Origin of the sequence: Hydrogenovibrio halophilus DSM 15072, from assembly GCF_000384235.1 — a bacterium.
Classification (GTDB): domain Bacteria; phylum Pseudomonadota; class Gammaproteobacteria; order Thiomicrospirales; family Thiomicrospiraceae; genus Hydrogenovibrio; species Hydrogenovibrio halophilus.
In genome coordinates, this window is record NZ_KB913033.1 from 1,779,179 (window position 1) to 1,836,279 (window position 57,101).

Genomic DNA, 57,101 nt, shown 5'->3' on the forward strand with positions numbered 1-57,101 from the left:
GTTGAAAACGAAACGCAGGGCTGTGACGTGATCAATCACGTGGCGCCGGAGCATTTGGAGTTGTCGGTGGCGGACCCTCAGGCCATGCTGCCCAGCATTCGTCATGCGGGGGCCATCTTTATGGGCCGTTACACCGCCGAAGCGCTGGGCGATTACTGTGCCGGGCCCAATCACGTGTTGCCGACGTCCCGCACCGCGCGTTTTTCATCCCCGCTGGGCGTGTACGATTTTCAGAAACGTTCCAGTCTGATCATGTGTTCGCCCGAAGGCAGTCGGATGCTGGGCGAATACGCGGCCGAACTGGCGGACGGCGAAGGTTTGCAGGCGCATGCCCAGTCCGCACGGTATCGCTTGAAATAATCGCATCGTCCGGTCTGTTTTTTACCAGGCCTGGTGATTTCCGAACCCAACCGAAAGGAGGGAACATGGACATTCAAGCGCTGGAAACCTATCTGAACAACTACCTGTCAGTGGCCGAGTTCACCGACTATGCGCCCAACGGGCTGCAGGTGGAAGGGCGACGCACCGTCCAGACGGTGATCACCGGGGTCACGGCCTGTCAGGCGCTGGTGGATGAAGCCATTGCCCGCAAGGCGGATGCGATTCTGGTGCATCACGGTTACTTCTGGAAAAACGAACCGCAAACCATTGTGGGGATGAAACGGCGTCGGATAGCCAGTCTGTTGCAGCATGACATCAATCTTCTGGGCTATCACCTGCCGCTGGATGCGCATCCGGAAGTGGGCAACAACGCCTGCCTGGGAACCCTGTGGGGCCTGAAGGATGTGACGCCACAGCCGGGGTTGCTGCGTCTGGGCAAGTTGCCGCAGCCCGTGTCCATGGATGACTGGGTGTTGGAAGTTGAGCGCAGTCTGCAGCGCCCGCCGCTGCATCTGCCTGGCGGGCCGGAACAGGTGGAAACCATCGCCTGGTGCAGCGGCGGGGCACAGGGAATGATTCAGCAGGCCATTGACTGGGGCGCCGATGTGTTCATCAGTGGTGAAGTGTCAGAGCAGACCACCCATCAGGCAAAAGAAAGCGGGATTCATTATCTGGCGGCCGGACACCATGCCACTGAAACCCTTGGGGTCAAGGCACTGGGCAAGCACCTGGCGGACAAGTTCGGTCTGGATGTGACGTTTGTCGACATCCCCAATCCGGTTTGAGAAGTTTTATTTATGCTTGACATTAATTTTGTTTATAAATAAATTTTTTTAGGGCATAAATAGATATTTATGTAGGGCCGAATGGCCTTTGATAGAATCAGAAGTCTTGTATCAGGCTTCCTGGCTCCGCTTTTTGTTGCCAGGCAGTGAACGTAATCTATGCATCAAGCGACTGCGGATGCGATTCGGTTAAAGAGGAAAGCTCGATGTCGTCAAACCATGACCAACCACAGACTTCGATGACACGCCGGAAGGTGCTGACCGCAGCCACCGGTGTGCTTGGGGCCACAGGGGCGACTTTTGCCGCGGTGCCATTTGTTAGCTCGTGGCAACCCAGTGAAAAAGCGCGTGCCGCGGGTGCCCCGGTCGAATTGAATATCAGCAAAATGCAGCCCGGTCAGATGCTGACGGTTTCCTGGCGGGGCAAGCCCGTCTGGGTCGTCAGACGGACGCCGGAAATGATCGATCGACTGGATGATTTGGCCGATCGTTTGCGTGACCCGGATTCGCTGGTGTCCGAGCAGCCGGAATACTGCCAGAATCCCACCCGCTCACTGAAGCAGGAATACCTGGTTGTGGTCGGTGTCTGTACGCATTTGGGCTGTGCCCCGCTTTATCGTCCCGCAGTGGACTCGCCGGACATGGCAAAAAACTGGCAGGGCGGATTTTTCTGTCCCTGCCATGGTTCCAGTTTTGATCTGGCCGGGCGCGTCTACCAGGGCGTGCCGGCACCGACCAATCTGGTAGTTCCCCCTTACCATTTCAAAAGTGACCAGGTCGTTCGCATCGGTGAAGACCCTGAACAAGGAGGTGTGGCCTGATGGCGTCGACACAGGACAAAAAGACCAACTCATTGCTGGCCTGGCTGGACGCTCGTTATCCGCTGGTCAGCACCTGGAATGAGCATGTGGCGGAGTATTACGCGCCCAAAAACTTCAATTTCTGGTATTTCTTTGGTTCACTGGCCCTGCTGGTGCTGGTCAATCAGTTTGTCACCGGCATCTGGCTGACCATGAGCTACAAGCCCAGCGCTGCGGAAGCGTTCAGTTCCGTGGAATACATCATGCGTGATGTGGAATGGGGCTGGCTGATTCGCTACATGCATTCGACTGGCGCTTCGGCCTTTTTTATTGTCGTGTATCTACACATGACCCGCGCCTTGTTGTATGGGTCATACAAGGAGCCGCGTGAACTGGTGTGGCTGCTGGGCATGCTGATCTTTGTGGTGCTGATGGCCGAAGCCTTTATGGGCTATATGCTGCCTTGGGGCCAGATGTCTTACTGGGGAGCACAGGTCATTATTTCCCTGTTCGGTGCCATCCCTGTGGTCGGTCCGGACCTGGCGACCTGGATTCGGGGTGACTTTATTATCTCGGACGCCACGCTGAACCGGTTTTTTGCCCTGCATGTGATTGCATTGCCACTGGTGTTGCTGATTCTGGTGTTCATGCACATTGTGGCACTGCACAAGGTCGGGTCCAATAACCCGGACGGTGTCGAGATCAAAAAGCTCAAAAACGCCCAGGGCCTGCCCAAAGACGGCATTCCGTTCCATCCGTACTACACGGTAAAAGACTCTTTCGGGGCGGCGGTGTTCATGCTCTTTTTCGCATTCGTCGTCTTTTATATGCCCACGGGTGGCGGTTTCTTTATCGAACCGCCGAACTTCGAACCGGCCAATCCGCTGAAAACGCCTGACCACATTGCACCGGTCTGGTATTTCACACCTTTCTATGCGGTGCTGCGGGCCATTCCGGACAAGTTCCTCGGGGTGATGGCGATGGGTGCGGCGATTGCCGTGCTGTTTGCGATGCCATGGCTGGACCGTTGTAAAGTGCGTTCGATCCGCTATCGCGGGCTGTCCTACAAGGTCCTGCTGACGGTGTTCATCATCAGTTTTGTGGTGCTGGGCTGGTTGGGCACGCAGCCTTCCACGCCGGAACTGACCAAATTGGCGCGCATCTTTACCGCGACCTATTTCCTGTTCTTTATCATATTGCCGTTTACGTCGGCCAATGAGAAAACCAAGCCGGTTCCAGAGAGGGTGAGATAGATGAAAGTATTGCAATGGTTGACGATTTGCGTCCTGCTGGTGCCTTTGTCGCTGCGAGCGGCGGGGCCGTCTCTGCCACTGGAATCGGCCAATAACGATCTCCAGGATCTGGATTCGCTCAAACGCGGGGCAGAGTTATTCGCCGACAAATGTCTGGCGTGTCATTCAATCAAATATATGCGCTATAACCGCATTGCGGCCGACCTTGGTTGGAGCAACGAAGAAGTGGTCGAGGTCATGAGTTATGGTCAGGATCGGGCCGTGGACGATGTGATGACCCGGATGCCGGAAGGCGTGGCCATGAACGTGTTTGGCACCAAGATGCCGGACCTGTCATTGATGGCGCGTCTCAAAGGCACCGATTACATTTACAGCTTTCTGCGCGGTTACGAGTACGATCCGGAAACCGAAAGCTGGGACAATCGTCTGTTGAAAGGCACGGTGATGCCGCATGTGCTGGAAAGCATGGAACGCCACAGCACCGAAGAGTCCTACGCCCAGGCCGCCCGCGACATCAGTAACTTCCTGGAATACGCAGGCGAACCCGCCAAGCTGCAACGTTGGGATCTGGGTTGGAAAGTGATGCTGTTTCTGCTGTTGCTGATCATTGTGACCTATCTGCTCAAAAAAGAGTACTGGCGCGACATCAAGCACTGAACCGCTGCTTTCTGAAACCCGCTTCGGCGGGTTTTTTCGTTGGGGCCAAATCTCTCGGGAGAACCAACGCATGGCCAAAAAAATCAAAACCGCTTATGTTTGCACCGATTGTGGGGCCGATTTTGCCCAGTGGCAGGGGCAATGCACCGCCTGTGGTCAATGGAATACCCTGAAAGAGGTGAAGTTGGGGGCCGGTCGTTCCGGGGCTTCGTCAAGCGGCGGCGGTGGTTACACCGGCCTGACTTCGCAGACAGTGCAGATCATGGATCAGGTGGATTTGTCCGAAGTGCCACGCATGGACGCGGGCATTCAGGAACTCAATCGGGTGCTGGGCGGCGGCATGGTTCCGGGGTCGGTGGTGTTGGTCGGCGGCGATCCGGGGGTCGGCAAATCGTCGCTTTTGCTGCAGGTTTCCTGTGGCTTCAGTGCCAGGCAAAAGGTGCTGTATGTCACGGGCGAGGAATCGCTGCAACAGGTGGCCATGCGTGCCAGACGCATGCAGCTACCGGATGACGCCTTGCGGCTGCTCACCGAAACCGATGTGGAGGCCATCACCCAGGCAGCGGCGGCAGAAAAACCGGCGATGATGGTGATCGATTCGATACAGACCATGCAGCTGGCCGAGGTCAATTCCGCTGCGGGCGGCGTGTCTCAGGTCCGTGAGTCCGCCGCTTTTCTGACCCGCTTTGCCAAACAGAACAATATCATGATTTTTCTGGTCGGGCATGTGACCAAGTCGGGAGAGGTGGCGGGGCCGCGTGTGCTCGAGCACATTGTCGATGCGGTGCTGTTTCTGGAAGGGCAGTCCGACAGCCGTTTCCGGACGCTGCGTGCCATGAAAAACCGCTTTGGCGCGGTCAATGAGTTGGGCGTGTTTGCCATGACCGACAAGGGCATGAAGCAGATCAAAAACCCGTCGGCCATTTTTCTGTCGCGCGGTGACGAAGCCGCCCCCGGCTCGGTGGTGATGGTGATCTGGGAGGGCTCGCGTCCGCTACTGGTCGAATTGCAGGCGCTGGTGGACGACTCGCCCTTTGGCGCGCCTCGTCGGGTCACAGTGGGGCTGGACGGCAATCGGCTGGCGATGCTGTTGGCGGTGTTGCATCGGCATGCCGGGGTGCAGGCCGGTGATCAGGATGTTTATGCCAATGTGGTCGGCGGGGTCAAGGTCACCGAAACCAGTGCCGATCTGGCGTTGCTGTTGGCCATTGTGTCCAGTCTGAAAAATCAGGTGCTGCCGCAATCTTTGATCGTGTTTGGCGAGGTGGGGCTGTCGGGCGAGATCCGTCCGGTCAACAGCGGGCAGGAGCGTCTGCAGGAAGCGGCCAAGCACGGGTTTACCCAGGCGATTGTGCCGCAGGCGAATGTGCCCAAAGGCGGCATTGCCGGTATGACCATTCACGGTGTGACCACCTTGCAGGAAGCTTTGAGCCGGATTTGACCAGGCCTGGTTAAAACGCCTGTTTCTTTTGCTTGTGTGTTTGCCTTGGCAAAGGCGGGTTTATTTGATCCGGTTGAGCCATGTCTGCCATTGCGAGAACAGTTCGGGAGAGGTGGCGGCCACGGCGGAACGTTTGATCACGCGGGGTTGCATCACGCTGTCATTGTCCAGGGTGGCGCTTTGGCCTCCGGCCTCGTTGAGAATCAGCCAGCCGGCGGCATAATCCCAGATGTTTTGTGCGCCATGCACATACACTTGGGCGCGACCGGCCGCAATCCAGCACCAGTCGAGTGCCACCGAGCCAATGCTGCGCTGGGAGGCGTAAGGGGCATTGAGCACCAGTGTCTTTGCCATTTCCGGCGGCAGTCGCTTGAAGTCCACCAGGCTGATGCAGCGATTCAGTTGCGCATGCGGACTGACGGCATTGAGCGCCCGGCCATTGAGTTCGGCCCCAAGGTCTTTGCGGGCGGCAAACATCTCATCGCGATCCGGGTCATAGACCAGCCCCAGCACAATGTCCCCCTGAATCACCAATGCCAGCGAAATGCTGTAGACCGGCAGATGACTGGCAAAGTTGCTGGTGCCGTCTACCGGGTCCAGAATCCAGCAGCCTTTGGGCGCACTGAGGGCTTCGACCTGTTCGGATTCGGTAGACTCTTCGCCCAGAAACTGGAATTGCGGCCAGTGCTGTTGCAGAAAATCCTGACAGGCGTTCTGCATGGCGGTGTCGGCTTCGGTCAGCAGGGAACCGTCTTCCTTGCGGGTAAAATCCACCTGCTTGAACCGGGTCAGAACTTCGTCCCGGGCGATCTGACGCACACCGTCTTTGAGCGTTTGCCATGGCTGGGTCTGAGCAAAAGGGTGCGTCATTTCTTCAATCCTCTACCGGAAGTTGCGTCAGTCGGATTTTTTCAATCGCGTGTTTGGAAATTTGAGTGACCTCAAGCACATATTGCTCCAGCCGGATGCAGGTGCCGACAGGCGGAATGGTTTCCAGTTCTTCCTGAATGAGGCCGTTCAGGGTTTTGGGCCCATCGGTCGGCAGGGTGAAATGGTAGGTTTTGTTGATGTCGCGGATGAATTCCGAGGCGTCCAGCGTCATCGAACCGTCGTGGTTGAGGTGTACCTGTGTAAAGGTTTTGTTCTGCACGTCCGTGCTGAATTTGCCCACGATTTCTTCGAGCAGGTCGCTTAAAGTCAGCAAGCCCTGCAGGTTGCCGTATTCGTCCACAATCATCGCCATGTGACGTTTCTGCTGGTTGAAGTTGGACAGTTGCACATTCAGGGTCGTGGTCTCTGGAATGAAGTAGGCAGGGCGCGTGGCTTTGATGATGTCTTTCAGTGTCAGCTCTTTTTTGGGCAGCAGCGGCGTGAGCTTGCGCAGATTGACCACACCCAGCAGTTCCTGATCGATGTTGTCGCGATAGACCGGCAGGCGTGAAAACGGCGATTTGATGATGCGTTTGATCACGGCATCAATCGGTTCGTTGACATCGACTCCGTAAATGTCCTGTTTGGGAATCATCACGTCTTCCACCGTGATGTTTTCCAGCTGCATGATGCCAGTGAGCATGGTGCGGTATTGTTTGGGCAGACGACCGGTGGCTTCATTGATCAGGGTTTGAAGTTCTTCATGGCTGAGGGCGTGGTGATCGCTGTTTTCTTTTTTGACGTTGACCCCGAATACCCGCAGGAAATTGTTGGCAAAAAAGTTGACCAGCCACACTAGTGGCGAGAAAAGCTTGAGCAGCGGGGTGAGTACATAGGCGGCCGGGTAGGCGATCTTTTCCGGATAAAGTGCGGCCAGGGTTTTGGGGGCGACTTCGGAAAAGATCAGTACCAGCATGGTCAGAATCCCCGCCGCCAGAGCGATACCGGCTTCGCCGATCAGGCGCATGGCAATGATGGTGGCAATGGACGAGGCAAAAATATTGACGAAGTTGTTGCCGAGCAGAATCACGCCCAGCAGCTTGTCGGGTGTTTCCAGGAGTTTTTGCGCCTTGAGGGCCCCTTTGTGGCCTTGTTTGGCTTTGTGCTTGAGGCGGTATTTGTTGAGCGCCATCATCCCGGTCTCGGAACTCGAGAACATCGCGGAGAGCACCAGCATAAGAGCCAGTATGGCAAACAGGGCAGACAGAGGAAGACTATTCAAAATGGAACAACGAGGTTGTGAATGTAGGAGACATTATAGTGCTTCCGGCTCAGTGTGTCAGCCACAAATCCAGCGGAATGTACTGAAAGGCACAGGAACCCATGGGAACTCCGCGCATCGGATGTTTTGTCATCAGGCATGAGGCGTTCAGGTGCTGGGCAGGGCGCCCAGCGACTGCAGCACCAGCTGGGTGCCGATGTAGCTGATTACCAGCAGCACATAGGCCCAGATGGTGTAGGTGGCTGCTTTCTGTCCGCGCCAGCCCATGCGGTAATGCCCGATCAGCAAGATCAGGTACGCCGTCCAGGCCAGGATCGCAAAAAAGGTTTTGTGGGCCAGGTGCTGGGCGAAAAAGTCCTGCAGAAAGAAGGCGCCGCTGAGCAGCGCAAAACTCAGGAACACAAATCCGAGCAACACCAGCTGCATCAGAACCTTTTCCATGACCTGCAGCGGCGGCAGGCTTTTGAACAGGGTGTTGAGCTGGCGTTTCTGAAAACGTTTTTCCTGCAGGGCATAAAGCACGGCCTGTGCGGTGGCCAGCCCCATGACGCTGTAGGCGATGATGGAAATCAACACGTGGCTGCCCAGTTCGATCGGAAGAGGCATGGTGTCGGTCTGAAACAGGGGCAGCAGCACCGTGACCGCGCCAATGGGCAGAATGAAAATGCCCAGATTTTCGGTGGGTTTGTTAATGTTGGTCACCAGCAACAGCGCCAGGGCGACCCAGCTGATCAGGGACAGGCCGATGCTCAGATTGAAGTGGAGCCATTGGCCGTCTGTCAGCAAGGGCGCAAACGACAGAAAATGCATCACCAACCCCAGGCAGACCAGCCAGAAAAACCGGTTGCGGCACTCGCATTCGTCTTCGCATTTCAGATCGACGCGAAAGCGTTGCCAGATGGTTTGGGTGGCATACAGGTAGAGCAGGCAGGCCATTACGGCCAGCAAACTGGTCAGCGTCATGCAAAATCTCCGTTGGATTCCGGGTTGTCAGCGAGTCTCGCATCGCACTTTGACAGTGAAACCCGTATAATAGCGAAAAAATTCCGCAATTGAAATGACCGCGGGCGCAGGTAGGTTTTTAATTTGACCAGGCCTGGTCAAAAAGCGGGCTTTCAATGCACAAAAGCACGGGGCAAACCATGTTCGACCATTTATCCGACCGACTCAATCAAACGCTTAAAACCCTGACCGGTCAGGGCAAGTTGACCGAATCCAATATCAAGGATGCGCTGCGTGATGTGCGCCGCGCCCTGCTTGAAGCCGATGTGGCTCTGCCGGTGGTCAAAACCTTCATCGATCAGGTGCGTGAACGCGCGATCGGGCAGGAAGTGTCGGCCAGCCTGAATCCGGGGCAGGCATTCATCAAGATTGTGCGCGACCAGTTGACCGAGGTAATGGGCGAGGCCGCGACCCCGCTGAATTTCAATGTCGAACCGCCGGCGATTTTTATGGTCGCGGGTCTGCAGGGGGCCGGTAAAACCACCTCGGTGGGCAAGCTGGCCAAATGGCTGCAGGAAAAAGAAAAGAAAAAAGTGATGGTGGTGTCGGCCGATGTGTATCGGCCCGCGGCGATCAAACAGCTGGAAACCCTGGCCGAGCAGATTGAGGTCTCGTTTTTTCCGTCCGATGCGGATCAGGACCCGGTGGAAATTGCCAAAGCCGCGCACGCACAGGCCCGCCGCGAATTTGTTGATGTGCTGATTCTCGATACCGCCGGGCGTCTGCACGTCGATGAGACCATGATGGACGAAGTCACACGTCTGAACGCGGCGGTCAAACCGGCCGAAACTTTGTTTGTGGTCGATGCCATGACCGGTCAGGATGCCGCCAATACGGCCAAGGCGTTTGACGAAGCTCTGCCGCTCACCGGGGTGATCCTGACCAAGACCGACGGCGATGCCCGTGGTGGGGCGGCCCTGTCGATCCGCCAGATTACCGGCAAGCCGATCAAGTTCATCGGTTCGGGCGAAAAAACCGATGCGCTGGAAACCTTCCACCCGGATCGTATGGCCGGACGGATACTGGGCATGGGCGACATGCTCAGCATGATCGAAGAAGCGGAAAGCAAAATCGATCAGAAAAAAGCCCAGAAATTTGCCAAGAAAATCAAAAAATCCGGTCAGTTTGATCTGGTCGATTTTCTGGAACAACTGCAGCAGATCAACCAGATGGGCGGCGTTGGCGGCCTGATGGGCAAGCTGCCGGGCATGGGTCAGCTCAAGGACAAGGTGGATGAAAACGTGGTGGAAAAAGACTTCAAGCGTCTGGAAGCCATCATTTATTCCATGACCCCGCAGGAACGTTCCCACCCGGCGATCATTAAGGGATCGCGCAAAAAACGCATTGCCAATGGGTCCGGTACCTCGGTGCAGGAGGTCAACAAACTGATGAAGCAGTTTGCCCAGATGCAGAAAATGATGAAGAAAATGAAAGGCGGCGGCATGAAAAACATGATGCGCGCCATGGGCGGCATGGGAGGCGGCAAACTGCCACCCGGCATGGGCGGTGGCGGCGGAGGCATGATGCCGCCGGGCATGCGCTGACCAGGCCTGGTCAATTTGGCTGTTTGCGCGTCAGTCCGACGTTTGGTCCTGATGAAAACTCAGGCAGGGCCAATCGCGTTTTTTGGCTTCGGTGCGCAATGTCTCATCGCCATCGACCACAAAAGGGTGGCTGACCTGTTCCAGTAACGGCAGGTCATTGTGTGAGTCGGAATAAAAATGGCTTCCAGCGAGTGTTTCCGCCCGGTCTTGCAGCCATTCATGCAGGCGGGTGATTTTGCCGGCCTGAAACGACGGCGTGCCGGTGATTTCGCCGGTAAAGCGGTCGTCGACGATTTCGGGATCGGTGCCGATCAGGTTGTCGATGCCGTACAAGGCCCCGATGGGGCGGGTAATGAAGCTGTTGGTGGCGGTAATGATCAACAGGGTATCGCCTTTTTGGCGATGCGCATCGACCACTTCTTGGGCCCTGGTCTGATAAATGGGCTCAATCCAGTCGCGGACAAACTCCGCCCGCCAGTCGTTCAAGGTTGTCATGTCATAATGGATCAGCGGGGACAGGGAAAATCGCTGGTACTGAAGAATGTCCAGCGTGCCGTTGAGATAGTCCTGGTGGAACCGATGGTTGGCCTGTTCGTAAAACGCCGGGTCCACCGCGTTTTTGTGAATCAGAAACTGGCCCCAGAGAAAATCGCTGTCTCCGTGGATGAGGGTGTTGTCCAGATCAAAAATGGCCAGTGCCATAGGTCCCCTTTGTCGGTTGGTCAAGGTGGGTTGGTTAAAGCGGCCGGTCATGACAGCTTGAAGCCTTGGAATCAGCTATTTTAGAGAATAAAAAATTGAAATAAAACCGGTTTTGTTGTCATAATTAAACGCAAAATCGTGAGCAGGCAAGTGACGTTTTCATGAAAGTATACCGCGCGCCTGTGCAGACCAAAGGACATTCTGTGATTGATGAATCGGGATACCGGCCCAATGTCGGGATCATTATTGTGAACAAGGAAGGCCGGCTTTTCTGGGGAAAGCGTGTCAACCAGGAGGCCTGGCAGTTCCCGCAGGGAGGCATGCGAGAGCATGAAACTCCCCAGCAGGCCGTGTTTCGTGAGCTCAAGGAAGAAGTCGGCCTGGAGCCCAGCGATGTGCGCGTGCTCGGTCGCACTCAGGACTGGCTGCATTACGACCTGCCCCGGCATTTGATCCGTCAGCACAGCCAGCCGATTTGCATCGGGCAGAAACAGATCTGGTTTCTGCTGGGCATGGTCGGCGATGAAGACAGTATTGACGTGGCCGCCCACGAAGAGCCCGAATTTGAAGGCTGGGAGTGGGTGGATTACTGGGTGCCGGTACAAAAAGTGGTTTCCTTCAAGCAGGCCGTTTACCATCAGGCGTTGACCGAGCTCGAAAGTTCTCTGCATCAATTCTGGTTCAAAAACCTGTCATCCAAATAAGGATGCATGCCTTATATACTGCTTTTGTCGCTGACAGAGGCCAGCCTTGCCGGGCCGTTTCTCCAAGCGCGGTTGGGCAATGCCAATTAAAAAGTGTTATCATCCCCGTTTAATTATTTCCCTGGGGCAGGCTTGGTCAAAAACAAACCGGGTTGTGTCGGCAGGGCTCTGATTTGACTCCTTCTTTCGAAAGGGGTACGTGCCGGCATACAAAGTAGCTGGACTCCGGCACGGTTCAAGTTGGCGGTGACGATAAGACCTATCCGTCGCTGAATGGTTTTCGGAAAACCCAGCCTCCGAAACACAGGGTCTCCCCTGAAACACCAACCAAAGAGGTTAACCCCTATGAACGATAAGTTCGTTGATCAGGATCCACAGGAAACACAGGAATGGATCGATGCATTGGAAGCCGTTGTCTCGTTTGAAGGCTCCGATAAAGCCCAACATATCATTTCAAGCTTGATTGAAAAAGCCCGTTTGCACGGAATCGACATTCCTTATTCTGCAAACACCCCTTACATCAACACCATTGCCCCGGAAGAGCAGGAACGTTATCCCGGCGACATGAGCATCGAGCGTAAATTGCGCGCTCTGCTGCGCTGGAACGCGATGGCAATGGTGGCGCGCGCCAACAAACACTCCGGTGTTGGCGGGCACATTGCTTCCTATGCCTCCAGCTGTACCCTTTATGAAGTCGGTATGAACCATTTCTTTAAAGGGCCTGATCACGAACAGGGCGCGGACATGGTGTTCTTTCAGGGACACACTGCGCCGGGCATGTATTCGCGCGCTTTCCTGGAAGGCCGTCTGGAAGCCGACCAACTCAAAAACTACCGTCAGGAAGTCGATGGCAACGGCCTGGCCTCCTATCCGCACCCCTGGTTGATGCCCGATTTCTGGCAGTTCCCAACCGTTTCCATGGGGCTGGGACCTCTGATGGCTCTGTATCAGGCGCGCTTTATGAAATACATGCAGTCGCGCGGTCTGGCCGAAACCGAAGGGCGCAAGGTCTGGGCCTTTTTGGGCGATGGCGAAATGGACGAGCCGGAATCGCGTGGGGCGATTCAATTGGCGCGCCGCGAAAAGCTGGACAATCTGATTTACGTGATCAACTGCAACCTGCAGCGTCTGGACGGGCCGGTACGCGGCAACGACAAGATCATTCAGGAACTCGAAGGCGTTTTCCGCGGGGCTGGCTGGAATGTGATCAAGGTGCTTTGGGGCTCCGGCTGGGATGAGCTGCTGGCCAAGGACACTTCCGGCAAGCTGATTGAGCGCATGGGCGAAGTCGTGGACGGCGAATACCAGGGCTACAAAGCCAAGGACGGCGCGTTTGTGCGCAAGCATTTCTTTGGCAAATACCCGGAAACCGCCGAACTGGTCAAGGACATGACCGATGACGAAATTTTCCGTCTGACCCGTGGCGGTCATTCCCCACGCAAACTCTACAATGCTTACAAGCGTGCCACCGAGACCAAAGGCCAGCCCACCGTGATTCTGGCGAAAACGGTCAAAGGCTACGGCATGGGGCAATACGGCGAAGCCGCCAACACCGCCCACCAGCAGAAGAAACTGGACATGGACGGTCTCAAATATTTCCGCGACCGCTTCTCGGTGCCGATTTCGGACGAAGAACTGAAAAAAGACATTCCGTTTTATCGCCCCGACAAAGACTCCGACATCATCAAGTATATGACCGAGCGTCGTGAAGCCATGGGCGGTTCTCTGCCGGTCCGTCAGGACAAGGCCGATCCTTTGCCTGTGCCCGATCTGTCCGCATTCAAGATGCTGACCGACGGCACCGGCGATCGCGAAATGTCGACCACCATGGCGTTTGTCCGCATCATCTCCATTCTGTTGCGCGACAAAAAACTGGGGCCACGTTGTGTGCCGATCATCCCGGATGAGGCGCGTACCTTCGGTATGGAAGGCCTGTTCCGCCAGGTCGGCATTTACGATCCGGCCGGTCAGTTGTATGAGCCAATGGATAGCGACCAGTTGATGTGGTACAAAGAGTCCGCCAACGGTCAGGTGTTCCAGGAAGGCATCAACGAAGCCGGCGCCATGGCCAACTGGATTGCCGCAGCCACTGCGTATGCCAACTACGGCACCAGCATGATTCCGTTCTACATTTACTATTCCATGTTCGGTTATCAGCGCATTGGCGATCTGGCCTGGGCCGCCGGGGATTCGCGTGCGCGCGGTTTCCTGATGGGCGGTACCGCCGGTCGCACCACGCTGGAAGGCGAAGGCCTGCAGCACAGTGACGGCCACAACCTGATTCAGTTCAGCCATGTGCCCAACTGTTTGAGCTATGATCCGACCTTTGCCTATGAAATGGCGGTGATCATTCGTGACGGCATCAAGCGCATGATGCACGAAAAGGAAGACGTGTATTACTACATCACCTGCATGAATGAAAACTACAGCCATCCGGCGATGCCTGATGGGTGCGAAGAGGGCATTCTGAAAGGGCTGTACAACTTCCGTCAATCTGAAAGCAAGCACAAAAAACGGGTACAGCTGATGGGCTCCGGCACCATCTTCCGTGAGGTGATCGCGGCGGCTGAGATGTTGGAAAGCGACTGGGACGTGGCCGCAGACCTGTGGTCGGCCCCAAGCTTTAACCTGCTGGCACGTGACGGCGATGAAACCGAGCGTCACAACCGCTTGCATCCGACCGACAAGCCGAAAACATCCTATTGTGAAGCCACCTTGTCCGGTGCCAAAGGGCCGTTTATCGCGGCCACGGATTACATTCGGGAATACCCGAACAAAATCCGTGCCTTTGTGCCGGGTGAATTCTATGCGTTGGGCACCGATGGTTTCGGGCGTTCCGACACGCGTGAACAATTGCGTAAGTTCTTTGAAGTGGATCGCTACCATGTTGTGGTCGCTGCGCTCAAAGCGTTGGCCGATCAGGGCGAGATCAAAGCCGATGTGGTCCAGAAGGCGATTGACACCTACAAGATTGATGCGGACAAAGTCTATCCGACTCACGCATAAAAACCTACGCTGTCGGCGCGGGTTGGAAAAAGCCCGCGACGGCCACAGAATGCATCTTTCAATGACCACGTTCATTGACTGACAAAAGGATAAGGATTATGGCAACGCAAGACATTACCATTCCCGATATCGGCGACTTTGACTCGGTCGAAGTCATTGAAGTACTGATCGCCGAGGGCGATGAGGTGGCGGTTGACGACTCGTTGATCACACTGGAGTCGGACAAGGCCACCATGGAAATCCCCGCCCCGGCCTCGGGCAAAATCGAGTCACTGACGGTCAAAGTCGGCGACAAGGTGGCGGAAGGCGACGTGATCGGACAGATGTCGGCAGAAGCGGACGAGGCCTCAGGCAAAGGCGCCGCGGACACCTCTGATGCGTCGGATTCTGCCGCCGAACCCCCTCAGAAAGAAGCCGCGCCAAGCAAGGCCGAGACACCCGCAGAAGCCCCCGCGCCTGCTGCCAGCACGCCGGCAACGACCTCTGTGGATCAGGCCGCGCAGGTGGCGCGCAAACCGGTCAACGCCCAGTCCATGGGCGCGAAATCGCATGCCTCGCCTTCGGTGCGGGCTTTTGCCCGCAAGCTGGGTGTGGATCTGGGTCAGGTGACTGGCACCGGCCCCAAAGGCCGAGTTGTGCAGCCGGATGTGGAAGGCTTTATCAAGTCGGCCATGCAGGGGCAGGGCGCCGGGATGACCGGCGCGGGGATTCCGCCCGTACCGGAGGTGGATTTCTCCCAGTTCGGCGAGACCACCACCGAGGAACTGGGCCGGATCAAGAAGCTGTCGGGCAAATTCCTGCAGACCAGCTGGTTGAACGTGCCCCATGTGACCCAGTTTGATGAAACCGACATCACCGACATGGATGCCTTCCGCAAGGACATGAAACCTCAGGCGGAAAAAGCCGGGGTCAAGCTCACACCATTGGTGTTTGTGATGAAGGCCGTGGTCAAAGCCCTGCAGGATTTCCCCAGCTTTAATGCCTCCCTGTCTGCGGATGGGCAGTCGGTGATCAAAAAGCACTATTACAACATCGGTGTCGCGGTGGATACTCCGAACGGCCTGGTGGTCCCGGTGGTGCGCGACGTCGATCAAAAAGGCATTTTTGAGCTTTCGGAAGAATTGATGACCTTGTCGACCAAAGCACGGGATGGCAAGCTTTCGCCTAAAGACATGTCGGGCGGTTGTTTCAGCATTTCCAGCCTGGGCGGCATTGGCGGCACCCAGTTCACCCCGATTGTGAACGCCCCGGAAGTGGCGATCATGGGCTTGTCCAAAGCCAAGATGCAGCCGGTCTGGAATGGTTCGGAGTTTGAACCGCGTCTGATCATGCCGTTTAGTGTGTCCTACGACCATCGGGCGATTGACGGGGCCGAAGGGGTGCGTTTTACCACCACCGTTGGCCAGTATCTGTCCGATCTGAGACAACTGATTCTGTAAGGAGGCGCCATGAGCAAAGAAGTAGAGATCCGCATCCCGGACATTGGCGACTTCGCAGAAGTCGATGTGATCGAAGTATTGGTCGGTCCGGGCGATGAGGTGATTCAGGACGATTCGTTGCTGACACTGGAGTCCGACAAGGCCACCATGGAAATTCCGGCGCCTTACGCCGGTCGCATTACCGAGATCAATGTGTCGGTGGGCGACAAGGTACAGGAAGGCTCTTATGTCGGCAAAATCGAGATCGCCGATGAACAGAGTGTGTCCTCCAATGTGGAAACCTCGGTTGCCGCTGACGACTCTGCCAGGTCGGGTCAAGCGGCCAGCCCTGCGCCGACGGCTTCGGCCGATCCGGATGCCGATCAGCACTGCGATGTGCTGGTGTTGGGCTCAGGCCCTGGCGGTTACACCGCGGCCTTTCGCGCGGCCGATCTGGGCAAGAAAGTGGTCATGGTCGAGCGCTATGACCGCATTGGCGGGGTCTGCCTCAATGTGGGCTGCATTCCCTCCAAAGCCTTGCTGCATATGTCGGAAATCCTGAATGAAACCAAAGAGATGGCCGATCACGGCATCGCCTTTGGCAAACCGGAGATCGACATCGACAAAATCCGCGGATTCAAGGACGGTGTCATCAACAAGTTGACCGGCGGTCTGTCGGGCTTGGCCAAGGCCCGTGGGGTCGAAGTCGTTCAGGGTTATGGCAAGTTCAGCGGCGCGCATTCGGTGACGGTGGACCTGGCCGAGGGCGGCACGAAAACCGTGTCGTTTGATCAGGCGATCATCGCCGCCGGTTCGCGAGTGGTCCGATTGCCGTTTATTCCGCATGATGACCCGCGGGTGATGGATTCGACCGATGCGCTGGAACTGGAAGAGATCCCCGGACGCATGCTGATCATCGGCGGGGGCATCATCGGGCTGGAAATGGCACAGGTCTATGATTCACTGGGAGCGAACATCACCGTGGTGGAACTGGGCGATACCATCATTCCCGGTGCCGACAAAGACATCAGCAAGCCACTGCTCAAGCGCATCAAAAAGCGCTATGAAAACATTTACCTGTCGAGCAAAGTCACGAACGTCGAAGCCAGAGACGATGGCTTGGAAGTGAGCTTTGAAGGCAAAAACTGTCCGGAAAAAGACACCTTTGATCGCATTCTGGTCGCGGTTGGGCGTCAGCCCAATGGCCTTCTGGTCGGGGCGGAAAAGGCCGGTGTGTCCGTGAACGATCACGGCTTTATTGAAGTCGATGAGCGTCAGAAAACCAATGTCGACCACATTTATGCCATCGGTGACATAGTGGGTCAGCCAATGCTGGCACACAAAGCGGTGCACGAAGGCAAGGTGGCCGCCGAAGTCATTGCCGGGATGCCGTCTGCCTTCACGCCCATGGGCATCCCATCTGTGGCCTATACCGATCCCGAAGTCGCCTGGGCGGGCAAAACCGAAGACGAACTCAAGGCCGAAGGCATTGACTATGAAAAAGGCGCTTTCCCCTGGGCCGCGTCCGGTCGCAGCTTGAGTCTGGGCCGGGATGATGGTCTGACCAAAGCCTTGTTCTGTGCCAAAACGCACCGTCTGCTCGGTTGCGGCATCGTTGGCCCCAATGCGGGCGAGTTGATTGCCGAAGCCATGCTGGCGATAGAAATGGGGGCCGACATGCAGGACATCGGTCTGACCATTCACCCGCATCCAACCCTGAGTGAGACGCTGGGCTTTGCTGCGGAAATGGCCGAAGGCACCATTACCGATCTGATGCCGCCGAAAAAGAAGAAATGACCAGGCCTGGTTGATTTCGTTCTTCTGTAAAACCCGCGATTGATTGCGGGTTTTTTGGTTGCGCCAAGCATAGGCTGGCGACAAGACATTGAGATCGACCTGTGCAATCAAAAGGAATATCGACATGGTAAACAGTTACGAAGCGTTGCATGTCATCGTGCAACAGGCGCTTTCGGATTTCGCCGATGACCATTCCGAGGCGGCCATTGCGTTTGAGATCCCCAAAGACATGCCGGAAGGCGCTTGCGCTCTGGCCAATGCGGTCAACCGAAAAAAGGCAGTGTTCATTCTGGCCCGATTCGGGGATGAGTACAAAGTGGGTTATGCGCTTTATGAGCCGGATGAACTCAGTAAACTTCAGCCCGTGCATCTGGCCGATGTCAATCACGATGAGTTCGATGCGGCGTTCGTGATTCGTTTGATCAGGGATTTCTTGCTGGATGAGCCTGGTTGAAGAGGCGACTGCCTGACTTTGAATGTGTCAAAGGACGGTTTATTGCCCATAGTGGGTTTTCGCTCTCACCACGATGATCACGCACCGATGATTTTCTACCCGGTAAACGATGCGATCCTGAAAGCTCAAACGAACGGAGTAATACCCCTTGAGCGCACTGATCAGTGCTTTTCCGCTTTGTGGTGACAGAGCGATTTTGTGACGTAAAATGTCCTTTAACTTGTTTCTGAGTTTGGGCGTCAGCTTGGCAATGTCTTTTTGTGCCTGTTTGGTCAGTTCTATTTGATAGTGCTGGCAGCTCACAAAGCCTCTCCAAAGACCTCTTCGAAACGGTTTGTCTGGCCAGAATCCGCTTCTTTGACAGACTCGCTGAAAGCGCGATTGAAATCCGGGTCTGAGAGCAATAACAATGTTTCCTGAAGGCTCTCATATTCTTGAGCTGACATCATGACCGCATTGCCGGATTTATGTTGGATCTCGTAGATTTCGTGCGTTTGATTACTTTGCTTGATCAGTTCAAAAAACGTTTTTCTTGCTTCGGTTGCATTAAGTGTGAGCATGGCTTCAACCTTTGAAATTGATGTGTACTACAAAGTGTACCACTTTGATGTAAGGATGTTGAATCATGTCAATAAGAAAGGTTTTGACGCTTTCTCTCATTTCTAAACGATAGGGAATATAAAATGTTTTACCCTTTATCTATCGGTTATTGCCGGGATTTTTCTCTCGAACGCATTTAAGAATCTGCAATACTGTCTCATGAGAATGGGGCGTTTTGACCAAGCCTGGTCAAAACGCCGTTTTGGCTTATGTAAAGCTGAGTTTGAGACATTGGGAGCATTATGTCGGCACAGGTTTTTGCTATCAGTAATCAAAAAGGGGGAACCGGAAAAACCACCCTGAGTATGAATTTGGCGGCGGGTCTGGCACAAAAAGGGCGAACACTGCTGATCGATGCCGACCCGCAAGGCTCAGCCACGCAATGGAGTCGTCAGGCACCTGTAGATAAGCCCTTTCCCGTCTCGGTCATCAGTGTGGGTGGTCATCTTGCCCGCGAGGTTGAAACTTTTGGCCGTGATTTCGATTATGTGGTGATCGATTGCCCGCCCACGCTGGAAACCGGTGTGATGCAAGCGGCCATGCAGGTCACCGACAGCGTCCTGATTCCGGTTTTGCCGTCGCCGGTGGATTTGTGGGCGAGCATTCGCATTGCCGAAGCCATCGATCATGCCAGACTGCGTAACCGGAAACTGAACGCCCGCATTGTGGTCAACCAACTGGAGCCACGAAGCGCTCTGTCGACGGCCATGCAGGAGGCTCTGGAAGAATTTGATATCCCGGCGTTGCAGACGGGTCTTAGACGCCGGGCGATTTATCGGAACGCGGCCATGGAAGGACACAGTGTGTTTGAAATGGGCAAGCGCGGCCAACCAGCCATGGAAGAAATTCAAGCCATCATTGAGGAGGTCCTATGACCACGACCCGCAAAACCAACAATACTCGCAACAAACTGGCCAGCAGTGTGCGTCGTGCCAAAACCACTGCGATCGGTTCGTCTGAAAACCCGGTCAAAGCCAATGCGGAAAAGCTTCCTAGCACCCGAGAGACTCCGTCCCGGGAGGAAGGAGTAGAAAGCACGCTTTCAACCTCGACCGGTCAGCGAGTGTGGCCGGATTAGGCTGTCTGGCTCTTACGTGATTGAGCGTCTGGTGCAAAACGTGTATGCTCTGTGTCTGATTGAAATGGTTCGACAGGAGACCAAGCATGGATATTGTTCAAGCCGCTCAATGGCGTTACGCCACCAAGAAATTTGACCCAAACCGTTCCATCTCCGAGGCCGATTTCAAACCGATTAAGGATTTGTTGCGCTGGAGCCCGTCCAGCGTCAACTCGCAACCCTGGCATTTTGTGATGGCAAACACCCCGGAAGGACGTCAGCGCATGAGCGTGGGCACTCAGGGGCCGTTCAGTGCCAATGAACCCAAAGTGCTGGAGGCTTCTCATGTGGTTCTGTTCTGTGCCAAGCTGGACATGGATGAGGCTTATCTTCAGCGCATTACAGATGTGGAGGCCGAAGATGGTCGTTTTCCCGACCCGGCGGGCAAAGACGTGGCCAATCAGGTCCGTGCGTTTTATCTGAACATTCATCGGACCGAGCTCAAGGACACGCCCCACTGGATGGAAAAGCAGCTGTATCTGAACATGGGCAATGTGTTGCTCGGAGCCGGCGCACTGGGCATCGATGCGGTGCCGATTGAAGGCATAGATCCGACTGTGCTCAACCAGGAATTTGGCTTGAACGAAAAGGGGTATACCGCCGTGGCGTTGATTGCGTTCGGTTATCGTCACCCGGACGATTTCAATGCCAAATTGCCCAAGTCCCGTCTGCCGGAATCGGAAATTTTCACTCAGGTCTGAAGCCGACAGAGTCGCCGCCACAAACGGTCTGTTCTCAGGAAGGGATCGAAAAGGACTAGGCCTGGTCAAAACAGACCTTTCAGCTGGATTCAACTCCGGCTTTAGGCGGCAGTTCAGCCCCGTTTACGACTCACACACATTTCAAAATCGCCAATGGCTTGTGGTTTGCCATAGTAATAACCTTGATACAGTACCACCCATTTTCATTCGCATGGTTTCAAGCTGTTTGATTTCGTCCTGTGCCGATCTGAAAAAGATCAGCTCTGAGCGGGCGCGTGCTAGAATGTCCAATGATGAAACTTTCTTGGTTGAAAAAACACCGCGGATGAAATTGCCGCTTCGGGAGAGCCTACGGAATGAATAACAGTGAGCATGTCATCGCAGTCAGCATTCAGGTTCGCAAGTGGATTGCGCTCGGATTGATGATGGTATTGCCGACTTTGGCGGTTGGGCGCGAAGGCGAGGAAGGTCATGAGATACCGGGCACCACAACCGTTGCATTGGATGAGCTGAAAGGCCAGGCCTTGCATGAAGAACTGGTGCGTACGGCGATGGCGTTTGATGTGTTCAATCAGCGTTGTCGTGGTGTCTCCGCCTCCACGCAGGCATCGCAGGTCAATCGCCTGTTTGTGGAAAAATACCGGATGACGGTGAATAATTTTCTGCGGGAATTGATGCAGGTCGATGGGCGTGAGTTGGAGCAGAAGATTGAACGCTCGGTGAATCAGACGGTGATGGGATTGGGCGGTTGCCAGAAAGCACGGGCGGATGGCATGGAACAACGCTTCAAAGAGAATTTTCGTACGCTGATTGAAAAAGCCCGCCAGTCCCCTTGGTACCCGGTTCGTCCTTGAACCGTCCAGAATGAAACGCTGTCTGTCTGAACCAGAACCGTCATTCTAAGCCGGGTTAGGCAGAGTCATCGGATGGCAAACTCCTTGACGGCGAACAGAGAGTGGCAGGCAAGCATTCATCCATAACAGCCACTCAAGCTGGCTGAGTTTCCTGCCAACCAACCTTTCTTTTTTGTTCTGGTTTATACTTGGGTTATCACCAGGCCTGGTAAAAATCAGGCTTTGCGCAGCAAAGTATCCAGATGATTGACCGCGTCCACCCATTGGGCGTCGTCGTCCACGGCTTCGGTCAGAAACTGCTTTTGCCCGGTGGACCAGAAGTCGGCATCCTGCAACAGGCAGCCGCTGGGCAGAGGGCTGTGTTCCTCAATAAAACGCTCGATCGCCGCTTCGTCATTGTCCAGCCCCAGCTGTGAAAACAGGGCTGTCAGATCGTGTTCACCCGTGTCCATACAATACCTCCCTGTGAATCAGAACATCCACCTCAGTTTAGCGTGTTCCAGCGGTTTTTGCGACTGGGCAAACGAAAGAAACGTCCCAACAGTAAGCCCAGCAACAAAACGCCGGCCCCGGTCAGGAACCATTGGCGCTGAATGACGTCGCCCGACTGGTCAATCTGTTCTTTCATGATCGCGTTGTCGTTGCGCAGCGAAGCCACTTCCTGTGCCAACTGCTGGTTTTCTTCATTGAGTTTGATCGCATCGCCGGAAATGCTCTCTATTTCTTCCAGCTGTTTGTTGAGTTGAAAATTCTCTTTTTTGACTTTTTTCAGTTCGGCCTGAGTCGATTCAAAGCGTTCGTTCAGGGTGCTTTTTTCCACCTTGAGCTGATTGCGTTCTTTTTCCAGCTTGGACAGACGCTTTTCCTGTTCTTCCAGACGGATCGAGGCAATCGGTTGACTCTGAATCAGGCTGGAAGGCATCCAGCCTTCGATCTCAGTGCCCCGGTGGTTGTAGAGCAGGCGCGCCCAGCCATCGTCCTGAATTTCCAGCACCTTGACCCGCGACCCCGAAGGCAGCATGCGTTTGATTTTGTATTTGTAGCCCGCATTGGAGCGAAACGGGATGTCGATCGAATCGGTGACATAGTGGGTGTAGCCATCGTCGCCGGTTTCGGCCTGTGCCATTGGCATCCAGGCCAGACTGAGCGTCAGGCTCAGACCGATTGCGGCGACCAGGGGATTACATCTGTTCAATTTTGGCATACTGATCCTTTAAATTTTTCAATGCCGATTCGGCATCGTGACGTTTTTGCTGTTCTTTTTTGACCACGGCTTCCGGCGCTTTGCTGACAAAGCCTTCGTTGTTGAGCTTGCCGTTGAGGCGCGCCAGTTCCTTGTTCAGTTTCTGAATGTCCTTGTCCAGACGGCTGAGTTCGGCTTCCTTGTCAATCAGTCCGGCCATGGGAATGAGCACTTTCATCTCACCGACCAGCGCCACGGCGGAATCGGGTGCCTCCGCGTCGGTTGCGATCACGTCGATGCTTTCCAGTCTGGCCAGTTTTTTCAGGAACACCTGGTTGTTTTTTAACCAGGCCTGGTCGTTTTGGTTCATTTGCGCCATCAATACCGGCAGGGGTTTGCTTGGGGCGATGTTCATTTCCGAACGAATCCGGCGAATGCCCATGATCACCTGTTTGACCCATTCCAGTTCGGCCTCGGCCGATTCGTCGATCAACGCTTCGTTGGTCAGCGGGTAGGGCTGGGTCATAATGGTGCGCTGGCTTTGGGTGTCAACGCCCGCCAAAGGCGCGACCGCCTGCCAGGCTTCTTCGGTGATGAACGGGGTGATCGGGTGCAGCAGACGCAACAGGCTTTCCAACACGCGCACCAGCGTGCGGCGGGTGCCGCTTTTTTCGGCGTCGGTCGCAGTCTCGGATTGCAGAATCGGCTTGGACAGCTCCAGGTACCAGTCGCAGTATTCGTTCCAGGTGAATTCATACAGGGCATTGGCCGCCAGATCAAACCGGTAATGCTCGAAATGCTTGTGAATCTGCTGGGTCACCGTTTGCAGGCGAGAGGTGATCCAGGTGTCCGCCAGCGACAGCGTGATTGGCTGAGTCTCGTCCAGTCCGGTGTCTTCGCCTTCGGTGTTCATCAGCACATAACGGGTGGCGTTCCACAGCTTGTTGCAGAAGTTGCGGTAGCCTTCACAGCGGTTCAAATCAAACTGAATGTCGCGCCCGGTGGAGGCCAGAGAGGCAAAGGTAAAGCGCAGCGCATCGGTGCCATAGGCCTCAATGCCGTCGGTAAACTGTCTGCGGGTGGCTTTTTCGATCTTGGCGGCTTTTTCCGGCTGCATCATGCCGGTGGTGCGTTTTTGCACCAGTGATTCCAGATCAATGCCATCGATCAGGTCAATTGGGTCAAGCACATTGCCTTTGGATTTCGACATCTTCTGGCCCTCGGCGTCGCGCACCAGCCCGTGGACATAGACCTGTTTGAAGGGCACTTCGCCAGTGAATTTCAGGGTCATCATTATCATGCGGGCGACCCAGAAAAATATGATGTCAAAGCCGGTGACCAGTACCGAGCTGGGGTGAAATTTTTCCAGTTCCGGGGTTTTTTCGGGCCAGCCCAGGGTGGAGAAAGTCCACAGCGCCGAGCTGAACCAGGTGTCGAGCACATCCTCGTCCTGATTCAATGTCACCGAAGACGCGAGCTGGTGATTGGCCCGCACTTCGGCTTTGGTGCGCCCCACATACACGCGACCTTCGTCGTCATACCAGGCCGGGATCCGGTGTCCCCACCAGATCTGGCGCGAGATACACCAATCCTGAAGGTTGTTCATCCATTCAAAATAGGTGTTTTTCCAGTTTTTGGGCACGAATTCGATGTCGCCGTTTTTGACCGCATCGATGGCCGGTTTGGCCAGTTCTTCGACCGCCACATACCACTGATCGGTCAAAAACGGTTCGATCACCGCATGCGAACGGTCTCCGCGTGGAACCATCAGTTTGTGCGGCTCGATTTTTTCCAGCAGGTCCAACGCTTCCAGGTCTTTGATTGCGGCCTGACGCGCCTCAAAGCGGTCCATTCCCTGGTATTTTTCCGGCACTTCGTCGTTCATGGCCGCATCAATGGTCATCACATTGAGCATGGGCAGATTGTGACGTTTGCCCATTTCATAGTCATTGAAGTCATGCGCCGGGGTGATTTTGACGCATCCGCTGCCAAAGTCTTTTTCCACATAGTCGTCGGCGATGATGGGGATTTCGCGGCCCACCAGCGGCAGGGTGACGGTTTTGCCAATCAGAGACTGATAGCGCTCATCGTCCGGATGCACGGCGACGGCCTGGTCGCCGAACAGGGTTTCCGGGCGTGTGGTTGCCACCACCAGATGGCCGCTGCCATCGCTGAGTGGGTAACGCATGTGCCAGAGGCTGCCCATTTCTTCTTCCGAAGCCACTTCCAGGTCCGACACGGCGGTGTGCAAGACCGGGTCCCAGTTGACCAAGCGTTTTCCGCGGTAAATCAGGTCCTGTTCATACAATTGCACAAACACTTCGCGGACGGCATTGGAAAGCCCGTCGTCCATGGTGAAGCGCTCGCGGCTCCAGTCGGGCGACATGCCCAGACGGCGCAGTTGCTGAGTGATCTGACCGCCCGAGGTCTGTTTCCATTCCCAGACTTTGTCGATAAACGCTTCGCGCCCCAGGTCGTGCTTGCTCAGGCCCTTGGCCGCCAGTTGGCGCTCCACCACCATTTGCGTGGCGATGCCGGCATGATCGGAGCCAGGCTGCCACAGGGTTTCGTCGCCCAGCATCCGGTGGTAACGCGTCAGCGTATCCATGATGGTGTCCTGAAACGCATGGCCCATGTGCAGGCTGCCGGTGACATTGGGCGGCGGGATCATAATGCTGTAATGATTGCCCGTCTGTGAGGGTGCCGGTTTGAAATAGCCCCGGTTTTCCCAGGTTTGATACCATTTGTTTTCGATCGATTGGGGGTCGAAGTGTTTGTCCATGAAATACTGTGTCTTTATGTAGTAAGTTATCGTTATGCTTGTTTGTCTGGCAAGGATACCATGCGACGGTCAGAGCTTTATTTTTTTGGATTGTCTCGTGGAGCTCACTGGCGCATGGTCAGAAACTATAAGCAGAGATTATAGCAAATTCACGTGGATAGAACCCTGTACGAGAGGTCAAAAACGGTCAAAAAAGGTCAAGATTCCTAGGATTTGTATTCAAAAAATGGCTGAGTCCGCTTTTTGAATCAAAGACTGTTTGGATTGAAACGATCAGTCTGAATATTTCATAGAATCCTTGCCTGTATTGTGAAGGTTATTGGTTTTCCAGGAAATGTTTTAAGACACTGCAGTTCGGTTCTTCGTATCAGACGACGTTAACTCTCAATACGGTGCCTTCAAAGATCATGTAAGACCAATACCTTGCGCGATGTTGTCTCCCGTTTAAGGAATGCTCGGATCAAGGGGGGGCGGGTAAATAATGGTTTTCTTTAAGAGGATGTGCAGAGGTAGGATGTTGTGCACTGTGTCACATCAGAATGGATGGCCTGAACCCAACCCGAATATTTACCTTCGGGTTGACTGAGGATTCAGGCCGAAATAGCGCGTTAATTCAATAATGCCAATACGTCGCTTTGACTTTGGTTGGATTGTGCTTGCATGGCAATCTGGGCCTGCTGTAGAACTTGCTCTCGTGTCTGTTCTGTGACGGCTTTTGCATAATCTGTGTCATTTATTTGTGCACGACTGGCTTGTGTGTTGACGTTTTGGTTCATTAAGTTATCGGCAGCGGTTGTCAGGGCATTTTGCTGTGCTCCCATGGAAGATCGGGTCTCTTGTAATCCTTCCATCACGGTTGTCAGCATTTCATTGGCTGCTCTGGCGTCATCAGCAGAATTCAAGCTCAGGCCGGAAAGTCCGGTTGACCCATTGGTCATGTCGGCTAATTGCAATTCGTTTTGACTGCCACCCAAGGCAATATTGACGCTGGCATTTTCGCCATTCAACAGGTTCATGCCATTAAACTGAGTTGTCTGAGCAATTTGGTCAATGCCTTGCAGGGTTTGGGTGAATTGTTGATTCATAGCCTGACGTTGGCTGTCATTGTAAGTGCCGTTCATTGCTTGCACAGACAACCCCGTCAAGGTTTGAATTTGAGATTGAATGTTTTCCAAAGCACCGTCAGCAGTTTGCATGAGGTTGACACCGTCATTGGCGTTACGCACTCCCTGATCCTGCACATTGATTTGCGAGGTCATGGCTGTCACAACAGCCTGTCCCGCAGGGTCATCGGCACTGCGGTTAATGCGACTGCCTGATGCCAGTGATTCATTGGTGGAATCCAATTGGCGATTGTTGAAGTTGGCGTAAGAGTTGTTGGTGCTGATAGAGTCAATAGCCATGGGAACCTCCCGTTTTGGCAGAACTTATGAGTTTTGATCTTGGTTGCAGGCAATTAAGATGACTTCAAGCAAAAAACTCAGCGAAAAAGCATTGCTTTCACTATGTTTATCTTTTATTTTACGGGTTTTAAATAAAAATGGAACCATTAAAAGCTTGAGATGGTTCAAGCCTTTTTCAGAAGGGTTTCAGGAGCATGCATGAGTTGTTGCGGCAAGCAGTTTTGTCAGTTTGAGTTCCCTCCGGGGCCCGCTCTGGTCGATGCCCCGGTGGCGAGTCTGGAGGCGCGTTACCTGTTTTTGCCCTATGGCACCTTGCTGGCAGAAGGCGAAGTGATTCGCATCTGGACCGAGGGCGGCAAAACCAAAAGCGTGGTGCTGGAACACAAGTGGCCCTTGCAGGCGGTCAACGGTCAGTTGGCGATGGACCAGGCATTGATCGGTCGGGAGACGGCGGGCGATTCTGTGCCCTGGCAGTTGGTGGCCATGGATTCCGGTATGGAAGAATCCGAGCTTCGGCATTGGCCGCAGCATCCGTTGCACAACCCGGAAACCCAGCCGGTCATTCTGGTGTTCAATCATCCGATCACGCCCAAGCCCTCTTTGAAAATGCGCTGGCTGGGGTTTTTGTACTGGCTTCGGAATCTTTGATTTCGCGATTCTTCCCCTGTTCATTTTTCAGATAACCACGGTTTTCAGACACAAAAAAACCCGGCCGAGGCCGGGTTGTGTTTCAGAGTGATGATCGCTTACTTGGTAAATTCGGGGTAAGCTTCCATGCCACATTCGGACTGGTCTGCGCCTGCAAACTCATCTTCCTCTGTAATACGGATCCCCATGATCGCTTTGAGGATCAACCACACAATCAAGCTGGTGATGAAGACCCAAGCAAAGATCGCCAGTGCGCCCAGTAGCTGAGCACCCAGGGTGGCATCGCCGTTGGAGAAGATCACCGCGATCAGGCCGAAGACACCGACCACACCGTGGACCGAAATGGCACCGACCGGATCGTCAATCTTGAACTTGGTGTCCAGGATCAGGATGGAGAAGACCACAATCACGCCACCCATCAGGCCGATGAATGAAGCCATCAGCGGGCTTGGTGCCAAAGGTTCGGCCGTGATCGCCACCAGACCGGCCAGAGCACCGTTCAGCATCATGGTCAAATCCGCTTTGCCGAACTTCAGCTTGGACACGATCAGAGCGCCGACCACACCAGCTGCAGCGGCAAGCAAGGTGTTCACAAAGATCATGGCCACCGCATTGGCTTCTTCCACGTTGGAGATTTTCAGCTCCGAGCCGCCGTTAAAGCCGAACCAGCCCAACCACAGGATGAAGGTCCCCAGTGTCGCCAAAGGCAGGTTGGCACCGGGAATCGCACGGGATTCGCCGTTGGGTCCGTATTTGCCTTTACGGGCACCCAGTACCAGAACACCCGCCAAAGCTGCGGCCGCACCGGTCATGTGCACAATCCCGGAACCGGCAAAGTCAGAGAAACCAAGCTCGCTGACGAAACCGCCGCCCCAGGTCCAGAAGCCCTGTACCGGATAGATAAAGCCGGTCAGAACCACGGCAAAGACCAGAAAGGACATCAGCTTCATACGTTCAGCGACGGCACCCGATACCACAGACATGGCGGTAGCGACGAACACGACCTGAAAGAAGAAGTCGGACATGTTGGAGTAGTAAGGCGCGTCGTCCCCACCGGCAATCACAGCAGAGGTGGCATTGTCGCCGCCCAGCAGAAAGCTGATGCCCGGAATGACGGAGTTCACCGAGTCGCCGTACATGATGTTGTAACCCACCAGCATGTACATCAAACACGCAATCGAAAACAGGCCGACATTCTTGGCCAGAATTTCGGTGGTGTTTTTGGTGCGCACCAGACCGGCTTCGAGCATGGTGAAGCCCGCCGCCATCCACATGACCAGCGCCCCGGACATCAAAAAGTAAAACGTATCTAACGCGTAACTGAGTTCAAGTATTTGTTCCATAATATTCAATCCTTTAGCCGTTATCCGAAAAGAGTTGGGTTTCGGTTACAGAGCAACGTCTCCTTGTTCTTCGGTTCGAATGCGAACTGCCTGCTCCAACGAGCTGACAAAAATCTTGCCATCCCCGATTTTGCCGGTGCGTGCCGCACTGCCGATTGCTTCGATCACTGTCTCGACCTTGTCGTCGGCGACGGCAATTTCGATGCGAACTTTGGGAAGAAACTCGATGGCGTATTCCGCCCCTCGATAGATTTCGGTGTGGCCTTTCTGGCGACCGAACCCTTTGGCTTCCGTGACGGTCATCCCATGCACGTCGATTTCATGCAGAGATTCGCGCACATCATCAAGCTTAAAAGGTTTGATAATTGCGACGACTAGTTTCATACTAACCCCTGTTTTGGTGAGTGAAAAAAGGTTTTCATCCGCTTACTAGCCTGGAATGTGCCACCTTTACAAAAACAATGAAAAACAACCAGTTAAATGCTTTTTTTGGCAAGCGATCAAGGCGATATGACTTACTTTGGTGATATGGGGTTCATTTTGGTGCATGGGTAGTTCCGGGTCGGAATCGGTCGTTTCCGGACAGCTGGCGCCCTGGCGCCGACTGTTGCGCGCTCTGCTGGCACAGGTGCTGGCGCTGCTGTTGCTTGCCGTGGGGGTGACGCTGGCCCCTGCGCTGATTGCGCCGCCTTACGAATGGTCGGTGCTGGTGTGGATACAGGGCGGACTGGCCTGGTTGCTCAGCCGGTGGCTGGGGCTGCCACGTTGGTGGGGGCCGATTCAGTTGCTGTTGCCGGTCGGGATTTATTTTGGTGCAGCCTGGTCATTCAGCCCCTGGTGGGCGCTGGGGGCGTTTGCGTTGATCTATCTGTTTTTCGCCAATGCTCTGACCGAGCGGGTGCCGCTGTATCTGACCAACGCCCGGACCCGCCAGGCCCTGATGGATCTGATTCAGGAGCGGGCGTCGGTCCGGTTTGTCGATCTGGGCTGTGGGTTCGGTGGCAATGTGGTCGCGATGCACCGTCAGAATAACGTGGCGGTGGCGCATGGGGTGGAGACGGCGCCGGTGCCGTTTCTGGTGTCGTGGCTCTTGACGCGTTTGCGCGGCGGACAGGTGTTTGCGCGCAATCTATGGCACTTGGATTTGCGCGATTACAATGTGGCCTATGCCTTTTTGTCGACCGAGCCCATGCCGCGTCTGTGGCAGAAAGTGGTGCAGGAAATGCCGGATCAGAGCGTGTTCGTTTCCAACAGTTTTGCTGTGCCCAATGTCGAGCCGGACGAAGTGCTGACTCTGAACGACCGTCGCCAGACCCAATTGTTTGTGTATTATCCGCAACACCACCGCACCGCGATCGATCAGGGGGCACCACCAGGCCTGGTAAAAAATGCAACGGATTGAAACATTCGGATTAGAAACAAGGAAGAACAACCATGTCAGACGCCATACGCTTTCCGCTCACCGATGTTGATCAGCTTCAACGCTGGAGCCGTTTTCTGGTGAATGAAGGCCGACGGGCACCGCATGCGCTGGACGCCTCACTCTGGGAGACGCCTTACGAAGACGGGGCCATGATTGCAAAAATCCAGACCGATCTGGCTCAGAGCGATTCGCTGGCGACGCTGAACAAAAAACTGCGCCAGTATCGCCGGGAAGAGATGATGCGCATTGCCCTGCGCGATTTGAGTGGGCTGGCCGATTTGCCGGAATCGATGCGAGACCTGTCGGACCTGGCCGATGCGCTGGTGGGCGGGGCACTGGACTGGCACACTCAGGCATTGACCGAGCGTCACGGTACGCCCATCGGTGAGCATTCGGGCGAGCCACAGAAACTGCTGATCATCGGCATGGGCAAGCTCGGTGGGCAGGAACTGAATTTCTCTTCCGACATCGATCTGATTTTTGTCTACCCGGAAAAAGGCCAGACTGAAGGGGGCAAGCGCCCGCTGGCCAATGACCAGTTTTTTACCCGTCTGGGCCAGGCACTGAACAAATCCCTGACCGAGTTCACCCCGGACGGCACCGTTTACCGTGTGGACATGCGATTGCGTCCGTTTGGCCAAAGCGGACCTCTGGCGGTGAGCTTTGCGGAAATGGAAAACTATTATCAGGTGCACGGTCGCGCCTGGGAGCGGTATGCGCTGGTCAAAGGACGGATTATGGCGGGCGATGTCGAGCAGGGCAAAGAGCTGTTTGATATTTTGCGCCCGTTTGTCTACCGCAAGTATGTGGACTTCACCGCGATCGAATCCCTGCGTGAACTTAAGCAGATGATCAATGTGGAGGTGCAGAAAAAGGACCGCTTTCACAATATCAAACTGGGGCCGGGTGGCATTCGCGAGATCGAATTCATTGTGCAGGCGTTTCAGCTGGTGCATGGCGGGCGCGAACCGGCGTTGCAGGGGCGCGCCTTGTTGCCGACGCTGCAAACCCTGGTCGAGCGCCAGTTTATCGAGGCGGACACGGCGGAAGATCTGAAAGCCGCCTATGTGTTTTTGCGGCGCGCGGAAAACCGTCTGCAGATTTGGAACGACCAGCAAACCCATGATCTGCCGGGCGACCCGGAGCCACGTCAGGCACTGGCCGAATCCATGGGCTATGCCGATTACGCTGAATTTCACGAGGCGCTGGAAGCCAAACGCGATTTTGTGCAACAGGAATTCGATGCGGTCTTCGCCCAGAAGGAAGAGGACGCGCGCGAAGAAGACGGTTTTGACCAGGCCTGCATGAACGGCCAGGTGGACCCGGCGTCACTGGAAGCGTTGAACCTGCCGGACGCGGAAAAACTCAGTCGCCTGCTCAATCATTTTTACACCCAGCGGCCTTACACCCATGCCAGCTCCGAGGCGCTGAACCGTTTTGACGGGGTCATGCCTTTGCTGCTGCGTCAGCTGGCGCACACCGAACAGCCGGCGTTGGCGCTGGAGCGGGTGCTGCGGGTGCTGACCACGATCATGGGGCGCAGTGTCTATCTGGTGCTGCTCAAGGAAAACCAGCAGGCGGTCAAGCACCTATTGCAGCTGTGCGAACTCAGCAGTTGGACCACCGACATGCTGGTCAAATACCCCTCGCTGCTGGATCAGTTGCTGGATGAGCGCATTCTGTACGAACCGCTGCTGGCCGATGCGCTTCTGGCGGAAGCCGTGGAAATCCGTGAGCGTCATCAGGGCGATGATGAAGTGTTTATGAACGAGTTGCGTCAGTGGAAGCATGCCCAGGTGTTTCGTGTGGCCGCCGCCGACATCACCGGGCATTTGCCCATTATGAAGGTCAGTGATTATCTGACCTGGATTGCCGAAGCCGTGGTCAAAGTGGCGACCGATTACGCTTGGTATTTCATGCAGGGGCGCAGCGGTCTGCCCGGTGGTTGTGACAGCCCGGATGCCTGCCCGCTGACGGTGATCGGTTACGGCAAACTCGGCGGCATCGAGCTGGGTTACGGCTCGGATCTGGACATCGTGTTTGTCTATGATGCCGACTCGTCATTGAAAAGTCAGGGCGACAAGCCGCTGGAAAACCACGTGTATTTTATGCGTCTGGCACAAAAGATCATCTCGATTCTGACCACCTTTATGCCCACGGGCACCTTGTATGAAGTGGATACGCGTTTGCGTCCCAATGGCGAAAGCGGCATGATCGTCACCGACATGGCCGCGTTTGAAGCCTACCAGCAAAACAAGGCCTGGACCTGGGAACATCAGGCACTGGTGCGCACGCGGGCGATGGCAGGCGATGCGTCGGTGATGGCGCGCTTTGCCGATTTTCGTAAACAGATATTGGCGCGTGAACGCGACAAGCCGGAGCTCAAGCAGGCCGTGGTGGAAATGCGTGACAAGATGCGGCGCTCGCTCGACAAGACCAACGCCGAGGTGTTTGATCTCAAGCAGGGTCGGGGCGGCATTGTCGACATTGAATTCATGGTGCAGTATTTTGTGTTGGGCTATGCCGGTGAGATTGCAGAGCTGCTCCAATGGTCAGACAACATTCGACTGCTGGAGGCCATCGCGCAGCAGCAATTGCTGCCCGAGTCCGAATCGCAAGCACTGATCGACGCCTACCGGCATTACCGGGCGCGTTACCACCGTCTAGCCCTGCAAAACAAAAAAGCCCGCGTCCCGGCGGATGAATACGCCGACGATCGCGAAGCGGTGGCCGCCATCTGGGATCGGGTGATGACGGAACAGTGCGATCTGAAAGGTGGGTGTGTTTAACCAACAGATCCTGATAAACAGGTCATCAGATTTCGCAGGTCACGCAACGCTCGGGTTTGAGTTGGTTGCGCTGCACATCCTGTAGGTTGTCTAGGGTGGTGGCGGTGATGTTGTCCAGCGCTTCCTGGGTGAAAAACGCCTGATGCGCGGTGATCAACACATTGGGGAAGGTGATCAGGCGTTCGAACACGTCGTCGTGGATGATTTCTTCGGAATGGTCTTCAAAAAACAGGTTGTCTTCCTGCTCATACACATCAATCCCCAGATAGCCAATCTGGCCTTTTTTCAGCCCATGAATCAAGTCCTTGGCTTGCATCAAGCCACCGCGACTGGTGTTGATCAGCATCACCCCCGGTTTCATTTTGGCAATGGAATCGGCATTGATCATGTGCTCGGTCTGCGGGATCAACGGCACATGCAGGCTGATGATGTCACTTTGCGCGTACAGCTCGTCCAGTGACACATATTTCCCGCCCAGTTGGGTCACCCGCTCACTGGGATAAGGGTCGTAGGCCAGCACCTTCAGGCCCAGTCCACGCAGAATGCGCACGGTTTCCTGACCGATGCGGCCGGTGCCGATGACCCCGGCGGTTTTTTCAAACAGATCAAACCCGAGCAATCCCTCCAGAGTGAAATTGCTGTCGCGCACGCGATTGAAGGCTTTGTGGGTTTTGCGGTTGAGCGTCATGATCAGTGCCAGCGCATGTTCGGCCACCGCCTGCGGCGAATAGGCCGGTACCCGCAGAATCGTGACTTTGTGTTGCTGCGCCGCTTTGGCGTCCACATTGTTGAACCCGGCGCAGCGCAACACAATTGTGTCGATGCCATAGCCCACCAGCTGCTCAATCACTTCGGCATCGGCGTGATCGTTCACAAACAGGCAGACCGCATCAAACCCCTTGGCCAGAGGCACGGTTTTGGGCGACAGATGCACATCGAAATAATCCATTTCAATGCCCATGTCTGGGGTGAGCATCTTCTCAAACTGGCGTTTATCGGTTTTGGTGGTGCTGAAGCAGGCAACTTTCATGGTCTTCCTCGAAAATAGTGCGAACAGTGGTAGTCAATCAGTTTTTATCCTAACAAATCCCACACAAAAATAAACGACACCTTTGCGACGTCTGGATGACAAAGCGGGGTCATTGCCGGAGATGTCGAAGGGGCTTGGCGCAAAGACGGTTTTATTTCATGGCGTTGATGACACGGACTGGCATGGGCACAGGGGCGAAAGCCCCCGGTCACGGTTTGGGTGGGTATTGCTGCAGAATTTCCTGCACCATCTCGTGGATGCGTTCGTCCAGTGTCGTGGTGTCTGGATGGTCCGGTAATACGGTGGTGCCGGTGCCGCGCCAGATCAGTTGGTGGTTCTGGTCGAGCAGGTCGATTTTCAGAACGCTTTCGTTCTGCGTTTCTATGTCCGGGTTGGTGCGCCAGAGAACGCCACCAAAGACAGAGCCCGTTCCGGTGCCCATGCCGATGGAGGTGCCAAACGGAGAACTGCCCACGGTTTTTTCGGTGCTGGCATGGTAGGTCATGTAAGCGTCGGAATCGGTGTCTGCGTCCACCAGCTTCAGGCCTTTGGCCGGGAGCTGATCCTCAATGGCCTGCTCAATGCGTTTGGCGATGAGCGGGTTGTCTTTGGCAAAGTCGACCGCTTTGGGGGCGGTTTGGTCTTCCGCAGGCAACCAGCTCAGACTCTGGATCTGACTGAAATCGGCCTGACGTTCGTAATCGTGGCTGACTTGCACCGTGCTGCAGCCGCTCAGCCACAACAGCCACGGACCGATCAGTCCAAGTGACAGAAAACGAAGCAGATTTTTTGGGTGGCGTTTTTGAGTTGTCATGACTTCATTATGTGCTTTTGCCGTCAGCCGTCAATGCTTTTCTTTTGGGGGGGGGATCGGGACAGGGGCGCAAGCCAGGCGTTGACACCAGGCCTGGTGGTTTTTGGTTCTTCGCAGTTGTGGCTGGCGATTGTATGTTCAGGTGGCTTTGCGGGTAATGAAAAAGCCGCCCACCAGTACCGGAAACGCGCCCAGTACCTGGGTCCAGGTTGGGGCATCCTGCAGAATCCACCAGGCCAGACCCATGGTCAGCAGAGGCGACAGCGCAAACAGGGCGTTCACTTTGGTGATCGGCAGCCGGTGTAGGGCCTCGATCCAGAAAATCTTGGACACCACAAAGACCCCACCACCGATCAGAAACAGCCACAAAAGCTGTTCTTCGATCGCTGGCCAGGCGGGCGCCGGTTCAAACAGCTGTGCCAGCAAGTATAAAACAGGCAAGGCGATCAGACTGCGCACCATCAGAATGGTTTCGCTGGAAACGTGGGTGCGGGCTTTTTTCTGAAACAGGTTGGCAAAGGGCGCGATGATGGCGGCCATGAGCGCCAGCCCATCTCCGGGGTTCAGGGTCAGTTTGCCCGGAAACAGAATGATCAGCGCCCCTACCGTCATCAGGACCACGCCGATCAGGTGGGTGCGGTCCAGCGTCTCGCCCCAGCGCCGTCCCAGAAACAGGTAGCTGAACAGCACCTGCATAAACAGGATGATGGCCACATGCGACGGCGAGGTATGGTTCAGCGCCAGAAAAATCAGGCTGAACAGAGTGGTGATGAACAGACTGGTCAAGGCCAGATCCCGCCAGGCCTGGGTGCGGGTCAGTTCTTTCAGTTTGCCGCGCAGCGCCACCCAGCCGATGAGCAGAACGGTGGCGATGACCAGACTGTAAAAATAGGCATGCAGTGCGCCCAGTGCGGCGACGGCAAAAAACGCGAAAATCGGAAAGTGGGCTTCGATGACCGACAGGGCAATGGCATAGGCTTCGCCCTGTTTCTGGCTTCGGTGAGCAGACTGTGACAAAAATGGACTCCGTATTAAAGCGGTTCTTTCGTGTACGGCTTTCAAAAACCCTTCAAGACCGATTAAGATCTTTCAGCTCCGCTCAGGGTGACACCATCGTCATCCCGACGGAGCGGAGGGATCTTCCTGATTGGGTGACATCCCTGAACACCTTTCAGCGTCACTCAGTGTGACAGCGGTTCAGGCTAGGGCCGGTTCAAGTGTTTCTGCTTGAAGGCGGCGAACGATTTTTTGATGTCGTAGTCTAGCATAGGTTTTCGCGCGGAAAGACCCCAATCCAGGCACTGGTGGGGCGATTGAATGGCCTCAAGCAGGGCCTGCATCCAGCCGGCCTTGTTCAGGGCGGGCAGAATGCGTCCGGTCTGGTCATCGGTCACCAGCGTTTGTGGGCCGCCCCGGTCGCTGACCAGACAGCCGAGGCCGCTGGCCTGCGCTTCCATCACCACCTGGCCCAGGGTGTCGGTCACCGACGGAAACACAAACAGATCGGCGCTGGCATAGACAATCGACAGGGCTTCACCGCGAATCGGGCCGGTAAAATATACATGGTGTTTTGCCAGACTGGCGGCCTTTTTCCGGTAGCGGCCTTCGCCCACCAGAATCAGGTCCGCGCCCAGATCTCCGTGGAGGCTTTGCAATGTCTGCCAGACATCCAGCAGAAAGGGAATCCCTTTTTCGATGTTGATGCGGCCGACGTACAGCAGCTTTTTGCGTTCGGGGTCAAGCCCGAATTCCCGCCAGACAGAACCGTCCCGGTGACAGGGGTGAAACCGGTCCAGCCGCGTGCCCGGCGGCAAGGTGGTGATCCGGTCTGCGGGCAGGGCAATGTCGGTTTGCATGATCGATTCATAAGCTTTGGAGCGGGAAAACACCTGGGAAAAAGGCTGGTAAAAGCGGGCCATGACCTTGTCGGTGCGGCCTTTGACCCAGTGGGAGCGGGTCAGATCCAGCAGGTAGGCCGGAAAATCGGTGTGGTACGTGCCGATCAGAGGCAGTGCCATTTTTTCGGCTTCCTGTTTGGCGAGCCAGCCGAAGGGGCCGGGGGTGGAAATGTGCACCGAATCCGGCTTCATCTCCTGCAAAACGCCTTTTAAATGCTGTCTGGAAGGCCAGACCAGATCCATTTCCTGATAAAACGGCATCGGCACTCTGGCCCGCCAGGGCAGATTGGTGATCCAGGGCGCGTCAGGCAAAGGCTTGGCGGTGCTGGTGATCAGTCTCAAATCCAGATCGGGGTCTTCGGCGGCCAGTTCGCCCATGTCCTGAATAAAGCGCGAAACCCCGTTCAGGTCGCCCAGTGTGTCGGTAAACAAACAAACTTTGTGCATGATCCAGTCTCGTAAATGCCAATGGCTGAGACTAGCGCGTTTTCTGACGGCCTGAATGAAACCTTTGTGAGGGTTGTGTGACGTTTTGATGAAATGCGTCAGTCCTGAGGCATCCACTGTGTCATGGGTTGGGGAATGTAGGCCAGATTGTGCAGGAACTGCCGGGATGCGCCACGCCAGGTGTATTCGGGAATGGTTTTGGCCAGATCCGGGTGTTTGAGCGACTGGGCATCGATGATCGCGGTATAGAGGTCGCTCGAGAGCACGCCATTGAGGTCCGGGGTGATAATGTCTTTGGGACCGGTCACGGGAAAGGCCGCCACGGGGGTGCCGCAGGCAATGGCCTCGATATTGACCACGCCGAAGGTGTCGGTCAGCGACGGAAACACAAACGCACGCGCCCCGGCGTAAAGACCGGCCAGATTGGCACCGGATTGAGCTCCGGTAAACAGGGCATCGGGGTAATCGGTTTCCAGCGCATCGCGTTCCGGCCCGTCTCCCACCACCACTTTCTGGCCGGGCAGATTCAGGTCCAGAAACGCACGCAGATTTTTTTCCGGTGCGACCCGTCCGACGTACAGATAATAGGTTTCTGCCAGGCCTGGTGGTTTTTGATAGTCCGGCGATCGGTCGGCGTGGGGATGGAAGTAGCGATTGTCCACGCCGCGGGTCATGTGGGTCAGGTGTGAGAATCCGGCGCGGCTCAGGGTTTCCCGCATGGAAGCGGTGGGCACAAAGGTGCGCGTGGCCGGGCGGTGAAAGCGGCGCAGCAGGGCGTAGGTCCAGCTTTCCGGAATGGGTGCGCGGGCACGCACATATTGCGGGTATTGGGTGTGATAAGCCGTGGTAAACGGCCAGCCCCAGCGCTTGGCCAGCTTACGGGCCTTCCAGCCCAGCGCGCCTTCGGTCGCAATGTGCAGCGCTTCGGGTTCGAATTGGCGCAACCGTTCTGCCAGATCCGGTGCCCGCCAGACCCAGGGGATTTCCTTGTAAGTGGGCAGCGGAATGCTGGGGTAATCGCCGGGCTGGATCACATCCACCTCTATGCCCTGATTCTGCAGTTGCTTCACCAGTTGCGAAAGGGTGGTGACCACGCCATTGACCTGGGGCGACCAGGCATCGGTGACCAGTGTCAGGCGGCGGATAGCGGGGTGTGTTGTCATAAAGCAGGCTCGGTCATTCAGTAAACAACGATTATCGTTGGTCAATGTGACAGGCGTGAGCAGATTGGATGACAGTGAGATGAAAGCGGTGGTCTGGCTGTCATGCAACCGTCATCAAAGCGTCACGCGGTTGTTGTGTCGGCTTTTTAAACTGGCTGCAAAATCCAAACAGAGCGAACACAAGACTGATGACGGAGACCGATCAACTGGCGGACAACGCCTTGCCCGACTGGATGGCATCCATTGAATCCGACGATCTGATTGTGGCCGAAAACGACCACCAGACCAATTGGTATCGCAGCATTTTCATTTCCGATGTGCATTTGGGGTCCAAAGCGGCCAAGGCCGAATTTCTGGCCGAATTTCTGAAATACCACCAGTGCGATAAATTGTTTCTGGTCGGCGACATCATCGATGGCTGGCGCTTGAAAAAACGTATTTTTTGGCCGCAGACCCACACCAATGTGATCCGCCGGATTCTGACCAAAGCCAAACGCGGTACCGAAGTGGTGTTTGTGACCGGCAACCACGACGACTTTCTGCGCCGCTATTCCGGGATCGATTTCGGCAATATTCAACTGACCGACGAGGCCGAACACGAAACCCTCAACGGGGATCGGCTGCTGGTGGTGCATGGCGACAAGTACGACAGCGTGATCCAGACTCAGAAATGGTTGGCGGTGGTGGGCGATTGGGGCTATGAAACCCTGGTGCTGCTCAACCGCCATTTCAACCGTCTGCGCCAGAAATTCGGCATGGGCTACTGGTCTCTGTCGGCGTACGTCAAACACAAGGTCAAATCCGCGGTGTCGTTTATCACCGCCTACGAAGAAGCCGTGGTCAAAGACTGCCGGGAACAGGGGTATGATGGCGTGGTCTGCGGGCACATCCATCACCCGGAAATCCGCAAGATCGACGAGATCGACTATTACAACTGCGGGGACTGGGTGGAGTCCTGCACCGCGATGGTGGAAACCGCCAGCGGCGAACTCAAATTGCTGAAATGGGTCGACATCCAGCACGCGCAGAATCGGGAACAGCCCTTGCCAGCAAGCGCTCAGCCAGCGGAGCCGGAGGTGGCGCGTGAGCAAGTTTGAGCAAAGGCCCTCCGGGCTGGCCAATGTGCATTCCCATGCAATGAAACCTGGGCACCGGGGCTTTGTCCGCATCATCAAAGCGGCGGGGTATTCCTGGCACGGCATCAAGGCCTGTTACAAAAACGAAGCCGCATTCCGCCAGGAGCTGTGGTTGCTGGTGGTGCTGACGCCCTTGTCTATGTGGCTGTCGACCAACGCGGTCGAGTTTCTGTTGCTGATCGGTTCGGTGGTGTTGCTGCTGGTGGTGGAACTGCTCAATACCGCGATTGAAATGGTGGTGGACCGACACGGCGAAGAATGGCACCCGCTGGCCAAACTGGCCAAAGACATGGGCTCGGCCGCGGTGTTTGTGATGATGGCCCTGGCCGGGCTGGTGTGGCTCACCATCGCCATCTCCCGCTTCGGCTGGCAGTGGTTTTAAGTCCGTAATCGATGCCTTTTTAACCAGGCCTGGTCAAAAAGGCAGGAATGCCGCTCTTAAAAGACCTTTCGGCTTTACTAAAAATGCCAGATGAAAAGTTATGTCAACCGTTAGCTCAAATTTCCCATTATAAGCTTCACTTTTTTATGAATTCTTGGGGCTGATAAGATCACGTCGTTTCAGATTAGATTCGTCTGATGTTTTTTGAACAATTTCCAACGCATGCTGCAATATGGCTTTACGCCAGGAAGATGGTTCAAGCACCTCGATTTTCGATCCAAAGCCCATTAGCCACCACTGTGTTTGCTGGTCATTCGGAACCATCGCGGTCAGCCGCATTTGGTGAGGGTTATCGGTTTTTTCCAGTGTTTGGTGTTCGCTCACTGGCGTTTCTTTGAGGTGCCAAGCCGTATCCGCATCTATCAAGGCTTTCAGGGTAATATTCTGTTCATCAACTGGATAGCCAAACGCGCCCGATTTTACATAGTCTTCAAGGCAGAAATTTGGTTGTTGTCGGCTGTTTTGATCAAGTATCTCAATCGACTGAAATCGATGTAAAGCAAATTGCCTGACGTTTTCATAATCGTTGACCATGGCGAGTAAGTATGTACTGCTATGCCTAACGACTAAACCCAAAGGATGCAGGCGGTAAATTTTGCATTCGTTCTTTTTTCGGCTCAAATACTCAGAATTCAAAACCTTTCCCATTAACAGACCTTCCGTAACACTCCTCCAAATGCATTCGGGTATTTCGGCTGGAATTAAGCTCTTGCCGTTAGGGACGGCTTTGATTTGATGACGCCAATGCTGAAATAAATTCCGCTTTTGCCCATCTAAAAAATCGCGCGCCTGTTGAAATTGCGGTTGCAGTTTATCAAAAGCAATCGCGGGTAATAACGGCTGCAAGTGCTCTTCCGCCAAAACCCAGCTTAAGGCGCTGATCGCGTCCAATGCGGGTAGGTTACTTTTGTAGCCTTCACGAAAACTCCAGCGGTAAGGTTTTTGGCTGCTGTCGCAATCAATCGGGAAATAAGTGGATAACTTCTCAAGGTCGCGCTGCACCATGCGCATAGAGACCTCAAAGCCCTCTTCTTCCATGAACGACACCAGGGTCGTCGTGTTCTTGTAAAAAGGTGAGCGTGGAATGGATTGCATTAAAGCAATTAAGCGAAAAAGTGTTTCAGATTGACTCATGTCGGATATTGAAACTCCATATGAAAACGTGACAGCAGTGTATCAGAGCGACACTCTATGACGCTGGGAAATGTTAACTTTGTACGGAAGTTAACGTTTTTCGCCGAATATTTCAGCCAGAGTGCCGAGTAATGGTCCATTAATGACTTCCTGTTTAAGGGCTGCGCTGCCGCACTTGGGGCAATTTTCGGGTATGGGTTTAAATTGAACATCGGATTGGGGGGCGTAAGTTCTTGACCAACCACAATTTTCGCAAATCAATTTGAAGGGTTTCGGTTTCCAGGCCATGAATTCACCTATGAGGATATAAAAAATAAGAGATATTTATATTACATAGAAATAAAGATAATTTGGTAAAAGTTTATTGAATAAAACCGTGTAAAAAACTTGTTTGACAAATTAGGAAGCCGCGATTATTATTACGTATCTTTGACAAGTTCATAAACGCTCAAGATGATCACCAACTATGAGTCTAACAGCAAAATCACTAAAAGCACATCATCGAAAAATTCGTGACGAACACCCTGCTCCTCTGAGTTTGAGGGTTCACAGGGCGATCAGTTGGCTTGCAAAAGCCGAACTGTCGGAAGATCATGATACTCGGTTTATTATGCTTTGGATTGCCTTTAACGCCGCCTACTCTCAAGATACCGGGCTAACTCACATCAGCGACAGTCATAAATTCAACCAGTTTCTTGACCGGATGGTTCAACTGGATGACCACAATGCATTACAGCAGCATCTATGGAAAGAATTTACCCAAGCCATTCGCGTACTTCTGGACAATCCTTATGTTTATCAACCCTACTGGAACCACCAAAATGGGATTGAGGGTTATGAAGACTGGCAAATGACCTTCACCAAGGCAAAACAAGCTGCGCAGCATGCACTTATGACTAAAGATACAGCAAAAGTGCTAGGCATAGTGTTTCACCGACTCTACACCCTACGAAACCAAATTATGCACGGAGGCGCAACCTGGAACGGTCAAACCAACCGCCAACAACTCAAAGATGCGACTCAGATTCTTGGAAAAATCGTACCAATCATAATCAACATCATGATGAGCCACCCAGAACAAATCTGGGGTGAAGCATGTTATCCGGTTGTAGAGTAAAGAATAAATCAATGGTGCGTAAAGTTTTACTAAATCTAAATTGAATATAAAAAGGAATTAATCAAGACCTGAATTAAGTATAAAAATTAAAAAATTTTATCACATAGTATCAATAATTATATCTATAGTATCTTTTAACCCGTAGTGTATTTTATAATGAAGTGCAAGGAAAATATCATGTTTTTACAAAATCTATCTTTAATTGAGAAAAAATCTTTTTTAGCTATTGCACATCACATAGCTAGAAGTGATGGTGATTTTTCTGAAAAGCAAAAAATGATTATTTCTCAGTATTGTGATGAAATGTTAGTGAGTAATGTTGACTTTGATGAGTCAACTTTTAATTTGGACTCTGAATTAAGTAAAGTTAAATCTCCAGAATCACAAAAAATTATGCTTCTTGAATTAATGGCATTAGTTTATTCAGATGACCAATTACATGAAAGTGAAAAAGAAGTAATTGATGCAATGGTTAAGGATTTTAACCTTTCAGAGGAGGTGATTAACATTTATGCTCAGTGGGGCAAGTCTATGATTGCTCTAATGAGTCAAGCCAATTCTTTAATTAAGTTGTAAAGGGGTATCTCTTATGCCATTACCATTATTAATTGGTCCAGCAGTTGCAGCAGGAATTTACGGCGCAAAAAAAGGTTACGATGCTAAAAAAGACTATGATTTAGCAAAAATTTACAATCGCGAAGCGGAAGAGATTTATGAAGAAGCTCAAGAGAGTTTGAATTTTACACGAGAACATGCAAATGAGGCTTTGGAAAATTTAGGTGAAATCAAGTACAAATTAGCAACAGCCGATTATGTTGATTTTCACAAAACGTGGGATCAATTAACCAAAAATTATCCAGATCTTTTAAATGAATATTTGAGCGGTGAGCGTGATAAAAATTCCGGTCAGTTAGAAAAAGAATTTTTTGGTGCTGTTGAAACAAGCAGACTAGAGAGTTCAGAACTAGTATCTGGTGGTTTTGCAGCTTTGGGCTCAGGTGGAGTTGCTGGGTTAGCTGCATATGGCGGCGTAGGTATGCTTGGTACAGCTTCAACTGGTACTGCAATTGGTTCATTGAGTGGAGCGGCTGCCACAAATGCGACATTAGCTTGGTTAGGTGGCGGTTCTCTTGCTTCTGGCGGGTTAGGTATGGCAGGAGGTGCAGCAGTTTTGGGAGGGGTCGTTGCTGGACCAGTTCTTGCTATTGGGGGGGCTGTAATGGCGTCCAAAGCAGAAGAGTCTAAGGAGCGTGCTAAAGAAAATGTCGCCAAGGCCAAAGTTGCTGCAAAGGAAATGAAGGTTGCAGAAGTAACAACTAATTCGATTAAAAAATCATGTGATTTAACTCAGAAAACTTTAGTAGATTTGTCTGAGGTTCTTGAAGCTCAGGTCAAGAATGTGAACACTCTTATATCTCATAATGTTGATTTAGATGCTCTTAGACCGTATGCGATGATTATGTTAGCAGCATTTGAATCAAGTTTTTCTATCTACATAACAAAAGCTTTAACTGACGAAGGTACTTCTAATCCTCAATTAGAAAAGACTGTCGAGAAACAAGTCGGCAAATTCAACGATAAATTTGAAGAAATTGAGCCTCAGATTCTTTAAGTAAAAATATTTAGATATATTTTAAACTTCCTCTCTCTTCTATTGGAAAAGAGAGGTTTAGGTAATTTAAAAAATATGAATAAAATTGAAACCAATGAAGAAATGATTGAGTTTATTATAAAAACTCATATAGACCATTATCTCAATCAGACTTTCCCTGACCCCCATCCTCTAGCTGATATCTTAAATAAACCTTTGCCAGGTTCTCATTTAGTGACTCCAAGAGGGCTTTATACGCATCATGGTATTTATATTGGTAATGATCGAGTAATACATTATTCTGGGTTAGCTGATGGTTTAAACTCCGGGCCGGTTGAGGAGGTTTCCTTATCGGATTTTTGTAATGGAAAAGGGGTTAAAGAAAGAGCTCATAATAATTCTGTATACAGTGCACAAGAAATTGTTTCACGGGCAAAATCAAGGTTAAGTGAACAAGATTATAATCTGGCATTTAATAATTGTGAGCACTTCGTAAACTGGTGTATTTATGATGTTCAAAAAAGTGAGCAAGTTGATGCAGTTATGTCCACGGGGGCGAAAGCTGTTCCTGGTGCCAAGCATGTTCACGAAGGTTTTCAGGTTACGAGGTCACTGAAGGCTTATAGCGATGGAAAAATTTCTAAAGAAAAACTGCGAGGTGACATTGCGGAAACAGCTTTTTCAGCTACATCTGCAGCGTATTATGGTGCATTAGGGCAAGCTGCAATTCCTGTGCCTATAATAGGTTTTATGGTAGGCGCAACTGTGGGTGTAGTTGTCTCTAATTCAATAAAAAACACAGGTATCTTATCTTTTGGTGCTCACTCTGCTGCGATTGCTGCAAAAAAACGGCGTGAAGAAATTGAAAGGATGTCACAAAGACTTATTCCAATTTTAGAAGAAGCACGACACAGATTAGAGCAGCACTTTGACCGTGAGCTAGGGAATAAGCAAAAAGTTTTCAATTCGCTTTTTAGTGACCTCGACTTGGCAATCCAAAATAACGATACTCAATCTAGTGTAAATGCTTTGAATAATATTGCAGGCCTAGCTGGTAGAAAACTTTCCTTTTCTGATGAAGAGGATTTTAAAAATAAGTATTTCTAAAAGAACTTTATTTTTACTTTTTGTGGGACTGATTAGGTATGATCTACTCAAATAATTAATACCATATATAGGAAAAAATTATGTAATATGTTTTGATTATTTTGATGTTTAAATTTATTTAGTGACTGTTTACACCAAGTGGTCAAAAACAATGCTTTATTTGCAAAAACAAGGTGTTGCAATAATTAACATTTTAAGTGGTATTAAATGAACTTTCCATGCACGTATTGTGGTCAGTGTTGCAAGCATATTTCTCATATAAAAGAATTGTCGTCTTTTGATATTGGTAATGGTGTTTGCAAACACTTAACTGAAGAAAATCTTTGTGCTATTTATGAAGAACGTCCAGAAGTCTGTCAAACAGATGTAATGTATAAAAAATATTACGCCAAGCAAATGTCGGAAAGTGAATTTCTTCAGCTTAACGCTAAGGCGTGTAATTCAATGCAACATCAAGTCAATTTGCCGGAAAACTTTAGGGTTAATCTTGGTTTTCCTTCTGTTCATAAGTGTTAGTGATGGTATCTATCATATATTTAAAAATTGCATCATCTAATGGCTCATCTGGGTATTTTTCCTCAATGTCATCAATGGTGCTTTTGACTTCTGGTTCGAGTGCTTGCATGTCTTGAATAAATTCTTGTCCAATGTTTTGAAAATCCCAGATAAGCTCTTGCAAAGCGTCTTTAAGTGGATAACTGAAATTAAGCATGGTGTTCTCCTATTGGTTGAGTTCACTGTTAGAATATATCATGTGAGCGTCGTATGGTGACGCCTAGGTGTTTTCTTGAAGCAATTTGTTTATTTGGTTCATGGGTTTCACAGTGATAGCGCTTCAATGCATTTTTTGGCTAGACGGTTGAAACCTTTTTATGATGATGTATTCACGATTGATGTCGGTTTAAGTTTTTCGACAATCGACGATGCGGTTGATCGTTTGCTGGAACAAGTCTTAAAAATGGATTTTTATCAGGCAAATTTTATTGGTCATAGCACAGGTGGTATCGTAGTTCGACATCTGCTTAACAGAGAAGCGACGTTAGCTAAAAAAACATGTTCAGTCATCCTTTTAGGTGTGCCGAGTCGCGGAACACCTTTGGCAGATTTACATCAGAAATATATCCCTAAATCCATACGAGGTATTCACCCGCTCATCGTGGAACTTACTAAAACGCATTATTTTTCATCAGATTTAACTCGGTTTCCTGATTCAATAGCCGTTGGCGGGATTGCTGGTATACAAAGTTGGGAGAGTACCCGGGCTTTTTTTACGGATTTAAACGATGGTGTTGTTGAGTACAGTTCGGTCTGGCTTCCTGAAATGAAAGATATGGTAGCCTTTCCGTTAGATCATCAAGAGCTGACACAAAACGAAAAGGTTGTTAAATCCATCCTCTATTTTTTTGAAAATCAACATTTTCCAATTCATTTATATCGGTTACAAAATATGAATATAGAAGACAAGTTTGCTTACCTTTACCAGCATTATGTTTTTGATGACTTCTTTGACGTGCTGAAAAATCCAAATATAGAAATTGCGACTATGGGAGGTAAAGTATTTTGGAAAAGCTTAAAAGAAATAGAAGGCTGGAAATTGCAACAGAACAAAACTACTGGGCATCTGAGAGTTCTAAATCCAAGTAATATCCGAAAAGCATGGGGTTCAAAGTCTCATTTAGAGCAGGCAATGGATATAGTAATGAGTCGTGTAGCAACCGATCAGCCGTGGTCAGGAAAGAGCTGACCGGATTAACGGGCTTGTTTTCGCCAGTTAATAAACGGTCGCCTCAGACAAACCTTCTTCCTGGGCAACTTCGGCCACTGTTCGATTGTTGGGTGGCAGCAGTTTTTTCAGTACGGCCTCACGTCGTTGTTTTGGGTATTTCATTTGGTCCACTGTCAGCCCCACTTTATTTAGAGAGTGTAACATCTCAAGTGAAGTTCCAACTATCTTGACAGAGGGGAAAGTGGTCTTTCTGGTAATGCACCGCTCTTAAAAGACCCTTCGGCTTTGCTCAGGGTGACAAGGTTTTATGTAGGATTTCAGCGCCACGCTCTGGTCAAGTGCTGATCTCTCGGCTTATCCCATATGATCGTTCTGGCGGAATTCGTTCAGGCGGTGTAGCAGGAATTCCAGTTCGGCGTGTTTTTCTTCTTTTTCGTGGACTTTCTCTTCCAGAAAATCGACCACTTTTTTGTGCAGTTTCAGTTTGTTCAGCGAGTTGATGTTGGTGATCCCGCCGGGGTTGAGCACGTTCACTTCCAGAATCTTGTCGCCGATCATGTCCACACCGACAAAATACAGTCCGTCTGCGGCCAGTTTGGGGCCGATTTTGCGGCAGATCGCCATTTGCGATTCGGTCATGGTGTATTTGTGGGCGGTGCCGCCAATCTGGATGTTGGCACGGACATCGCCTTCTGGCGGTTTGCGGTTGTAGGCACCGATGAATTTTCCGTTGAGCATCAGTACGCGCACGTCGCCTTCTTCGGCGCCTTCAATGTATTCCTGCACAATCACGTAGCTTTTGTCGGTGCTGTGAATGTAGAAGTCCAGAATCGAGTTGATGCTGGTCTGGGCGTTTTTTTCCAGCACAATCACGCCATGCCCGCCAGAGGCATTGAGCGGCTTGAGGATGACCTTGTCGCCGGGCATGTCATCGATCATCTGGCGGATGTAGTCCTTGTTTTTGGACACATGGGTGATCGGTAAAAAGCTGTTGTGCGGGTCGTTGAAGGTGGTGGTGTAGAGTTTGTTGTTGGCTTTGCGAATGCCGTCGACGTCGTTGACGATCACGGTCTGGTTTTTGACCGAATCCAGAAAGTTGAACACCATCGGGTCAATCGGCGGATCGCGGCGGATCATGATGCAGTCCAGCCCGTGCAGCGGCATCATCTGCAACTGAAATTTGACCTTTTTGTAGAATTGGGTCATGTTCTCGGGGATTTTGTCCATCGGTTCGATGCGGCGCATGTAGCCGTGGGTGACGTTGTTGCGCACGGTCAGATTGCTGGGGGTCAGAATGGCGATTTTGTGGCCACGCTGCAGGCATTCTTTGATGATGCGCAGGGTGGAATTTTTGGTTGGCGTAATCTGATCCCAATCTTCCAGAATAAACCCGATGTTCATGTACATGCCCAATATCCTCCGGCGTGCTTTGGAAAGGTTTCATTTTGCGGCTTTTGCAGCAAAATGCAAATGAAAGTTGTGATGGTGTTCGCCTTTGCCTGGGGCTGGCCAGAGCATCGGATCAGGTGTTACAGCGTCCGTTCGGTGGCACTCTGGCAGATGTCCTGGGTCAGGATCACGGCGTCATCGCATTCGTCCTCTTCCCGGCGCACCAGTTCGACCAGATCTTCGTGGCTCAGTTTTTGCGGGGAGTAAGCGAAGATGGCGATCTGGTCGCCCGGTTGCAGGTAGGTTTGCTCGCCCTGTGGGGTGTAACGGGTCGCGCCCAGTGAGACGATGATCTGTTGTGGGCAGCCCTGAGCTTGCAGCAGGCCTGGCAGTTTTTCCAGTGGCCCTTGTTCGGGCTGGGTATTGAACTGATGCACCAGCCAGTCACACACTTTCTGATAAAAATACTGGTAGCTGTTGACCGGGCAGTCGACGCCATAGGGCACAATCTCATCGCCGCGTTTGAGAAAAGACGCCAGATGGTAATGGTCGAGCACGCCCTGGGCGGCGAAGGCATCAATCGGTTGCCATTGGCGGGCGATGCCGGTGCTGGCATGGCCCCAGTTTTTCTTGGCGCTGAGTTTCTGTGCCGGATGGCAGCGCTGGGTGCAGTCGTTGAACACGCTGAACGCGGTGGGGGTACAGTCCCGGACCAGTCCTTGGGCATCGTAACTCAGATCGCAGAGCACGCAGATTTCCGCTTCCAGTTGCAGGCCGCAATCGTCCCCGTCAAAATCGGCTTCGATCACGTCGTGCGACAAGGGATAAACCCCCAGATACGAATCGTCGCCCGGCAGATAGATCGGAAACACGCCTTTGGGCGCTTTGGGATCGGCGGTCACGATCTGGTCGAAACCGCTTTCCTTGGCTTGAGACAAGTGGTCGGCGAAATTTCCGGCAATGCCGAAAACGGGCAGCTCGAACAATTGGGTATGGCTCAAGGTGTTGCGCTGTTGCGTCGCGTTGTGTTCGGTCATGCGGGGTCCTTTTTTGCGGAGGCCTCTTGTGCAGTGGTATCCAGAAGCCGTTGCAGTTGATACAGGGTGTCCAGTGCCTGTTTTGGGGTCAGATTGTCGGGGTCGCAGGTTGTGACGGCGTCGGCCAGTTCGGTCAGTTCCGCCGGAATCGGCTGGGTCGCAAACAGATCATACTGGCCTACCGGTTCGGCGGTTTTCGTCGGTTCTGAGGTCGGCATCGAGGCCGCCGTGGGAAGCAAATTCTGGTCGTCCACTGCGTTCTGTTCCAGCCGCCGCAGGTGGGTTTTGGCCGAATCAATGATGGATTTGGGAATGCCCGCCAGTGCCGCCACCTGTAAACCGTAACTTTGTGACGCCGGGCCGTCTTCGACCTGGTGCATGAACACGATTCTGTCCTGATGCTCGATTGCGCTCAGATGCACATTGACGGTGTTGGCAAACTGTTCGGCCAGCGTGGTCAGCTCGAAATAATGGGTGGCAAACAGGCAGAACCCGCGCACGTTCTGCGCCAGATGTTCGGCAATGGCCCAGGCCAGCGCCAGCCCGTCAAAGGTGGAGGTGCCGCGCCCGATTTCGTCCACCAGTATCAAGGACTGATCGGTGGCGTGATGCAGTATGTGCGCGGTTTCGGTCATTTCCACCATAAAGGTCGAGCGGCCCGAGGTCAGATCGTCCGATGCGCCGATGCGGGTGAAAATCCGGTCAATCGGACCGAGCTTTGCCGACACCGCTGGCACATAACTGCCCATATACGCCATGATCGCAATCAACGCCGTCTGGCGCATGTAGGTCGATTTACCGCCCATATTGGGGCCGGTGATCATGTGCAGGCGGCGCTCGTCGTTGAACACGGCGTCATTGGGGATGAAAGGGCTGTCCGACAACGCTTCCACGGTCAGATGGCGGCCCTGCTCAATCACCAGGCCTGGTGAATCTGTCAGTTGCGGGCGGCTCAGATTGAGCGATTCGGCCAGCAAGGCCAGATTGACCAGCACGTCGGTCTGCGCCAGTGCGGCGGCGGTGGCCTGAAGCTGCGGCAGTTGTTGGTTGAGGGTTTCCAGCAGCTGCTGGTACAGGTGTTTTTCCCGCGCCAGCGCCTTTTCATTGGCGCTGAGCACCTTGTCTTCAAAGGTTTTCAATTCGGGGGTGATGTAGCGTTCCTGCGCTTTCAGGGTCTGGCGACGCACATAGTCCACCGGCACCTTGTCGCTCTGGGCCTTGCTCACCTCAATGTAATAGCCGTGAACGCGGTTGTAGCCGACTTTGAGCGTGCTGATTCCAGTTTTGTCGCGCTCGCGCGCTTCCAGATCCAGCAGAAAACCGCCCGCCTCGTTCTGCAGATTGCGCAGTTCGTCCAGCTCGGAATCATAGCCTTCGGCAAACACGCCGCCATCGCGCGCCAGCATCGGCGGGTTTTCAACCAGCGCCGCATCCAGTTTGGTTGCCAGTTCCGGCCAGGGTTGCAGGGCCGGTTTCAGTGCGGCCCATTTTTCGCCTTCCAGTGACTGAATCCGTTCGCTGATCGCTTCCAGTTGCATCAGGCTGCGACCCAGTTGCAGCAGATCGCGCGGCCGCGCCGAATACAGCGACACCCGGCTGAGAATCCGTTCCAGATCGCCGATGGGCTTCAGCAACGCCTTCAGCGGTTCGGCCGCGTTTTGGGTCAGCAGCCATTCAATCGCATCCAGCCGCGCATTGACGGGCCCGTGTTCGCGCAACGGCTGGTTGAGCCAGCGCCGCAACAGACGCGAGCCCATGGCGGTGGCGGTGTGATCCATGATCGAAAGCAAGGTGTGTTCACGCCCGCCCTGCAAATTGGTGTCCAGCTCCAGATTGCGGCGGCTGACCGCGTCCAGCACCAGTGTCTGGTCAATCCGGTAACTCTGCAGACTCAAAACGTGTGAGAGCGAGGTCTGGAGCATGCTTTGCGCGTAATGCAAAATCGCGCCACAGGCACCGACGGCTAAGGGCTGATCATCGCAACCGAAGGCTTTGAGGTCCTGGGTTTTGAACAACTGCAACAGCCGATCACGGCCACTGTCGGCATCAAAATGCCAGGGATCGATTTTTACCAGGCCTGGTAAGTTTTGGATCGGCTCGGGCAGGCGTTCAAAGTCGGATTTGGCCACCAGCAATTCCGCTGGCTGCAAACGTTCAATTTCGCTCAACAGCGCCGCCGGGCCAGTCAGTTGTGTGGTTTCAAAGCGGCCGCTGGCCACGTCCAGAAACGCCAGCCCGGTTTTCTGGCTGGCCTCCGACCCCAGCGAGATCGCCGCCAGCAAATTGTCGCGGCGCTCTTCCAGCAAAGCGTCTTCCACCAGCGTGCCGGGCGTGATTACCCGCACCACCTTGCGTTCCACCGGGCCTTTGGACGTGGCCGGGTCGCCGGTCTGCTCACAGATCGCCACCGACTCGCCCAGCTTGACCAGACGTGCCAGATAGCCTTCGGAAGAATGATGCGGAATGCCCGCCATCGGAATCGGCTCGCCCGCCGACTTGCCGCGCGCGGTCAGGGTAATGTCGAGCAGCTCCGCAGCGCGTTTGGCGTCGTCATAAAACAACTCGTAAAAGTCGCCCATACGATAAAACAGCAACTGGTCCGGGTAATCAGCCTTGACCTTCAGGTACTGCGTCATCATCGGCGTGTGGGCGTTTGGGGAAGCGGTTTTGGCCATAGCAGAAAATCGAATGCTCAATAGGAATAAGCGGGCATTCTAACAAATTAGCCCCCGTTCGATGAGGCGTTCCGATGGTTGATGAGTCTGTTTGAATCCAGTCTGTAAAAAACATACGGCATCACCGCAATCCAGATCAGAAACAGCAACCAGATTCGTCCGTCCAGTAACTGATAGTCTGCCAGCAATTTGCCCCAGGTGTGCCCAGCGATATAATGGCCAAATCCGAATTCGAAGGCGATGGTGGCCAGTAGCCAGATAAGGCCTATTCTCCAGGCCTGTTTGCTCGATTCGATCGGCCAGCGCTGGTTGAGTTTCCACACAAGAAGTCCGGTAAACAGTATGCCGGTTCCGGTGGAGATTTGGTGAGCGGCCAGTTCGGACAGGTGGTGGCCGTAGATGGTTTCTCGGAGGACACCGTTCAGGGTGGCGACAATGGCCAAAAGAAACCAGAAAAGCATGTATCGTATGAGCATAAAATTCGCCGCCTGCGCTTGTCTGATATTGAGCGTCATGCCATGATGGTGGTTTTTACGAATGCTACTTCAAACATATCTGTTTTGCCAGTTCTGTTTTGTCAGCTTTGGGTTCACGGTTGGTTCTCATACGATTGAGCACGCTTGAACCCGAAAATGTTGCTTTGGCTGTCGGTTCCCTCCTGCGCGTGGGTGTCATCTGGCGCTGTCAAAATGGGCAAAAAAACGTTATCCTTTGATCAGATAGAAGTTGATAGCAACATAAAAATGTTTGCGGGCGTGGTGGGTTTTGGCGTCTGCATCGCAATGGAAGGAGTGGGCATGCGCAGTCGATCTGAATTGGACGCCCTGGTGGCAAAAGTCGGTGCGGCTCTGGTGGCTGATGACAAAATGATTGTGACCGCCGAGTCTTGTACGGGCGGGCTGATTGCCGAGTGCCTGACGCGTGTTTCAGGCAGTCGTTCCTGGTTTGATCGGGCTTATATTACTTACAGTTATGAGTCCAAACGGGAAATGCTGGGGGTCAGAGAGACCACCATCCAGAAAAAAGGCGCGGTCTCCCGGGAGTGCGTTGAGGAAATGGTGGTTGGTGCTTTGCAACAGTCGCACGCCAAAGTGAGCGTGGCCTGCAGCGGCATTGCCGGTCCCACAGGCGGCACGCCGGACAAGCCGGTGGGCACGGTTTGGATTGCCTGGGCGAAACAGGGGCATGACAAGGTGGAAACCCGACTGTATCACTTTGATGGCGACCGCGATCAGGTGCGCCAGGCCTGTGTGGAAGCCTCGCTGGAAGGGGTGCTGGCGCTGCTGGATTGCGACTGACCGCCCTCCCGGAAAAAGACTTTTAAATCGGCGCAATTATGGGATAATTGCGCCCCGAAATTATCAGTCCTGTCGTTATGCGTGTGAGCGGTCTTGTCTGAGACCGGGCACGAGGCTGGCAGGCGGAAACGGAATCAATGGTGGAAAAACATGGATGAAAACAAACGCAAAGCTCTGGACGCAGCCCTGGGTCAGATTGAAAAGCAGTTTGGCAAAGGCTCGATCATGCGTATGGGCGATGCCGGCGTGGTGCGTGACATTGCTTCGGTGTCAACCGGTTCGATAGGTCTGGACATTGCACTGGGCATTGGCGGGCTGCCACGAGGGCGCGTGGTGGAAATCTATGGCCCGGAGTCGTCCGGGAAAACCACTCTGACGTTGCATGCCATTGCCGAGATGCAGAAGCTGGGCGGCACGGCGGCGTTTGTGGACGCCGAACACGCCTTGGATCCGCAATATGCCCAAAAGCTGGGTGTGGACGTGGACAATCTGTTGGTGTCGCAGCCGGACACGGGCGAGCAGGCGCTGGAAATCACCGATTCACTGGTGCGTTCCGGGGCCGTGGACATTGTGGTCGTGGATTCGGTGGCGGCGCTGACGCCCAAAGCCGAAATCGAAGGCGATATGGGCGACTCGCACATGGGGCTACAGGCCCGTCTGATGTCTCAGGCTCTGCGCAAACTGACCGCCAACATCAAGCGCACCAACACGCTGGTGATTTTCATCAACCAGATTCGAATGAAAATCGGGGTGATGTTCGGCAACCCGGAAACCACCACCGGTGGCAATGCGCTGAAGTTTTACGCCTCGGTGCGCCTGGACATCCGCCGTATCGGCGCGATCAAGAAAGGCGAAGAAATTCTGGGCAACGAAACCCGGGTGAAAGTGGTCAAAAACAAGGTTTCACCGCCATTCAAACAGGTCGAGTTCGATATTCTGTACGGACAGGGCATTTCGCGTGAAGGCGAAGTGATCGATCTGGGCGTCAAGGAAAAACTGATCGACAAGGCCGGTGCCTGGTATTCCTACAATGGCGAAAAAATCGGCCAGGGCAAGGACAATGTGCGCCAGTTTCTGAAAGACAACCCGGAAACCTACGAAACCCTGCAGACGCAACTGATGGAAAAGCTGTTGCCCAAGCCGAAAAAAGACAAGGACGAGGCGTCTTCGGAGGCGTAATTGCTGGATTCTGATGACCAGGCAGACACCCCGGAGCTGCGCACCCAGACTCAGGAAAAGGCGGTGCAGCTGCTGGCCCGGCGTGAGCACGGGCGGCGTGAACTGAGTCGTAAGCTGATGCAGAAACTGCCGGCCCTGCAAAACTTACCAGGCCTGGTAGAAAGTGTGCTGGACCATTGCCAGCAACAGGGTTGGCAGAGCGACGAGCGTTTTGTCGAAGCGGCAGTGCGTGAGCAGATGCAACGGCATCAGGGGCCGTTCAAGATCCGTCACTGGTTGCGCCAGCGTTGCGACCGGGACGACCTGATCGATGCGTATCTGACTTACGACAACGAGGTCTGGGTGGCGATCGCACAGGAAGCGCTGGCGAAAAAGTTCGGCGAGGATTTTGCCGACTTGACCGGGGATCGCAAGCAACAGCAGCGGGCCCAGCGGTTTTTGCATTCGCGCGGCTTTGAGGGCGACCAGATTCGCCGCGCAATGAACACGGATTTTTAAAATTTAAAACTTAGAGACGGACGTTAGATCATGACCAGCGCAGAACTGAGAAAGGCGTTTTTGGACTTTTTTGCCGAGCGTGGCCACGAAGTGGTGCATTCGAGCCCGGTGGTCCCGGCCAATGACCCGACATTGCTTTTTACCAACGCCGGAATGGTGCCGTTCAAGGAAACCTTTCTGGGGCAGGAAAAACGTCCGTATCAGCGGGCGACCAGTGTGCAGCGCTGCATTCGTGCCGGTGGCAAGCACAACGATCTGGAAAACGTCGGTTACACCGCACGCCACCATACCTTCTTTGAAATGCTGGGCAATTTCAGCTTTGGCGATTACTTCAAGCGCGAAGCCATCCAATACGGCTGGGAATTTCTGACCAAAACGCTGGGTCTGCCCGAAGACAAGCTTTGGGTGACGGTGTTTGAGGAAGACGCCGATGCGGAAAAAATCTGGCTGGAAGAAATGGGCGTCAGCCCGGAGCGCTTTTCTCGCTGTGGTGCCAAGGACAATTTCTGGTCCATGGGCGAAACCGGTCCCTGCGGTCCCTGTTCCGAGATTTTTTACGATCACGGCCCGGATGTGGCCGGTGGCCCCCCAGGTACGCCCGATGAAGACGGCGATCGTTACATTGAGATCTGGAATCTGGTGTTCATGCAGTTTGATCGCGCCAGCGACGGCACTCTGACGCCATTGCCGAAACCGTCTGTGGACACCGGCATGGGGCTGGAGCGCCTGGCGGCGGTGATGCAGCACCAGCACAACAATTACGATATCGATCTGTTCAAAGCCATTGTCGCCAAAGCGGGCGAACTGACGGGCGAAAAAGACCTGTCGCATGCCTCGCTGCGCGTGATTGCCGACCACATCCGTTCCTGCGCCTTTATGATTGTGGACGGCGTCTTGCCGTCCAACGAAGGCCGTGGCTATGTGCTGCGCCGGATCATTCGCCGTGCGATTCGTCACGGCTACAAGCTGGGGCAGGAGTCACCATTTTTTCACAAGCTGGTGCCGGTGCTGGTCGAACAGATGGGCGAAGCCTATCCCGAATTGACCGAGGCCGCGGACAAGGCGACCAAGGCATTGGCGCAGGAAGAAAACCGGTTTGCGGAAACGCTGGATCACGGCATGAAAATTCTGGAAGCCGACATTGCCGAATTGTCCGGCAAGACGATTTCCGGGCAAACCGCTTTCAAGCTTTACGACACCTACGGGTTTCCGCTGGATTTGACCGCCGATGTGGCGCGTGAACGCGGTTTGAGCGTGGATGAGGCCGGGTTCGAAGCGGCCATGGCCGAACAGCGTGCCCGGGCGCGCGAAGCCAGTCAGTTTTCCGCTCAGGGCAGTGTGTCGGTGGATTTTGATGAACCGACGGCGTTTGTGGGTTACCACGCCGATCAGGCCGATGCCGAAATCCGCGCCTTGTTTGTGGACGGTCAGCCAGTGGATGCGTTGGAGGAAGGGCAGGAAGGCATTGTGGTGCTGGACCGCACACCCTTCTACGCCGAGTCCGGCGGCCAGGTCGGCGATTGCGGCAGCCTGACCGAAGGCATGCACAGTTTTCATGTGAATCAGTGTTACAAACAGGGGCAGACTTGGCTGCACATTGGCCAGGCCACAGCCGGTCAGTTGCGCGTGGGTCAGCCCGTGCAGGCACGCATCGACGTGGAGGCGCGGCGCGCCAGCGAGCGCAATCACTCGGCCACGCATCTGTTGCACGCCTCTCTCAGAAGCATTCTGGGCACGCACGTGGCGCAGAAAGGTTCGCTGGTCGCGCCGGACCGCCTGCGTTTTGACTTTTCGCACCCGGAGCCGATTGCGCCCCAGCAGTTGCTGGAAATTGAAAAACGGGTCAACGATCACATCATGCACAACCGTCAGGTTGAAACCGAAGAAATGGACATCGAAGCCGCCAAAGCCAAAGGCGCGATGGCGCTGTTCGGCGAAAAGTACGGCGATGTGGTGCGTGTGGTCGACATGGGCGAGTTTTCGATTGAGCTTTGTGGCGGCACCCATGTGTGTGCCACCGGGGAAATCGGGCCTTTCCGCATTGTCGGCGAAACGGGCATCGCCTCGGGTGTGCGTCGGATTGAGGCGGTCACCGGTCAGGCGGCCTGGGACGCCATTTATCGGGCCGACGAGACTCTGCTGGCCACCGCACAGCGGTTGAAAACCGACCCGGATCAGCTGGTGGCCAAGGCCGATCAGTTGGTGGCGGAGCAGAAAGAACTGGAAAAACAGCTCAAGCAGCTTCAAGGCAAGCTGGCGTCCAGTCAGGGGGACGACCTGGCCAGCCAGGCGGTCGAGCTGGATGGGATCAAGGTGCTGGCGGCGCAGCTGGAAGGCGCGGGCACCAATACCTTGCGTGAGACACTGGACAAGCTCAAGGATAAACTGGCTCCGGCGGCGGTGGTTCTGGCAGCGGTCAAGGGCGAAAAAGTCACGCTGGTGGCCGGGGTCAGCAAGGAAGCGACCGACCGGGTTCAGGCC

At 53.7% G+C, this 57,101-nt stretch carries 55 protein-coding genes (2 of these 55 running past the window's edge); 32 read left to right on the forward strand and 23 right to left on the reverse strand.

The features are described 5' to 3' along the window. The 6 genes from hisD to radA all read left to right on the forward strand — a co-directional run. A protein-coding gene (gene hisD, locus A377_RS0108550; RefSeq protein ID WP_019895889.1) for a histidinol dehydrogenase crosses the window boundary here: on the forward strand, positions 1 to 360 show its 3' portion. 939 nt of this gene lie to the left of the window's left edge; the window shows 360 of its 1,299 coding nt (coding positions 940-1,299); the start codon falls outside the window, past its left edge; its stop codon occupies positions 358 to 360. A gap of 65 nt (positions 361 to 425) precedes the next feature. Beyond that, positions 426 to 1,166 (forward strand): Nif3-like dinuclear metal center hexameric protein, encoded by a 741-nt coding sequence (locus A377_RS0108555; RefSeq protein ID WP_019895890.1) that lies wholly within the window; start codon positions 426 to 428, stop codon positions 1,164 to 1,166. A 206-nt stretch (positions 1,167 to 1,372) separates the two neighbouring features. Then, positions 1,373 to 1,987, forward strand: coding sequence for a ubiquinol-cytochrome c reductase iron-sulfur subunit (petA, locus tag A377_RS0108560; protein ID WP_033422857.1), 615 nt, complete (start codon positions 1,373 to 1,375; stop codon positions 1,985 to 1,987). After that, positions 1,987 to 3,219: a cytochrome b gene (locus A377_RS0108565; RefSeq protein WP_019895892.1), complete on the forward strand. Its 1,233-nt coding sequence runs from the start codon at positions 1,987 to 1,989 to the stop codon at positions 3,217 to 3,219. The genes petA and A377_RS0108565 overlap by 1 nt, the downstream gene beginning before the upstream one ends. Continuing rightward, positions 3,220 to 3,876: a cytochrome c1 gene (locus A377_RS0108570; protein WP_019895893.1), complete on the forward strand. Its 657-nt coding sequence runs from the start codon at positions 3,220 to 3,222 to the stop codon at positions 3,874 to 3,876. It abuts the gene before it with no gap. 70 nt (positions 3,877 to 3,946) lie between these two features. Continuing rightward, entirely contained in the window at positions 3,947 to 5,317 is a 1,371-nt protein-coding gene (gene radA / locus A377_RS0108575) for a DNA repair protein RadA (RefSeq protein ID WP_019895894.1), read from the forward strand. A gap of 60 nt (positions 5,318 to 5,377) precedes the next feature. On the opposite strand, the gene A377_RS0108580 is transcribed toward radA, so the two are convergent. From A377_RS0108580 to A377_RS0108590, 3 genes are all read right to left on the reverse strand, one after another. Then, entirely contained in the window at positions 5,378 to 6,187 is an 810-nt protein-coding gene (locus A377_RS0108580) for an inositol monophosphatase family protein (protein ID WP_019895895.1), read from the reverse strand. A gap of 4 nt (positions 6,188 to 6,191) precedes the next feature. Then, complete coding sequence (locus tag A377_RS0108585; protein ID WP_028485404.1) at positions 6,192 to 7,469, reverse strand: HlyC/CorC family transporter; 1,278 nt, start codon at positions 7,467 to 7,469, stop codon at positions 6,192 to 6,194. Between the two features lie 147 nt (positions 7,470 to 7,616). Then, a complete protein-coding gene (locus A377_RS0108590) occupies positions 7,617 to 8,432 on the reverse strand; it encodes a cytochrome C assembly family protein (protein WP_019895898.1) in 816 nt (271 codons plus the stop codon). 179 nt (positions 8,433 to 8,611) lie between these two features. Here A377_RS0108590 and ffh point away from each other — a divergent pair, with 179 nt between their 5' ends. Next, entirely contained in the window at positions 8,612 to 10,015 is a 1,404-nt protein-coding gene (gene ffh / locus A377_RS0108595; RefSeq protein ID WP_028485405.1) for a signal recognition particle protein, read from the forward strand. A 30-nt stretch (positions 10,016 to 10,045) separates the two neighbouring features. Here the strand turns inward: ffh and A377_RS0108600 are convergent, their stop codons facing one another. Next, complete coding sequence (locus A377_RS0108600; protein WP_019895900.1) at positions 10,046 to 10,717, reverse strand: histidinol-phosphatase; 672 nt, start codon at positions 10,715 to 10,717, stop codon at positions 10,046 to 10,048. Positions 10,718 to 10,878: 161 nt separating this feature from the next. Here A377_RS0108600 and A377_RS0108605 point away from each other — a divergent pair, with 161 nt between their 5' ends. From A377_RS0108605 to A377_RS0108625, 5 genes are all read left to right on the forward strand, one after another. Continuing rightward, on the forward strand, positions 10,879 to 11,421 hold the full coding sequence (locus A377_RS0108605) for an RNA pyrophosphohydrolase (protein WP_019895901.1): 543 nt from the start codon (positions 10,879 to 10,881) through the stop codon (positions 11,419 to 11,421). A gap of 345 nt (positions 11,422 to 11,766) precedes the next feature. Continuing rightward, positions 11,767 to 14,427: a pyruvate dehydrogenase (acetyl-transferring), homodimeric type gene (gene aceE / locus A377_RS0108610; RefSeq protein ID WP_019895902.1), complete on the forward strand. Its 2,661-nt coding sequence runs from the start codon at positions 11,767 to 11,769 to the stop codon at positions 14,425 to 14,427. Between the two features lie 98 nt (positions 14,428 to 14,525). Further along, complete coding sequence (gene aceF / locus A377_RS0108615) at positions 14,526 to 15,866, forward strand: dihydrolipoyllysine-residue acetyltransferase (RefSeq protein ID WP_019895903.1); 1,341 nt, start codon at positions 14,526 to 14,528, stop codon at positions 15,864 to 15,866. Positions 15,867 to 15,875: 9 nt separating this feature from the next. Then, positions 15,876 to 17,642: a dihydrolipoyl dehydrogenase gene (gene lpdA, locus A377_RS0108620; protein ID WP_019895904.1), complete on the forward strand. Its 1,767-nt coding sequence runs from the start codon at positions 15,876 to 15,878 to the stop codon at positions 17,640 to 17,642. 124 nt (positions 17,643 to 17,766) lie between these two features. Next, on the forward strand, positions 17,767 to 18,096 hold the full coding sequence (locus A377_RS0108625) for a hypothetical protein (protein WP_019895905.1): 330 nt from the start codon (positions 17,767 to 17,769) through the stop codon (positions 18,094 to 18,096). A 39-nt stretch (positions 18,097 to 18,135) separates the two neighbouring features. On the opposite strand, the gene A377_RS0108630 is transcribed toward A377_RS0108625, so the two are convergent. After that, positions 18,136 to 18,399, reverse strand: coding sequence for a type II toxin-antitoxin system RelE family toxin (locus A377_RS0108630; protein ID WP_019895907.1), 264 nt, complete (start codon positions 18,397 to 18,399; stop codon positions 18,136 to 18,138). Continuing rightward, positions 18,396 to 18,656, reverse strand: coding sequence for a type II toxin-antitoxin system Phd/YefM family antitoxin (locus A377_RS0108635; RefSeq protein WP_019895908.1), 261 nt, complete (start codon positions 18,654 to 18,656; stop codon positions 18,396 to 18,398). The genes A377_RS0108630 and A377_RS0108635 overlap by 4 nt, the downstream gene beginning before the upstream one ends. A gap of 282 nt (positions 18,657 to 18,938) precedes the next feature. On the opposite strand from A377_RS0108635, the gene parA reads away from it, so the two are divergent. From parA to A377_RS0108660, 4 genes are all read left to right on the forward strand, one after another. Further along, positions 18,939 to 19,571 carry a ParA family partition ATPase gene (parA, locus tag A377_RS0108645; protein ID WP_019895911.1) on the forward strand — a complete coding sequence of 211 codons (633 nt, stop codon included), beginning with the start codon at positions 18,939 to 18,941 and terminating at the stop codon, positions 19,569 to 19,571. Beyond that, positions 19,568 to 19,774 (forward strand): hypothetical protein, encoded by a 207-nt coding sequence (locus A377_RS0108650; RefSeq protein WP_019895913.1) that lies wholly within the window; start codon positions 19,568 to 19,570, stop codon positions 19,772 to 19,774. The genes parA and A377_RS0108650 overlap by 4 nt, the downstream gene beginning before the upstream one ends. Positions 19,775 to 19,860: 86 nt before the next feature. Then, on the forward strand, positions 19,861 to 20,514 hold the full coding sequence (locus tag A377_RS0108655) for an oxygen-insensitive NAD(P)H-dependent nitroreductase NfsB (RefSeq protein ID WP_019895914.1): 654 nt from the start codon (positions 19,861 to 19,863) through the stop codon (positions 20,512 to 20,514). Positions 20,515 to 20,870: 356 nt separating this feature from the next. Then, positions 20,871 to 21,368, forward strand: coding sequence for a hypothetical protein (locus tag A377_RS0108660; RefSeq protein WP_019895915.1), 498 nt, complete (start codon positions 20,871 to 20,873; stop codon positions 21,366 to 21,368). Positions 21,369 to 21,583: 215 nt separating this feature from the next. Here the strand turns inward: A377_RS0108660 and A377_RS0108665 are convergent, their stop codons facing one another. The 4 genes from A377_RS0108665 to A377_RS0108680 all read right to left on the reverse strand — a co-directional run bounded on the left by A377_RS0108665 (position 21,584) and on the right by A377_RS0108680 (position 26,736). Further along, positions 21,584 to 21,820: a DUF2789 domain-containing protein gene (locus A377_RS0108665; RefSeq protein WP_019895916.1), complete on the reverse strand. Its 237-nt coding sequence runs from the start codon at positions 21,818 to 21,820 to the stop codon at positions 21,584 to 21,586. Between the two features lie 32 nt (positions 21,821 to 21,852). Next, positions 21,853 to 22,572: a TIGR04211 family SH3 domain-containing protein gene (locus A377_RS0108670; RefSeq protein ID WP_019895917.1), complete on the reverse strand. Its 720-nt coding sequence runs from the start codon at positions 22,570 to 22,572 to the stop codon at positions 21,853 to 21,855. Then, a complete protein-coding gene (locus A377_RS0108675; protein ID WP_019895918.1) occupies positions 22,550 to 25,333 on the reverse strand; it encodes a valine--tRNA ligase in 2,784 nt (927 codons plus the stop codon). The genes A377_RS0108670 and A377_RS0108675 overlap by 23 nt, the downstream gene beginning before the upstream one ends. Before the next feature lie 608 nt (positions 25,334 to 25,941). Continuing rightward, a complete protein-coding gene (locus A377_RS0108680; RefSeq protein WP_019895919.1) occupies positions 25,942 to 26,736 on the reverse strand; it encodes a flagellin in 795 nt (264 codons plus the stop codon). 58 nt (positions 26,737 to 26,794) lie between these two features. Here A377_RS0108680 and A377_RS13135 point away from each other — a divergent pair, with 58 nt between their 5' ends. Both A377_RS13135 and A377_RS0108685 read left to right on the forward strand, forming a co-directional pair. Further along, positions 26,795 to 26,938 (forward strand): hypothetical protein, encoded by a 144-nt coding sequence (locus A377_RS13135; RefSeq protein WP_157760804.1) that lies wholly within the window; start codon positions 26,795 to 26,797, stop codon positions 26,936 to 26,938. After that, positions 26,935 to 27,384, forward strand: a complete 450-nt coding sequence (locus tag A377_RS0108685) for a hypothetical protein (protein ID WP_019895920.1) — start codon at positions 26,935 to 26,937, stop codon at positions 27,382 to 27,384. Before A377_RS13135 ends, A377_RS0108685 begins: the two co-directional genes overlap by 4 nt. 98 nt (positions 27,385 to 27,482) lie before the next feature. On the opposite strand, the gene A377_RS0108690 is transcribed toward A377_RS0108685, so the two are convergent. Together A377_RS0108690 and A377_RS0108695 are read right to left on the reverse strand one after the other, a co-directional pair. Continuing rightward, on the reverse strand, positions 27,483 to 28,727 hold the full coding sequence (locus A377_RS0108690) for an ammonium transporter (protein ID WP_019895921.1): 1,245 nt from the start codon (positions 28,725 to 28,727) through the stop codon (positions 27,483 to 27,485). A 45-nt stretch (positions 28,728 to 28,772) separates the two neighbouring features. Beyond that, positions 28,773 to 29,111 (reverse strand): P-II family nitrogen regulator, encoded by a 339-nt coding sequence (locus A377_RS0108695; RefSeq protein ID WP_019895922.1) that lies wholly within the window; start codon positions 29,109 to 29,111, stop codon positions 28,773 to 28,775. A gap of 163 nt (positions 29,112 to 29,274) precedes the next feature. Between A377_RS0108695 and A377_RS0108700 the strand changes: the two genes are divergently transcribed. Further along, on the forward strand, positions 29,275 to 30,129 hold the full coding sequence (locus A377_RS0108700; protein WP_019895924.1) for a hypothetical protein: 855 nt from the start codon (positions 29,275 to 29,277) through the stop codon (positions 30,127 to 30,129). 32 nt (positions 30,130 to 30,161) lie between these two features. Next, positions 30,162 to 32,939, forward strand: a complete 2,778-nt coding sequence (gene glnE, locus A377_RS0108705; protein WP_019895925.1) for a bifunctional [glutamate--ammonia ligase]-adenylyl-L-tyrosine phosphorylase/[glutamate--ammonia-ligase] adenylyltransferase — start codon at positions 30,162 to 30,164, stop codon at positions 32,937 to 32,939. A 25-nt stretch (positions 32,940 to 32,964) separates the two neighbouring features. Here the strand turns inward: glnE and A377_RS0108710 are convergent, their stop codons facing one another. From A377_RS0108710 to A377_RS0108730, 5 genes are all read right to left on the reverse strand, one after another. After that, a complete protein-coding gene (locus tag A377_RS0108710; RefSeq protein ID WP_019895926.1) occupies positions 32,965 to 33,969 on the reverse strand; it encodes a 2-hydroxyacid dehydrogenase in 1,005 nt (334 codons plus the stop codon). Positions 33,970 to 34,177: 208 nt separating this feature from the next. Next, positions 34,178 to 34,783 carry a DUF4136 domain-containing protein gene (locus A377_RS0108715; RefSeq protein ID WP_019895927.1) on the reverse strand — a complete coding sequence of 202 codons (606 nt, stop codon included), beginning with the start codon at positions 34,781 to 34,783 and terminating at the stop codon, positions 34,178 to 34,180. Between the two features lie 138 nt (positions 34,784 to 34,921). Continuing rightward, positions 34,922 to 35,800: a DMT family transporter gene (locus A377_RS0108720; RefSeq protein ID WP_019895928.1), complete on the reverse strand. Its 879-nt coding sequence runs from the start codon at positions 35,798 to 35,800 to the stop codon at positions 34,922 to 34,924. A gap of 185 nt (positions 35,801 to 35,985) precedes the next feature. Continuing rightward, positions 35,986 to 37,128, reverse strand: a complete 1,143-nt coding sequence (locus tag A377_RS0108725) for a glycosyltransferase family 4 protein (protein WP_157760806.1) — start codon at positions 37,126 to 37,128, stop codon at positions 35,986 to 35,988. Between the two features lie 98 nt (positions 37,129 to 37,226). Then, positions 37,227 to 38,291: a glycosyltransferase family 4 protein gene (locus A377_RS0108730; protein ID WP_028485407.1), complete on the reverse strand. Its 1,065-nt coding sequence runs from the start codon at positions 38,289 to 38,291 to the stop codon at positions 37,227 to 37,229. Positions 38,292 to 38,479: 188 nt separating this feature from the next. On the opposite strand from A377_RS0108730, the gene A377_RS0108735 reads away from it, so the two are divergent. Then, complete coding sequence (locus A377_RS0108735; RefSeq protein WP_019895931.1) at positions 38,480 to 39,388, forward strand: UDP-2,3-diacylglucosamine diphosphatase; 909 nt, start codon at positions 38,480 to 38,482, stop codon at positions 39,386 to 39,388. Next, the gene (locus tag A377_RS0108740; protein WP_281168806.1) at positions 39,375 to 39,809 is read left to right on the forward strand and encodes a diacylglycerol kinase; all 435 of its coding nucleotides are present in this window, start codon (positions 39,375 to 39,377) and stop codon (positions 39,807 to 39,809) included. The genes A377_RS0108735 and A377_RS0108740 overlap by 14 nt, the downstream gene beginning before the upstream one ends. A gap of 144 nt (positions 39,810 to 39,953) precedes the next feature. Here A377_RS0108740 and A377_RS0108745 read toward each other — a convergent pair whose 3' ends face one another. Further along, complete coding sequence (locus A377_RS0108745; protein ID WP_033422858.1) at positions 39,954 to 41,003, reverse strand: helix-turn-helix transcriptional regulator; 1,050 nt, start codon at positions 41,001 to 41,003, stop codon at positions 39,954 to 39,956. 466 nt (positions 41,004 to 41,469) lie between these two features. On the opposite strand from A377_RS0108745, the gene A377_RS0108750 reads away from it, so the two are divergent. The 5 genes from A377_RS0108750 (at position 41,470) to A377_RS13400 (ending at position 45,334) form a co-directional block, all read left to right on the forward strand. Then, a complete protein-coding gene (locus A377_RS0108750) occupies positions 41,470 to 42,120 on the forward strand; it encodes a HEPN domain-containing protein (protein ID WP_028485410.1) in 651 nt (216 codons plus the stop codon). Positions 42,121 to 42,297: 177 nt separating this feature from the next. Then, a complete protein-coding gene (locus A377_RS0108755; protein WP_019895935.1) occupies positions 42,298 to 42,696 on the forward strand; it encodes a tellurite resistance TerB family protein in 399 nt (132 codons plus the stop codon). 13 nt (positions 42,697 to 42,709) lie between these two features. Continuing rightward, a complete protein-coding gene (locus A377_RS12305) occupies positions 42,710 to 43,732 on the forward strand; it encodes a hypothetical protein (protein WP_019895936.1) in 1,023 nt (340 codons plus the stop codon). Positions 43,733 to 43,807: 75 nt separating this feature from the next. Continuing rightward, entirely contained in the window at positions 43,808 to 44,818 is a 1,011-nt protein-coding gene (locus A377_RS13020; protein WP_083919140.1) for a lecithin retinol acyltransferase family protein, read from the forward strand. A 207-nt stretch (positions 44,819 to 45,025) separates the two neighbouring features. Continuing rightward, a complete protein-coding gene (locus tag A377_RS13400) occupies positions 45,026 to 45,334 on the forward strand; it encodes a YkgJ family cysteine cluster protein (protein ID WP_083919141.1) in 309 nt (102 codons plus the stop codon). Here A377_RS13400 and A377_RS0108775 read toward each other — a convergent pair. Next, complete coding sequence (locus tag A377_RS0108775; protein ID WP_019895941.1) at positions 45,300 to 45,530, reverse strand: hypothetical protein; 231 nt, start codon at positions 45,528 to 45,530, stop codon at positions 45,300 to 45,302. The genes A377_RS13400 and A377_RS0108775 overlap by 35 nt on opposite strands. Before the next feature lie 75 nt (positions 45,531 to 45,605). On the opposite strand from A377_RS0108775, the gene A377_RS12310 reads away from it, so the two are divergent. Then, positions 45,606 to 46,562 carry an esterase/lipase family protein gene (locus A377_RS12310; RefSeq protein WP_157760808.1) on the forward strand — a complete coding sequence of 319 codons (957 nt, stop codon included), beginning with the start codon at positions 45,606 to 45,608 and terminating at the stop codon, positions 46,560 to 46,562. Positions 46,563 to 46,898: 336 nt separating this feature from the next. Here A377_RS12310 and gshB read toward each other — a convergent pair whose 3' ends face one another. The 4 genes from gshB to A377_RS12320 form a co-directional block, all read right to left on the reverse strand. Next, positions 46,899 to 47,951 (reverse strand): glutathione synthase, encoded by a 1,053-nt coding sequence (gene gshB, locus A377_RS0108790; protein WP_019895945.1) that lies wholly within the window; start codon positions 47,949 to 47,951, stop codon positions 46,899 to 46,901. 122 nt (positions 47,952 to 48,073) lie between these two features. Continuing rightward, complete coding sequence (locus tag A377_RS0108795; protein WP_019895947.1) at positions 48,074 to 48,970, reverse strand: DUF5718 family protein; 897 nt, start codon at positions 48,968 to 48,970, stop codon at positions 48,074 to 48,076. After that, positions 48,967 to 51,645, reverse strand: a complete 2,679-nt coding sequence (gene mutS / locus A377_RS0108800) for a DNA mismatch repair protein MutS (RefSeq protein ID WP_019895948.1) — start codon at positions 51,643 to 51,645, stop codon at positions 48,967 to 48,969. The genes A377_RS0108795 and mutS overlap by 4 nt, the downstream gene beginning before the upstream one ends. A 47-nt stretch (positions 51,646 to 51,692) precedes the next feature. Further along, positions 51,693 to 52,160: a hypothetical protein gene (locus A377_RS12320; protein WP_019895949.1), complete on the reverse strand. Its 468-nt coding sequence runs from the start codon at positions 52,158 to 52,160 to the stop codon at positions 51,693 to 51,695. 282 nt (positions 52,161 to 52,442) lie between these two features. On the opposite strand from A377_RS12320, the gene A377_RS0108810 reads away from it, so the two are divergent. The 4 genes from A377_RS0108810 to alaS all read left to right on the forward strand — a co-directional run. Then, on the forward strand, positions 52,443 to 52,943 hold the full coding sequence (locus A377_RS0108810) for a CinA family protein (RefSeq protein WP_028485413.1): 501 nt from the start codon (positions 52,443 to 52,445) through the stop codon (positions 52,941 to 52,943). Positions 52,944 to 53,093: 150 nt separating this feature from the next. Further along, complete coding sequence (gene recA / locus A377_RS0108815) at positions 53,094 to 54,122, forward strand: recombinase RecA (protein ID WP_019895951.1); 1,029 nt, start codon at positions 53,094 to 53,096, stop codon at positions 54,120 to 54,122. Beyond that, positions 54,123 to 54,620 carry a regulatory protein RecX gene (locus tag A377_RS0108820; protein WP_019895952.1) on the forward strand — a complete coding sequence of 166 codons (498 nt, stop codon included), beginning with the start codon at positions 54,123 to 54,125 and terminating at the stop codon, positions 54,618 to 54,620. Positions 54,621 to 54,650: 30 nt separating this feature from the next. After that, on the forward strand, positions 54,651 to 57,101 hold the 5' portion of the coding sequence (gene alaS / locus A377_RS0108825) for an alanine--tRNA ligase (RefSeq protein ID WP_019895953.1). It continues 144 nt past the right edge of the window; only the first 2,451 of its 2,595 coding nucleotides appear in the window; its start codon is at positions 54,651 to 54,653; its stop codon lies off the right edge, out of view.

Bases quoted from the DNA above. Each gene is read 5' to 3' on its own strand.
- gshB (WP_019895945.1), bottom strand. From the start codon at position 47,951: ATGTACATGAACATCGGGTTTATTCTGGAAGATTGGGATCAGATTACG.
- A377_RS13135 (WP_157760804.1), top strand. From the start codon at position 26,795: ATGACTTCAAGCAAAAAACTCAGCGAAAAAGCATTGCTTTCACTATGT.
- mutS (WP_019895948.1), bottom strand. From the start codon at position 51,645: ATGGCCAAAACCGCTTCCCCAAACGCCCACACGCCGATGATGACGCAG.
- A377_RS12320 (WP_019895949.1), bottom strand. From the start codon at position 52,160: ATGACGCTCAATATCAGACAAGCGCAGGCGGCGAATTTTATGCTCATA.
- A377_RS0108810 (WP_028485413.1), top strand. From the start codon at position 52,443: ATGCGCAGTCGATCTGAATTGGACGCCCTGGTGGCAAAAGTCGGTGCG.
- petA (WP_033422857.1), top strand. From the start codon at position 1,373: ATGTCGTCAAACCATGACCAACCACAGACTTCGATGACACGCCGGAAG.
- A377_RS0108735 (WP_019895931.1), top strand. From the start codon at position 38,480: ATGACGGAGACCGATCAACTGGCGGACAACGCCTTGCCCGACTGGATG.
- lpdA (WP_019895904.1), top strand. From the start codon at position 15,876: ATGAGCAAAGAAGTAGAGATCCGCATCCCGGACATTGGCGACTTCGCA.
- A377_RS0108710 (WP_019895926.1), bottom strand. From the start codon at position 33,969: ATGAAAGTTGCCTGCTTCAGCACCACCAAAACCGATAAACGCCAGTTT.
- A377_RS0108635 (WP_019895908.1), bottom strand. From the start codon at position 18,656: ATGCTCACACTTAATGCAACCGAAGCAAGAAAAACGTTTTTTGAACTG.
- A377_RS0108730 (WP_028485407.1), bottom strand. From the start codon at position 38,291: ATGACAACACACCCCGCTATCCGCCGCCTGACACTGGTCACCGATGCC.
- parA (WP_019895911.1), top strand. From the start codon at position 18,939: ATGTCGGCACAGGTTTTTGCTATCAGTAATCAAAAAGGGGGAACCGGA.
- A377_RS0108590 (WP_019895898.1), bottom strand. From the start codon at position 8,432: ATGACGCTGACCAGTTTGCTGGCCGTAATGGCCTGCCTGCTCTACCTG.
- A377_RS0108665 (WP_019895916.1), bottom strand. From the start codon at position 21,820: ATGGACACGGGTGAACACGATCTGACAGCCCTGTTTTCACAGCTGGGG.
- A377_RS0108725 (WP_157760806.1), bottom strand. From the start codon at position 37,128: ATGCACAAAGTTTGTTTGTTTACCGACACACTGGGCGACCTGAACGGG.
- A377_RS0108555 (WP_019895890.1), top strand. From the start codon at position 426: ATGGACATTCAAGCGCTGGAAACCTATCTGAACAACTACCTGTCAGTG.
- A377_RS0108565 (WP_019895892.1), top strand. From the start codon at position 1,987: ATGGCGTCGACACAGGACAAAAAGACCAACTCATTGCTGGCCTGGCTG.
- A377_RS0108605 (WP_019895901.1), top strand. From the start codon at position 10,879: ATGAAAGTATACCGCGCGCCTGTGCAGACCAAAGGACATTCTGTGATT.
- A377_RS0108650 (WP_019895913.1), top strand. From the start codon at position 19,568: ATGACCACGACCCGCAAAACCAACAATACTCGCAACAAACTGGCCAGC.
- A377_RS0108655 (WP_019895914.1), top strand. From the start codon at position 19,861: ATGGATATTGTTCAAGCCGCTCAATGGCGTTACGCCACCAAGAAATTT.
- A377_RS0108695 (WP_019895922.1), bottom strand. From the start codon at position 29,111: ATGAAACTAGTCGTCGCAATTATCAAACCTTTTAAGCTTGATGATGTG.
- A377_RS0108600 (WP_019895900.1), bottom strand. From the start codon at position 10,717: ATGGCACTGGCCATTTTTGATCTGGACAACACCCTCATCCACGGAGAC.
- A377_RS0108580 (WP_019895895.1), bottom strand. From the start codon at position 6,187: ATGACGCACCCTTTTGCTCAGACCCAGCCATGGCAAACGCTCAAAGAC.
- A377_RS13400 (WP_083919141.1), top strand. From the start codon at position 45,026: ATGAACTTTCCATGCACGTATTGTGGTCAGTGTTGCAAGCATATTTCT.
- A377_RS0108745 (WP_033422858.1), bottom strand. From the start codon at position 41,003: ATGAGTCAATCTGAAACACTTTTTCGCTTAATTGCTTTAATGCAATCC.
- A377_RS0108680 (WP_019895919.1), bottom strand. From the start codon at position 26,736: ATGGCTATTGACTCTATCAGCACCAACAACTCTTACGCCAACTTCAAC.
- A377_RS0108750 (WP_028485410.1), top strand. From the start codon at position 41,470: ATGAGTCTAACAGCAAAATCACTAAAAGCACATCATCGAAAAATTCGT.
- A377_RS0108775 (WP_019895941.1), bottom strand. From the start codon at position 45,530: ATGCTTAATTTCAGTTATCCACTTAAAGACGCTTTGCAAGAGCTTATC.
- A377_RS0108670 (WP_019895917.1), bottom strand. From the start codon at position 22,572: ATGCCAAAATTGAACAGATGTAATCCCCTGGTCGCCGCAATCGGTCTG.
- A377_RS0108755 (WP_019895935.1), top strand. From the start codon at position 42,298: ATGTTTTTACAAAATCTATCTTTAATTGAGAAAAAATCTTTTTTAGCT.
- radA (WP_019895894.1), top strand. From the start codon at position 3,947: ATGGCCAAAAAAATCAAAACCGCTTATGTTTGCACCGATTGTGGGGCC.
- A377_RS0108795 (WP_019895947.1), bottom strand. From the start codon at position 48,970: ATGACCGAACACAACGCGACGCAACAGCGCAACACCTTGAGCCATACC.
- ffh (WP_028485405.1), top strand. From the start codon at position 8,612: ATGTTCGACCATTTATCCGACCGACTCAATCAAACGCTTAAAACCCTG.
- A377_RS13020 (WP_083919140.1), top strand. From the start codon at position 43,808: ATGAATAAAATTGAAACCAATGAAGAAATGATTGAGTTTATTATAAAA.
- A377_RS0108625 (WP_019895905.1), top strand. From the start codon at position 17,767: ATGGTAAACAGTTACGAAGCGTTGCATGTCATCGTGCAACAGGCGCTT.
- A377_RS0108660 (WP_019895915.1), top strand. From the start codon at position 20,871: ATGAATAACAGTGAGCATGTCATCGCAGTCAGCATTCAGGTTCGCAAG.
- A377_RS0108715 (WP_019895927.1), bottom strand. From the start codon at position 34,783: ATGACAACTCAAAAACGCCACCCAAAAAATCTGCTTCGTTTTCTGTCA.
- aceF (WP_019895903.1), top strand. From the start codon at position 14,526: ATGGCAACGCAAGACATTACCATTCCCGATATCGGCGACTTTGACTCG.
- A377_RS0108690 (WP_019895921.1), bottom strand. From the start codon at position 28,727: ATGGAACAAATACTTGAACTCAGTTACGCGTTAGATACGTTTTACTTT.
- glnE (WP_019895925.1), top strand. From the start codon at position 30,162: ATGTCAGACGCCATACGCTTTCCGCTCACCGATGTTGATCAGCTTCAA.
- aceE (WP_019895902.1), top strand. From the start codon at position 11,767: ATGAACGATAAGTTCGTTGATCAGGATCCACAGGAAACACAGGAATGG.
- A377_RS0108675 (WP_019895918.1), bottom strand. From the start codon at position 25,333: ATGGACAAACACTTCGACCCCCAATCGATCGAAAACAAATGGTATCAA.
- A377_RS0108570 (WP_019895893.1), top strand. From the start codon at position 3,220: ATGAAAGTATTGCAATGGTTGACGATTTGCGTCCTGCTGGTGCCTTTG.
- A377_RS0108700 (WP_019895924.1), top strand. From the start codon at position 29,275: ATGGGTAGTTCCGGGTCGGAATCGGTCGTTTCCGGACAGCTGGCGCCC.
- A377_RS0108685 (WP_019895920.1), top strand. From the start codon at position 26,935: ATGAGTTGTTGCGGCAAGCAGTTTTGTCAGTTTGAGTTCCCTCCGGGG.
- A377_RS12305 (WP_019895936.1), top strand. From the start codon at position 42,710: ATGCCATTACCATTATTAATTGGTCCAGCAGTTGCAGCAGGAATTTAC.
- recA (WP_019895951.1), top strand. From the start codon at position 53,094: ATGGATGAAAACAAACGCAAAGCTCTGGACGCAGCCCTGGGTCAGATT.